Source organism: Collinsella aerofaciens, from assembly GCF_032584215.1.
GTDB lineage: Bacteria > Actinomycetota > Coriobacteriia > Coriobacteriales > Coriobacteriaceae > Collinsella.
Genome location: NZ_JAWHPN010000010.1, coordinates 1 through 57,671 on the forward strand (window position 1 = coordinate 1; position 57,671 = coordinate 57,671).

Consider the following 57,671-nt stretch of genomic DNA (forward strand, 5'->3'; position numbering starts at 1 on the left):
CCAGGCGAGCAACTCGTCCGGTCTCGGGCGCATCGCCCCTTGCCGGATTCAGATTCGACAAGGGGCGACCATTGTGCAATCGCAAGAAGATGACGGGGCGGAATGTCAATCCTGGTCTAACAGAGCCAAAAATAAAGCCCCAAGCGCTAAAAGTGTTCGCCCGGTGGCAAACCCACACCTCACACAGGGCTGATAAATCGTTTTAGCAAGAACCAGATCAACCGCGTTTTCAGAAGTGCGGGGAAAAATTGCTTACCCCCGAGCATAAGTCCTTTTATTTCAACAAAACCCCTGATAAAGTTGGCTTAAATACCGCTTGTGCCTGACCTATTTGTCTTTTTCACCGCACTTCCGAAACGGATAGCTTTTCTAGCCCAAATAACGCTCAAACGATCGGATCGCTATGTCATTTCTTGCCTGCGGACCCACGGCTTTTCAGTACTATCGCATCCCGCCCCAAATACTGGGACTCTATCCAGCAATCCTGCCGCCCGACCATGACCATCGCTTGGTGCATTACTCAAAACAACCGGTATTTAAAGACTTGCTCGGCACACCAGTTTGGAGATCCGTGAGTGAAAGGAAACAGCGCGCGAACGGAAAGCTATTTCATAGCCGTCTGCTAACCCAAGAGCCGCCTCCTGGGTCGTTTAGACAGACTGAACATGGATTTGATGTCACTTCACCGGAGTTCACGCTGCTCAGCCTTGCCACGCAGGTCTCACGCAACCAGTTACTCATGGCGTGCTACGAGATGTGCGGCTCCTTTGCAGTGTTTAAGCCCTGCGAGCGAACGCAACAACAACTCGATGAAGCTATTTCGCTTAAGTTCATTCCACCCAACTGCGGCTGGGAGCGAGTTAACGACACCAAGGGCAATGACACCAACTCGTGGAAGCGCACGCCGCTTCTTACCGCAACGGATATCGCCGCGTTCGCCAAGCAAGCCGCAGGCCTGCGCGGCGTCAAACAACTGCGCTGGGCGGCCGAGCACATGACGGGGCAGGCCGCCTCGCCCTTCGAAGTACAGACCTCCATGCTTATCTCGCTCCCCCGCGACGAGGGCGGCCAGGGCATCGAGATCGCCAACAACGCGCGCATCCCGCTCAGTGAAGCCGCACGTTCGCTGTATGACAAAACCTGCTGCTACGCCGATATCCTCATCGAAAGCGCCACCGACAGCATGGGCGTCATCTTGGAATGCCAAGGCCGCTCCGCCCATGACAGCGAAGCCGCAAGCCTCTCCGATGCCGAGCGCGCCACCGCACTCACAAGCATGGGCTACGACGTCATCCAAATTACCTATGACCAGATCAAGGAGAAGAAGAGCTTCGACCACATAGCTGAGCTCATCCATAAAAAGGCGGGGCTCCCCTACATCCCAAAGACCAAACAGGAGCGCATTGCCGAAGATACCTTACGGCAAGAGCTACTTGTCGATTGGGTTGAGCTATTCACTGCCGGGCCGGCCAGCTAGCAGCTAGCAATCAGGGGCAGCGCAGGCACATCGGGCGATTCGACACGGGCGGCAAAACCCGCCTCGGTCAGCTCGATGACCTCGGTAAACGTTGCATCGAAAAACTCCTCGGTTAGCAAGCGATACGGCGGATGATCGGGCTCGCCGGGGTTTTCGCGTACAATCTCGTGCATAACGCCAATGGTCTTGAGCACATACTCCTTATGGATGGGATACTGACCAAAACGGGTCGCCGCAGTATACAGGCGATCGGTCGCGCGCGGAATCGAAACGATGCCGAGTGTCTTGCCAAACCAGTCAAAGTCGCCTTGCTTTTTAATGCGGAATTCCTCGCACGGTTTGCCGCCGTGCGCCTCCAGGTACTGATTCACGCGCGTATTCCACACGGTATCGGCCACGAGGTGAGACCAAACGCCCAGCGTCAGATCGAGCAGCGACTGCGCCACGTCATCGGGCGCGAGCGAAAGCTCGCTAGCACCGGGACCGGCAACCGGCTCGGCATCCTTGTAGCGTTGGGGATAATGCACCCGATTGAGTCGCTCGCGCTCCTCGACAATCGAGGTCGCGTCAGCCGGCGTACCAACAGGCGCCCCTTTGAGCAGCGGCGCCACATAGGTGTCCCAAAACTCATGCTCGCGCGGCTTAGGGATAGGCTCGGGCTTTGCAAAGTGCGTAATGCGGTACGGGATGGGATCGGCGATGCCAGGGACCATATAGCCCACGAAGATATCCGGAACCACACAGCCAAACAAAAAGGCATTGCGGTCGCGCACGCTCTTGGCAAGCGCACCGGTGCGCTCCAGCAAACGCTCCGTTTGAGCGATATGAATGTTCCAGCTTGGCATAGCCACCCCCATAAAAACCTGGATAACTATACCATCACGCCAAAGCCACGCGGGCGGCTACGCACGCTCTACGCAGCAACTAGTCCGTCGCACCGCTTTCAGTTCCATACGACGGCGAAGGTGCCTCGACCACGTGATGATATCGATCGATATAGATGGCGCGGGCACCCAGGCGTCGCACCAAATCCTGGTGATGTGTGCTCATCAAGACCGTCTTACCCGCCGCGACGTAGGCCAGCAAGAAGTTGACCACGATGTCGCATGAATCCTCGTCGAGCCCATTGGTAGGCTCGTCGAGGACCAAGATATCCGGGTTCATCGATACGACTGCCGCCAGCGCCACACGCTTCTTTTGCCCACCCGAAAGCTGATAGGGCGAGGCATCGACCAGGTCGGCAACTTGAAACAGTTCCATGGCATCGTGCACGCGACGGTCGAGCTCGTCTGCCGGCAGTCCCATCTGCGCGGGACCAAAAGCAACTTCCTCGCCCACCGTAGCGCAGAACAGCTGGGCGTCGGCATTCTGGAACACAAAGCCCACGCGCTGATGAAAACGCTGAGCGGCCGCGGAATCCTTTAGAAACGCCGCATCGACCACGTGCCCGTCGAACAGGTATGCCCCTGCGTCCGCGAGCTCAAGGCCGTTAATAAGGCGCATAATCGTCGTCTTACCGCAGCCGTTGGGACCGAGCAGGGCAACGAGTTCACCACGATCGACCTGCAGCGACACGCCATCGACAACCGTATGCCCCGCATAGGAGAACACCACGTCGCGCAGCTCGATGAGCGGCGCGACCTCGGCGCCGCCCGCACCGTTCGTGCCCGCCGCACTATTCATATCGATCGTCAAAACGTCGCCCTTCCCTACTCACATCGACGGCTAGACCGCCCGCGCTACAGCACCGCGCACAACACGGCGAGCAGAACCACAACGACCGCGTAAACCGCATCGCGCCAGCCAAAGCCGCCCCGCGCAGGAGCCGGATACGCACCGGCAAAGCCGCGGCAGAGCATGGCCTCGTCCATCGCGCGGCTGCATTCCATCGCCTTGATAAACGTCATGCCCATGATACCCGCGACCGAGTCGGCGCGCGAAAACCCCTCAGGCGCGCGACCCACACTGCGCAGCATGACAGATTCGGTCAGATCGTGCGCCGTTCGGCCCAGCACCTCGATGTGCTTGAGCGCCATATCAAACGTAAAGATGACCTCGTCGGGCAGATGTAGCGTCTTGAGCGCCGCCGACATGCGGTTCCAGGTGAGCGTCCACGAAACACCCAGCACGAGCGACACGTTAATGAACGTCTTGAGCGCAATTTTGAGCATGGCACCCGTAGCGGAAGCGCCCAACAGCAGGGCAGGCAGCGCCAGAACCACGGCAAACCCCGCGGCAGCCAACGCCGGCACAAAGGTCGCGCGCAGCCCGCGTACAGGGCGCACGGCAACGAGCACCAACGCGATAGCCGCCATCAGCATCAGGTACAGCGGGCTCTGCATCAGACACACGCACAGGACGCAAACGAACATCCCCACCAGGCGCACCGGAGCCGAAACGCAAGAAAGGGCGCGGTCGACCATCGACCCGCCCTCGTGCGCGCCTCCACCCAGGCGAACCCGCTCAAGCAGGCTCGCCAGGTGCAGGACATTCTTTTGCATCACACGATGCCGAGCCCCCACGGGCTCATATCGCTCCTCGGCCGCAAGCCAGCTAGGCAGCTCGGCTATTGCCATGAGCACCGCTTTCCTTAACCGTCAGCGAGATCAGGCGGAATGCGATGGTGAGCACCGCCACGCCAATCACGCCGGACAGGATATACATGGCAGCCTGACCGGCAAAGCCAAGGCCCTGCTCCTCGGAATAGGCCTGCAGATAATCGCCCGTGGGCAGGGCATCGGCAAAGGTCGGAGTATCGAGGCCAACCGAAGTCTGCAGACTGTCGTCACCAGCCTCCTGAACGGCGGTCGCGGCGCCCTCGGCGTCCCACTCGCCCCATGCGTCACCCGTGGCCAGCAGGCCCAGCGGCGTGGCCACGACAAGCACGGCGACCAGGATGAGCGTGGGGACCAGCGAGGTCTTCTTGGCGGCTGCGCCCTCGGCAGTAAGCTGTCCATCGGCGGCTTCGGGGCCGACGATAACGCCCGGCGCCGTCTTCTTGATAAAGCCGTAGATCGCGGCAGTCGCCACGCCCTCGACCACACCGGCAACCAACATATGCGGAATCATCATGGCCGGAATGGCAATGGACAGCGGGAAGGGGCAGTACAGCGGAGCGCCCGAGGCATTCGTGAAGAGCATCGGCTGAATACCAAACTCGATTGCCGCGCACAGGGCCGCCAGGCACAGGCCGACCCAGCCGCTCACGATGGCAGAAACCGAGGTGCCCCAGCTCTTGTCGTGCAGACGGCTGTTGAGCGCACGGAACACAATAGCAGCAACAAACGGCAGGACAAAGGCCATGTTAAAGCAGTTGGCCCCAAAGGACAGGACGCCGCCGTCGCCAAACAGTAGCGCCTGCAGCGCCAGAGCAACCGAAACCGCAATGGCCGCGGCCTCCGGGCCCAGCAACAGCGCAATGAGCGCGCCGCCAACGGCGTGACCCGTGGTACCGCCGGGCAGCGGCACGTTGAACATCATGAGCAAGAAGGAGAATGCGGCGCAGATGCCCAGGAAAGCCATGTGCTCGCGATCGAACGTGGCGCGTACCTTCTTGATGCAGTGAACCCATACGGGCACCATCGCCACCGCCATGACGGCATCGGTCTGCGGGGACAGGTAGTTGTCTGGAATGTGCATGTACGCCCCCCGGTTATCGGCGCACGGAATTGCAACGCCGCTTAAATCACCTTGCCAGTGTTACGTATTGTCAGATTCGTAACACGCCGCGGGCTATCATAGCAAAACGGCGCGCTGCCGACAAAGCAGCACGCCGTTATGTAATGCGCGTGTCATATATGCAGGATCAACGGTGCCTTATACCGAACACCGCGGTCACGCAGAGCCCACAGCAACCGCCATCAGGCCCTACGCTCCCAGCGCAAGACCTAGCCGCGGACCTCGCCGTTTACGCCCTTGCACACCTTGGTGACGATCTTCTGGTGCGCCTTTTCGACCTCTTCGCTGGTGAGCGTGTGGTCGTCGGAGCGATACGTAAGCGCAAAGGCCATGGATTTCTTGCCCTTGCCGATGCGGACCGGATCGCGGTAGACATCGAACAGACGCACGCCCTCGAGCAGCTTGCCGCCGGCACTCGTAATACGACGCTCAAGATCCTCGCAGGTCACAGTGTTGTCGACCACGATAGCAAGGTCGTGCTCAACAGCCGGGTACTGCGAGAACTCGCGGTAGTTCTCCTGATTGCGGGCGCCCTTAATCAGCTTGTCCAGATCGAGCTCAAAGGCAACGACGACCTCGTCGATGCCCATCGCCTCGCGCGCCTCGGGGTGAATCTCGCCGACCCAGCCCAGCACAGTGCCGCCGGACAGAACCTCGGCAGCACGACCCGGCTGCAGGAAGGCATAGCCCTCGCCCTCGACGGGACGGAAGCGAACCTTCTCGATGCGCAGCTGGGCAAGCAGCTCCTCGACAATGCCCTTGCCAGAGAAGAAGCGCAGCTTGCGGTACTTCATGTTCCAGGACTGCTCGCTCCACTGGCCCGAGAGCACACCCGCCACGGACTTGGTCTCCTTGGGCAGGCTGGCGTTCTCGCGACCGTGGAACAGGCTGCCGACCTCGTACAGGTGCACGTTGGGCGTACCGTGCGCCTCGTTGTAGGCCACGGACTGCAACAGGCCCGGCAGCAGCGAACGACGCATCTCGGTCTGCTCGGCCACCAGCGGGTTCATGAGCACCACGGGGCAACCGCGGCCCTCGGTGGACATACCGATCTTCTCCAGGTCACCCGGGGCGGCAAAGCCGAAAGTCGTGGTCTCGTTGAGGCCGCAGGCGCGCAGGATCTCGCCGACCTTACGGGTGAGCTTCTGCTCGCGGGTCAGGCCGCCAATGTGGTTCTTGGCAGCCGGAATGGTCGCCGTCACGCGGCCCATGCCCCACAGGCGCAGGACCTCCTCGATCAGGTCAATCTCGCGCGGCAGGTCGGGGCGGAAGCTCGGCGGGGTAACCATAAAGTCTTCGCCGTCGCGCTCGACGGTGCAGCCCAGGCGGGTGAGCGAGCGCTCGATAAAGTCGGACTCGATGTCGGCACCGCAGATGGCGTGCACGCGGGCCAGGCGCAGCTTGATGCTGTCGATGGTCTTGGGCGCGGGGAACACGTCCACATAGCCGGGGGCGACCTCGCCGCCGGCGATCTCCTCAATCAGCGCGCAGGCAATGTTGGCAACATCCACGCAGCCGGTCTCGTCGACCTGGCGCTCAAAGCGAATGGAGGCGTCGGAGATCAGCGAAAGGTCGCGGCTGGTGTGCGAGGTGCGGCCGGCGTTGAAGCAGGCGCTCTCGACCATCACGTCGACGGTGTCGTCCTCAATCTCGGAATCCATGCCACCCATGACACCGGCCAGCGCCACGGGACGCTCGCCGTCGGTGATGAGGCCCATACCGGCGTCGAGCACGCGCTCCTCGCCGTCGAGCGTCGTGAACTTCTCGTCCTGCTGGGCGGCGCGAACCACCACACGACGGTGGCCATCGCGCTCGGCAAAGGTGTCCAGGTCAAAGGCGTGCAGCGGCTGACCGGTGAGCATCATCACATAGTTGGTGATGTCGACGATGTTGTTGTGCGGGCGCACACCCAAGGCGTTAAGGCGCTTGACCATCCAGTCGGGCGACGAGCCGACCTTGACGTTGCGCACGATGCGGGCAACGTAGCGGTCGCACAGGCCCTCGTCGGCAATCTCGACGGAAAGCTCGTCGTCGGTCGCGCGGCCGGTCTCGGCTTTGATGGCGGGCAGCTCAACGTGGAAATCGCGATCGAAGATGGCGCCGGTCTCGCGGGCCATACCGATCATAGACAGGCAGTCGGGGCGGTTGGGCGTGATCTCGCAGTCGAGCACGGTATCACTCGAGCCCACGTACTCGGCAAACGGCATGCCGCAGGGCGTATCCTCGGGCAGGGTCATGATGCCGGAGTGGTCGCCACCCAGGCCGAGCTCGCGCGCGGAGCAGTTCATGCCCATGGACACGACGCCGCGAAGCTTGCTCTTCTTGATCTTGACGTCGCCGGGAAGCACGGCGCCAATCATGGCCGTGACGATGTGGTCGCCGGCCTCGAAGTTCTGCGCGCCGCAGACGATCTGCAGCGGAGCGGGGTTGCCGTCGGCGTCGAGGTTCTTGTCACCCACGTCGACCGAGCACACATACATGTGGTCGCTATCGGGGTGCGGGGTCTTGGTGAGCACCTTGGCGGTCACCACGTGGTCGAAGGACTCGCCCACGGTGTCGATCGCCTCGACCTCGGTGCCGGTACGGATATATTCGTCCGAAAGGGTCTTGGGATCCTCCGGAATATCGATCATGGTCTTGAGCCAGTCGTAAGAAACACGCATCTAGCTCTCCTTTCATACTGAAAGCCTGCGAAGAGATGCAGGTGGAAACTTCAACTTTGTGAACATTCCTTACAAAGCGAGGGTTGTCCAAGTGCGGCAGATCGGCCCGAAAGAGGAGCGCCGCGTACTTTGGTACGCAAGCGACGAATGAGCGCCGAGGTGCCGTGCTTGGGCAAGCCGCAGCCTAGAACTGATTCAAGAAGCGCATATCACCCGTCATGAGAGTTCTGAGGTCGGGCAGGTCGTAGCGCAGTGCCGCGACGCGCTCGGCGCCAATACCAAAGGCGAAGCCGGTGTACTTCTCGGGGTCGATGCCACAGTTGATCAGGACGTTGGGGTCGACCATGCCGCAGCCCAGAATCTCGATCCAGCCGCTGTGCTTGCAGAAGTTGCAGCCCTTGCCGCCGCACACGTGGCAGCTCACGTCCACCTCGCAGGAAGGCTCGGTGAAGGGGAAGAAGTGCGGGCGATAGCGCGTCTTGCGATCCTCACCAAACATGCACTTAACAAAGTAGTCGAGCGTGCCCTTAAGATCGCCAAAGGTGATACCCTCGTCGACGACCAGGCCCTCAATCTGGTTGAACTGCGGCAGGTGGCAGGCGTCGGCCGTGTCGGGACGATAGACGGTGCCCGGGCAGATCATGTAGATGGGCGGCTTTTGCGACTCCATGGTGTGGATCTGCACGCCCGAGGTCTGGGTGCGCAGCAGCACGTCGGACTCGCCGTGGGCGTGAGCCTCGGGGTGCGCGACGCTACCGGGGTTGTTGTCGACCACATAGAACGTGTCGCGAGCCGAGCGGCTCGGGTGATCCATGGGCGCGTTGAGCGCGGTGAAGTTGTAGTAGGAGGTATCGACCATGGGGCCGGACTCGACGGTGTAGCCGATGCCGCAGAAGATGTCCTCGGCCTCCTCGATGATCTGCTTGATCAGGTGCTGGTGACCGATCTGCGGACGGATGCCCGGCAGCGTGATGTCGACGGCCTCGTGCTCGAGTGCGTGCTTGAGGGCGGCGGCCTTCATCTCGGTGGTGCGCTCGTCGAGCATGCCCTCGATCAGCTGGCGCATCTCGTTGGCGCGTTTGCCCATCATGGGACGATCCTCGGGGGCGAGCTTGCCCATCATGCGCATCAGGCCGGTGATACGGCCCTTGCGACCGAGCAGCTCAACGCGCGCAGCCTCGAGCTTGGCGGCGTCGTCGGCGCTAGTGACGAGCTCCTTGGCCTCTTCCTCGAGTTTGACCAGATCATCAATCAGACTCATGTCTTCCCTTTCGTCTCTCGCGTTCCCCGCTTGCCGAGGCGGCTGCCGCCGTCTGACATTGCGAAAACGCGGCCCGGTTCGGTAAAAAAAAACCGCCCTCGGGCATGTGCATTGCCCAAGGACGGTTGAATTCCGCGGTACCACCTTGTTTGACCCGGCGGATGTCTGGCCCGCCGCGCCCACTCTGCGCCCCTTATCGCGAGGCTCACGGCTTCCCTACTGGGGCCTCGCTGCCGCCGGCTGCGTGCCCGTTGAGGTCGCTGCTCGGGAGTGAACGCTTGGCCCTTGCCACCGCAGGAAGGCTTGCAGCCCATGACCTTCCCTCTCTTGCCGGCGACGCGGCGGGCAAAACCCTCTCCGTCAACGCATCGGGCTATAGGATACCACATTGTGTGGTCGTATCGCCGCGTTCCGTTTTGTTCGCGCTGGGTACAAGGCAGGTAGCTGTGCAAACTGGCCGTGCACCCGCCTGCGGCGCTCGGCCTGCGAGATTAAGGATACGGTATGGGAAAGAAACTCGATAAGAAGGCCAAGACCGCCGTGGCAAAGGCTGCCAAGAGCGTCAAGGCCGCTAAAGTCGACAAGGCCGTTAAAAAGTTCCGCAAACTCGAGGGCAAGCTGTGGACTCGCGAGTACCTGCTCAGGATTGCCGAGTTCGATGGAGCGACGATCGCTCCTGTCAACGGCGCTACCGCCCGTGCCGACGCCATGGGCACGCTTGCCGGCGAGCATCACAAGCTGCTGACCAGCGAGAAGTCCGTTGAGCTCGTACGCTCGTTAGCGCGCGAGACGGTTGCAGGCGGACACGTAGACGACCCGCAGCTGCTCGACGAGATCCGTGTGCTCGGCCGCGACCAGCGCGAGGCAAGCGTCATCCCCACCGAGGAGGCCGAGGCCTGGACCAGGCTCACCTGCGAGGCCGATGCCGTGTGGCACAAGGCCAAGACGGCCAATGACTGGGCGAGCTTTGAGCCCTATGTGGATAGAATCGTCGCCCAACTTAAGCATCAGGCCGAGCTCATGGACCCCCAGCGCGACCCATACGACGTTTGGCTCGACCAGTACGAGCGCGGCCTTTCTGCCGAGAGCTTCGATGCGTTTTGCGATGAGGTCAAGGCGACGGTTGTGCCGCTCGTGCACGCCATCGGCGAGCGCGGCCAGCAGCCCGCTGCCGACTTTTTGCACGCCCGCGTGCCCGAGGCCGCCCAGCGCGCCATGAGCTTCGACCTTATGAAGCTCGTCGGCCTGAACCTGAACGACACCACGCTTGCCTTTACCGAGCACCCGTTTAGCGAGGGCTTTGCCGTGGGTGACGCGCGCATCGCGACACACATCTACGAGGACGATTGCATCTCCAACGTCTACAGCATCATCCACGAGGCGGGACACGCCATGTACGAGCTGGGCGTCAATCCCGCCTATGCGCGCACCTGTCTTGAGGGCGGCACCTCCATGGGCATCCACGAGAGCCAGAGCCGCTTTTTCGAGAACACCGTGGGTCGCAGCCGCGCCTTTATGGGACCGCTGCTCGAGGTGCTGCGCCGCCACGCACCCGAGGTCTACGGCGACGTCGACGAGGACACGCTCTACCACGCCGTGAACATCGCGCAGCCTTCGCTGATCCGCACCGAGGCCGACGAGCTCACCTATCCGCTGCACGTTATGGTGCGCTACGAGATCGAGCGTATGCTGTTTGCCGGCGAGGCCACGGCCAAGGACATCCCCGCGCTTTGGAACCGCTTCATGGATGAGTACCTGGGCATTCCCGTTCCCGACGACACGCACGGCTGCCTACAGGATACGCACTGGAGCGGCGGCTCGTTTGGCTACTTCCCCACCTATGCGCTGGGCAGCGCCTACGACGCCATGTTTGTGCCGGCCATGTGCCGCGACGGTGTCGACCTCAACGGCGCCTGTGCGAGCGGCGACCTGACACCCGTCCGCGCCTGGCTGGGCGAGCACATTTGGCAGTGGGGCCGTGCCAAGGACGCGCCGGAGCTCATCAAGGGCGCGTGCGGCATGGCGTTCGATGCCCGCTACTACTGCAGCTACCTGCAGGACAAGTTCACCACGCTCTACGAGCTGTAAGGCATAACCGACACGCCAACGCAAAGGGGACGCCGCGGAACCAATCCGCGGCGCCCCCTTTCCACCTAGTTGTTTAAGAACGTCCCCAACGACTACCTTACAGAGCTTCCAGCGCGGCGGCGATGCGCTTCATGGCGGCATCGGCGGATGCTTGGTCGGGCGCCTCGGCCAGCACGCGGATAACCGACTCGGTTCCGCTCTTGCGCACGAGCACGCGGCCCTCGCCTGCCAGCGACGCCTCGGCCTCGGCGATGGCGTTCTGCACGCCCATGTTCTCGAGTGCGGCGTCCTTGTCCGCCACGCGCACGGCCACCTGCGCCTGCGGCAGCAGCTTGCACGGAGCCGTGAGCTGCGAGAGCGTCTCACGCTCGGCACGAATCACTTCCATAACGCGCAGCGAAGTCATAATGCCGTCGCCCGTGCGCTCGATATCGCCAAAGATCGTATGGCCCGTCTGCTCGCCGCCCAAGCTGTAACCGCCCTCGCGCATCTTGGCATACACGTGACGGTCGCCCACGCCGCTGGTCACGGCGCTCAGACCGGCAAGCTCCAACGACTTGATCAGGCCAAAGTTGCTGGCGATCGTCGGCACCACGGTACCGCCCGAAAGGCGACCGTGTTTGTTCAGATACACGCCGCACACGTACAGGATCTGGTCGCCGTCTACCACGCGACCGCGCTCATCCACGGCCAGGCAGCGGTCGGCATCGCCATCGTAGGCAAAACCCACGTCCAGGCCCTGCTCCACCACATGGCGCTGCAGGCGCTCCATATGCGTGGAGCCGCAATCGACGTTGATGTTAAAACCATCGGGCGCGGCATTGATCACGCGCACGTCGGCACCGAGCGCGTCAAACACCGGCTTGGCCACCGAGGAAGCCGAGCCGTTGGCGCAGTCGATACCGATCTTGACGCCCTGCAGCGAAAAGTTCGCACTTGCAATGAGCGAAGCAATGTAGCGGTTGCGGCCCTGCATGTAGTCCACCGTGGCACCGATGTGGTTGCCCGTGGCCAGCGGAACTTCGCTCTTGCCATCGATGTAGTCCTCAATGAGCTCCAGCACGTCCTCGTCCATCTTAAAGCCGTCGCTGTTGACGAGCTTAATGCCGTTATCGCAAAACGGGTTGTGGCTCGCGCTGATCATGATGCCGCAATCGAAGCAGCCTTCCACAGTCTGATGCGCTACGCCCGGCGTGGGGATCACGTGCAGCATATAGGCGTCCGCACCGCTCGCGACCAGGCCGCTCACCAGCGCCGCCTCAAACATATAACTCGAGCGACGCGTGTCCTTGCCCACGATCACGCGTGCCTTGCGCTCGCGGTTGGCGCCGTAATACCAGCCCACAAAACGGCCAATCTTATAAGCGTGCTCTACCGTCAGCCCAACGTTGGCCTCACCGCGAAAGCCGTCGGTGCCAAAGTACTTCATGCGCTCTCCTTACAAAATAGGGGCGAACAGATTGCCTGTCCGCCCCAAAATGGTACTCGATTATCTGCGCTACCAGAAAAACCCTACGCCGACGCGCTGTCGCGAGCCGCCTGGCATGTAGGAGTCTGACGCAGCGTAAGCGGCTTGTCCCCCGCCTCGGCCGACGTGGTCAGCGTATACGTGATCGTCGTCGTCTCGCCAGCATGCAGGTCAACGGTGCCCGAATAGAAGGGGATTCCATGCCACGTAGCGGCGCCAAGACCAAACTGTGTGCCCTCAACCGTAAGGTCACTGATGTTGCCGCCCGTCGGGGCAAACAACGAGACATTCAGGCGTTCGTCGTCACGCGCGGCATCGGGTGCGCTCGCCGCAACGTAGTCGGGCAGCTTGCCTGCCTCCTCCTGCGTCATGATGTTCGTCAGAGTAACGGTGATGCGATACGAGCACGTGCCGTCGCCGTTCTTGATGCCCTGGCCGATCTGCGTGTCGGCGTTCAGATACCAGTCGAGCTTGGAGAAGCTCAGGTTGTTAAAGTAAACGCCGGCAACGGGATCGGCACTCGGATCATCCGGATCGGGCAGCGAAGCGTCAATGCCCGTCTCTTTGATGGCATTCTGCTCATCATCGTTTCTCATCCAAGCAATCAGACGGCCCTCTTCGGCACCGCGCTCGAATGCACCGACAAGCTTTGTAACGTCGACGTCACCGATGCCACCGAGAATCTTGTCGAAGGCGGCGCTGGCAACAGCCGCAAAGATGCCGTCCGATTCCTCGACCGGATAGTTCCAATACACATCGTGCATGAGAACCTTCGCCGCGTTGGTACCGTCGACGACCGTACCATCAGGCAGCGAGACATTACCGACAAGGCCCAGCAGGTACTGCAAGAACACCGGATCGATGCCGACGACGCCATCAACGTCCTGCCCATACTGGGACTTCCACAGCGCGGCGACACGCTGCGAGTTGCGGGGCCAATCAGGCGAATAGGTATTGCCCGAGTTGTACAGGTTGCTGTGGTTGCCGAACAGCGCCTCATCCTCTTCGTCGACGCTCTCGACTGCCTCATCCTCGCTGAGTCCAATGCGGGGAACAAACTCGCCAATCGACATCTGGCCGTCGGTGACCGAAATCAGGCCCTGCGAACCGCCAAAGCCGCCGCAGGCACGAATCTCGACGTTGTTCATGGCGTACACAAGGTAGTTGCGCGTCTGGCCGTTGGCGCCGAGCATCTGGGGAAGGACGGGGGCGACCTTCTCCGCCGCGTCAACCGCGCCGTTGAGGGTGGCAAAGCCGTCCTTGGCCTTATCGACCAGCTCAGTCACCTGGGAAATATGAGTATCGCCAATGCCCTGGATCTTCTCGTTGGCGCTCTTGAACACCTTCGAGCTGCTGGAAAGCGAATCGGCGACCGCCTGCAGCGCGGATACGTTAATCATACCGTCCTGGAACAGCTTGCCGGGCGTGGCCTGCGAAAGGTTATCGGCCATGGGAACCAGCGCGTTGCTCGAGACATCGGACAGGGCATCAATCATGGTGCGGGCTGCGTTGATGTCACTGCCATACACCGGGATAAACGAAGCCGCCGTCCACAGCGGGCTCGAAGTCTCCGCCTTCATGCTGTCGCAGAGCTCATCGATCTTCTTCGCGTCGTCAGGCAGCGTCGAAAAATCGCCCGACGTGACCTTGTCCTTAAGGCCACCGACAATCTCGACAGCCTCCTTCGCTTCGCTCTTTACGGTCTTTGCCGAGTTAAGCAGCATAAAGCCGCTTGCGCCAAGCGCAACGAGAAGCACCACGACCACAGCGGCAATAATGGCGCCAGTGTGACGCTTTTTGCGCTCGCCCTTGCGATGGCGATGACGGACCAGACCGTCAGAGGTCGAACTCGACGAAGCGTCGCTACCGTAGTTCAAGCCAAAATCGTAATAATCTTCCTTGGAACCCGAGCCCGCAAACTCGGCACCGCTATCATCCAGGCGGGCGAACGTGCCAGTCTCGGAGGCGCCGGTGTAAATCGTGCCAAGGTTACCTGTAAGCCCCGCGCCACCGGAAGAGGGAGTATTGTTGCCGGCATTAACGTTGCCGGCGGTATTCGCGGCGTTGGCAGCACCTGCGTTGTTCGCAGGTACCGAAGGAGCCCCGCTCGGCTGCGACGTGGAGGTTGCACCGCCCGCAAAGACATTCCCTCTTGCACGGCCGGTCTTTTTTGCCTTTTGAGACTGCTCGTACAGAGCGGTAAACATCGCCGTCTCGCCCGGGGACACGCGCTTACCGGAACCGCCCTGTCCAGCGCCGCCCGGCGTGCCGGCCTTACCAGCCCCGTTCGGACGCGGCGGAACTGCAGGACGGCCGCTATCGCCGCCCTTAAAGTGATTACCAGCCATAAAGAAATCCTCGCAATTGAGTCGCAATGAAAAAGTCCATAACGTTATTAGTTTATGGCATTTTGAGCATCGACAGCTAAACTCCAGACACGGACATCAATTGGCGAAAATGCGGCACAACACCTTTTCTGCCTTGGCGGCGGCGCCAGCTACACCGTGAGGAACATCATCACGATGATCATGGCAAAGCCGATAAGGTCGGTCGGCAAAAACACCGTGCCCAGCATAACGGCGCTGGTGATGGTCGCCGAAACCGGCTCCACAGTTCCGATGAGGCTCGCGCGCACCGAGCCGATGTCCTTAACGCCCTGCATATAGAGCATGTAAGCAAAAAACGAGCCGATAACCACGAACACCGCGAGCGCCTCGACGCCGGCAGCGTCGAGCGCCGGCATATGCGCCCAGGGCTGCACGAAGACACATGAGACCACGCCCGCCGTGAGCATTGCCGAGCCCGTGACGATGGGGCTGCCGTATTCGGGCAGGATCTTGGCGGGAATCACCGCCATACACGCGGCGCTGACCGCGCACATAAGACCTGCTGCCAGGCCAAGCGGCGAGATATTCAGGCTGGTGGGGTCGCCGCCGGTGGCGATTAAAAAGGTTCCACCCAGAGCCAGGCCAATGCCGATGACTTCGCGAGTACGCGGCATACGGCGATCGGTCACGCAGGCGTAGCCCATGATGATAACGAGCTGCAGGCACTGGAGCACCGTCGCGGTTCCGGCGTTCGTCAGGCGCACGGCCGAAAGATAGCAAAACTGGTTGAACAGCAGGCCAAAAGCGGTAAAGAGCAGCAGCTGCTTGCGATCGGCGGGTGTGATCCAGAGCTTAATCAGGCGCTCGCGGTCGCGCGTAACAACCACGGCCATAAAGAGTAGCCCGGCGAGAATCTGACGCACGCTCATAAGCCACAGCGTATCGACATGGTAGGTATCGAACAAAAAACTCGCGCTGGTGCCCGAGAAGCCCCAAAACGAACCGCCCACCAGCGTAGCCAAGACGCCCGTGATCATCTTGCGCGTCGAAGCGCTGTTCAGGCGGTCGCGCCATGCGCGACGGGTGTTGCGGCTGAGCTCGTCGGTGCCCTCGGGCACATCAATGTTCGATATATCGGTCATCGGCACCGAAGCCCCTGCGCCTTCGACCTGCTCGACACACTCTTTGCTCATTCCACTCCCCCGAAACAGCCTGGAAACAATTCGGCTTACCTTACCACGGCGAAGTCACCAGCTGGAGGCTTGTCCGCTTATCGGTAGGACAATTCCGCAGGCGTCTTTCCATAGCTCGATACCGCAATGGCCTTGCATTATGCGACAGCCAAATCGCGGCAGCAGGCTCTTTTGAAATGGATGCGACAAAGCCCCCGAATTCCACAATGTAAGCGATTTTTAAAAATGTTCTTGCCACCGAGTTCAGGCTCCGTTATATTATCCCTTGCGCGCTTGCGCACCCTTGATCGGGCGTTTAGCTCAGGGGGAGAGCGCTTCCCTGACACGGAAGAGGTCAGAAGTTCAAATCTTCTAACGCCCACCAAATGTTCGCAGCTCAGAGGCTATGCTCTCTGGGCTGTTTTGTTTTATGTCGCCAAATCCGCCGGCAGTTCCAACCGTCCAACCAGCCAAAAGCCGACCATCTACTTGCCGATCTATCCATCGGCATAACCAATCAGTCCGCACCGCAACTTCTCGGCAAAACGCCGCGATGTCTGCGTCCTGCGGTATCCTTGAGCCACTTGCACCTGCAGCACCAAGGAGCCGCCATGCGCACCGAGCTCGATGTCCCCTTTTCGCACAAAGAAGAAGCCAAGGCGCTGGGCGCCAAATGGGACCGGACCAAGAAGATCTGGTATGTACCCAGCGGCGTCAACCCCGAGCCCTTTGCCGAGTGGCTGCCCGGTGTTGACCGATCCGACCCCTCAGCGCCGTATATATATCTAGTACTGGGCAAGCGCGAGTGCTGGAAGTGTCACAAAGAGACCTCGGTCGCGGCCTTCGGCATTCCCTATCGAACCGATAACGACGAGAGCGTCGCCATCGCGCGCGCGCCCAACGAATCCGGGCACATTGCCATCGACACGGCCAACGCCAACGCACTCGCCATCGTGCCCGCTCTTGGCTGCGTGCCGGGCGAGATCCGCGACTACCTTCATAAGCGCTGCGGCTACAAGCCCGTAGGCGCGCGAGCCTCCAAAGCCCCGTCGCTCGGCAACACGTGCACCAGTTGCGACGCGCTGCAAGGCAGCCGCTATCTGTTCGAAGAGCCCTCGTCCCCGTTTGCCCTCACTGCCATCAACAAGCTGCCGGCACTGGAGTTTATACGCGTCGAAGTTGCCGGCGTCTTTGGCGTCCCGGCCACGCGTACCGACTTTGACCAGGCGCTCTTTACCTGGGCACGCGACCATCACGCCGAGTTCCACAAGCAGCTCGGTGAGGGGATTTATTTGTAGGGGCAACATCGAGGTATCGAGGAGCGGGGGTTGATTGTTAAATAATCTCGAAACGCTACAGCCCCAGAATATGCTCCAGGTAGCCCTTGTTGAACCAGAACGATTGCTTCGTCATCCAGCGCCCGTCGGGCAGTTCGTAAGCATTCCTTGCGATGTCACCGATCTCTGTTCCATCGGCAAACTTGTAAGCCGCTTTTGACGTATGCGGGCGAACGTGAACAATTGGATTGTCCGCCATACCGGGCAGATTGTTAGTCACTTTGAGCTTTCCGCTCGCATCCCGATACGGATTGAGCTCAACGCCCTCACGTATTACCTTTCGTGTCTCATCCCAACAAGCTTTCGCTGGGCCTTCGATTTCGTTTTCTCCCATTGCCCAGAACAAACAACGATCGAGACGCAGCACGCCATCGTGGTCCTCACGGAACACAACGAAGAAAAAGCGATTGGTCTCAAGGCACGCATGAAGAGGCGACGTCTCCCAGTCTTCTTCAATCAAACGCTTGAACTCAAACGGTGGGAACGACATAGCCTGTTCGATGTGCCCCCTGTTGTTAACTCGAACAGTTCGGACGGAAATGCCTGCCTTGACGAATTCCTCGGCAGCATTGTTTTTGATTCCGAGCATACGATAAACGAGCGTTGTCCACTGCGCCTTATTGCCCGTGTACTCCAGTCCATACTGTTCGGCAATTTGACGATCAGTCTCACCGTAATGGCGCTCGATAAGTCCAGTTACGTAACTTTCGAAATCGATAGACTTGCCATCGTCCTGAACAATGCTCTCCCCGACTCGCGGAGCACCGAGGACATAAGTATGGAGCACATAGTCCATATACGAGCGCTTGAGGGAAAAGGCGCGACGCTTTGCGCGATGGCGCTCAATCTCGCCCGTATCGGTATTGAAGTATTCATAATACTGGTCCGCCCACATTGTGGCCTCAGTTGCGCCCTTCGTGCAAGCACCCAGATAAGTCGTCATGCCTTCTGAAAGCTCGTCCGCACGGCCATCCTGAATATAGGAAATGATCTTCTCGTAGTCGGCGCGAATGATTTTCATGTCCTCTTCGGGCAGACGAACCATGACCGCACGCTCAATGCGTTGGTCGTATTTATCGATGGAACGATCTCGGCCGTAGTAAATCAACAGGATATTGCTGAGCTTGGTCTTGAGGTGAGAACTGTCGTAGTCGAGCGAAACAGGTCGGTCATAAGGAATCATGGTCAGGACAAGGCGCTCGCCAGCAGACTTCCGGCCGTTCTTGAGCACATCAAAACACGTTGCCTTGAGCTCAACGCCCGCCTCGGGAAAGTCGGGGCGATCGTCACTATTGGCCTTGTAGCCAAAGTAACGTTCTTCGATAAGAGTGCCCATACCGCCTTTATACTTCTTGGAGCCAAAGTCCTTGGGCGCACTCTCCCCCTCCGGAGCAATACCGAGCTCGAGAATATCGCGGAACGTCATGCCATCGAGATTGGCAGCATAGCGCTCAATACTTGAGGGGTCAGAAAAATCAGTATCGTCAAGCATGCGCTTGAAATCGAGGCACTTCTTAGACACGGGATACCTCCGAAACTCGCAACTAACCTCATGGTAGTTCAGAGCAACTACTAACGCCCAGAAAATTGAGGTCTTGATTGTCCCCTCGATCGGTTATTGTTGTGACCACCATAACCGGACACAGCAGCGATTGGAGAAACGTGTCTGAGATTAATATTGCCGAGCTTTTTGCGGGCGTCGGTGGATTTCGTTTGGGTCTCGAAGGCTATGCCGACCCTCGCCATCCCGAATTTTATATGAAGCCCGCCGGCCCCTTCCGCACCATTTGGGCCAATCAGTGGGAGCCGCCCGGAACCAAGGCGCGTCAGTTCGCGGCCCGTTGCTACATGGATCGCTTCGGCAATGATTCCGTCGTCAACGAAGACATCAATAAGGTCCTGGAGCAGGCCGAGGCGAAAGAAATCGAAATCCCCGATGTCCAAATGGTTGTTGGCGGTTTCCCCTGCCAAGACTACTCTGTCGCGCGTCCGCTCAATCAGGCACACGGCATCGAGGGCAAGAAGGGCGTCCTTTGGTGGGACATCTATCACTTCCTCGAAATGAAGAAGCCCAAGTTCGGTCTCTTTGAGAACGTCGACCGCCTGCTCAAGTCGCCCGCGTCTCAACGCGGTCGCGACTTCGCCATCATCCTAAGCTGTCTTGCCGACCTCGACTACACGGTCGAATGGCGCGTGGTCAACTCTGCCGAATACGGTTTCCCCCAGCGTCGCAAGCGTGTTTATATCTTCTGCGAAAAGGACGCTGGCAAGGTTGATCTCGTTAATCGCATGCACAACGGCGTCATGGCTAAAGCCTTCCCCGCCATCTATCCCGACGAGATGTCCGAGCTCGACGTTTTGCCCGACCCCTACGAGAACTCAACTCGTTTTGGCGTCGGCCAAAAGACCTCTCAATTCAAGAATGCTGGCGTCATGCAGGGCTGTCATGTTCTGACCTGCGACTTTGCCGAGGACTATCACGGTGAGCGCCACGTGCTTGGCGACGTGCTTGTCGACGAGGCTGATGTCCCGGAGCAGTTCTACATCTCCGACGAAAAGCTTCCCGACTGGCGCTACCTTAAGGGCAGCAAGCGCGAAGAGCGCACTAACAAAAAGACAGGCTTTACGTACACGTATTCCGAGGGAGCCATGAGCTTCCCGGATGCCACCGACAAGCCGAGCCGCACCATCCTCACGGGAGAAGGCGGCACGGGAGCGAGCCGCTTCAAGCACGTCATCGAATGTCCCGATGGCCGTTTCCGCCGTCTTGTTCCCGACGAGCTCGATCAGCTTCAGGGATTCCCGAAAGGTTGGACCGATACGGGCATGACCGATGGCCATCGGGCCTTCTGCATGGGCAACGCACTCGTCACCGGCGTGCCCCATCGCATTGGCGAAGCTATGGTCGAAGTGTACGGCCTCTAAGGCAAGCAATCCGGAGCCGGCAGTTCACGCTGTCGACTCCGTTTTTCCACCCCACTTCCCTGTATACTGATGTAGCACGTGTTTCATCCGGGCTTGTTGGGCCGGGTCGTTCATGGGAGGTTCTTGTGGCTGTTTCGAATCCGCCTAAGGGAAGCGTTTCTTCTTCGTCCATCAAGCCGGTTACACGCAAGGCCGTGCGCTGCCAGCGCGAGGTCGCCTGGCTTGTCACGCAGGCAGCAGGCAGACTCGTGGCGAGCACGGAGGACGTCAATGCTCCCACACCGAGCTTTGTGCTGGCAGCGGCGCTGAATCGAGTACGCCAGCTGGAACTCGTCGCACAAGAAGACGGCAGCCATCTTGGCTACCAGGACGCTATGGCGCCCGACCTGTTGACCTTTTGTCGCATGACCAAATTGCCCGCCGCGCCCAATACGCTTTCGGACGCAGGCTACATGTTTACGCTCTCGGGCGCGGACCTTATCCGCGACATCTATGCATACTGCAGCGAGCTCGCCGAGCGCCACGTCTTTGACGCGGCAGAAGTCAAACCGGGAAATGTCATCAAGCTGGTTCTTAGGCTGTTCTTGATGGACGGGTTCGGGGCCATGCCGGCGTAAGCCGAGTCTTTAGCATCACCGTCGACTGGGCAACAACCGCTTTACCTTAATGGACGCCAATCGAGAGTCGATTATTGGGTCGCCTCGTCCACTAACGCATCTATCCCACGCGCTCCGACAGTCGATACTTGCGGTTGCGGCTCGTCGCCGGCGCCGTGGGCTCAAGCTCGCCTTGAGCAATGAGCGCGTTGACGCGCGACCTAACCTGGGAAATTGTGAGCCCTGTGTGCTCTGCCAGCTCGCGCGTCCCCAGCTCGCCGTAGTGTTTGAGTGCCGTCACAATTAAGCCCCCGCCATGATCGACCGGCTCGATCTTTGAACGGTAAAGTACGACCTTGAACCGATCGAATCCCGGGCAGAACAGGGGCTCGGCCAGACCATGCGCGCGCATGGCATCGATCATCATCGGGATGCCCGAGCCATTGCCCTCAGCCGGCGAACCTGCGCCATCCGGCAGCGGGACAATCGACATGAGCTTCACAAGCGTCGCGTTACGGCATCGGGAGCTGCCGTCAAACAAGTTCTCGCGAGTCTTTCCCCCGTAAAGGCCGCCAGGATTCGTCACCTCGACACGATCGTCAAAGACGTCGACGGCAATCGATTGTCCACAGAACCGATCCCCGTATTCTCGATGGATTACGGCGTTGGCGATTGCCTCGCGCAGAACCTCCTCGGGAATCTCAAGCGAGTCGACACGCGAGACGCCTTGGACGGTCGAGGTTCGCCGCAAATTCTTGGCGACGGCTGCGACGGCATCCGAGATCATCTCGCCCAACGTTCCCTCACAGATTGTGCGGTCCATGAACCTCAGCGACCCCGCCATGCCCTTCTGAGTTCCCGCATGGACAGCCACGTCAATGAAGAGCTTGGGATAGAACTGCTGAGGGTAGGTGCCCACAACTAGGAGTCCAGCCTTGGTGACATTGCCCTGGGAATCAAGGATATTTAGGCGCTCCAGCTTCGTTTGTTTGTCCGGCGCGCCTCGCATTGCCCGGGGCGTCAACGAGAAAGCCCGATCTATCGTACGGTCGACCAGCGTCTCGTCGAGATTGTCCGCGCCCGCACCCGCCACCGCGTCGCGATCGCTCGGAGTCGCTCGACCGTATGACGCCAATGCGAGCACCTCGGTCGATGAAAGCGGCACATCTTTGTCATCGATGCGCTTGTAGCTGCCGCCCTGGGCGCCCCGCTCTATGACATAGCAGGGCTTGCTCGACGGATCGAGCTCCTCAATCGTAATGACGAGAACGATGACGCCCTGAAGCTCCACTCGCTCGATCGTGTATTTAGGCGGATTGGCCAGCTTTCCTCGACCGCCCGCATCACCCATGCCTGACACAAATTGGTTGAGCACTTTCTCGGTCTCGAAGTTCTCAACCGGGACAAAACCTGCGCGCTCACTCACTCCGAGCACGATGGTTCCGCCGGCAGTGTTCGCGAATGCGCTCACCGTTTCCCACACGTCGCGGGAAAGCGTCGTGGCGCTCTCCTTCACTTCGACGTTAAGATCATCCGAGCCCATACGCCTTAAAGACTCAAGCAGACCGGTCAGCTCGTTTTCGTTCATCTGCACGTCCTTTCGCTCGGTCCCGCGGAGAATGCCACGGATAGATTTCCCTCGTCTCTCAGTTATCTCTCGTAATTATCTCTCATTTATCTCTCTATCTCTCGGCTTAGAGATAAGGGATAGATAGAGATGGAATGTCTACCATTTGCTTCATTTATACATATTTTTGCTGGTAGAACAATTGGTATTGAGACAATACCATGATTGCCTGTCTCTTTGCTGCTCAGTTATCTCTCATATTTTTCTCTCATCTTCCTGTCATCTCTCATATTAGAGACGAATGAGAGACGAGAGATACGCGAGTGATGGACGAGCGAGGATTTTCGGACGGTCGGATATCGAGAGTGTCCAATTTTCCACGCTCGTGCGGCGGGCACGCGGGACCTATGCCCAATCCGCTGGCATCGTCGTCAGTTCGCCGCAGAGTCGCGGCCCCATATGGGTATACTCTCGAGGATTCGACTCGATTCGCCCCCGCTGGGGCGTCAAAGGAGACTGCATATGTCCACCACCTCAACCGACCCGCGCGCCGCAGCCGCCGCGCTGCTGGTGCCCGACGCCACCTGCCATGGCTTTACCGTCGAGCGCTGCGAGACCGTGCCCGAGCTCGACTCGGACGCTTACGTGCTGCGCCACACTGCCTCGGGCGCTCGCCTGCTGTACCTGGCGTGCGACGACGAAAACAAGGCCTTTGCCATTGGCTTTAAGACGCCTCCGGCCGATTCCACCGGCGTGTTCCATATTCTTGAGCACTCGGTGCTGTGCGGATCGGCCAAGTTTCCCGTCAAGGAGCCGTTTGTCGACCTGATCAAGAGTTCCATGCAGACGTTCCTCAACGCCATGACCTACCCCGACAAGACCATCTACCCCGTTGCCACCACCAACGAGCAGGATCTGTACAACCTGATGGACGTGTATCTGGACGCGGTGTTCAACCCGGCCATCTATACCAAACCCACCATTTTTGAGCAGGAGGGCTGGCACTACGAGCTGGACCTGCCGGAGGGCGTCGAGGGCGAGGGCGGTGACAGCTTCGCGAGCCTGCGCGAGGGCACGCTGCGCTATAACGGCGTGGTGTTCAACGAGATGAAGGGCGCGCTGTCCGACCCCATGAGTGTGCTGGACGATGCCGTCAACGCCGCGCTCTATCCCGACACCGCCTATGCGCACGAGAGCGGCGGCGACCCGCGCGCGATTCCCGCGCTCACCTACGAGCAGTTCCTGGACACGCACGCGCGCCACTACAATTCTTCCAACTCCTACATCACGCTCTACGGCGACCTGGACGTGGACCGTGCACTGGCCTTTTTGGACGAACGTTATCTGTCGCAGCCGAGTGCCGCGAGCCGCCGCATGGACGCTGCCGTTGCCGCCGGCGAGGACCCGTCCACGCTGGCGCCCAATCCGCTGGACGTGCAGGCGCCCGTGACCTGCGAGTACAAGCGCATCGAGATGGCCACCACGCCCGAGAACGCCCTGGTAGGCCTGGGCCTGGTGCTGGGCAGCGCGCTCGACCGCAAGCGCACGATCGCGGCGGATATCCTGTTCGAGGCACTGCTGGGTTCCAACGAGGCACCAGTTAAGAAGGCCATTCTGGCCGCCGGCCTGGGCGGCAACGTGGTGAGCTACACCGCGGCCGAGAGCCTGCAGCCCTACGAGCTCATCATGCTGCAAAACGCGCAGCCCGGCATAGCGCGCGAGCTGCGTCGCGTGTTCCAGGACGCCTGCCGCGACCTGTGCGAGCACGGCGTTCCGCGCGAGCGCCTGGAGGCTATCATCAGCAGCAACGAGTACGACCTGCGCCAGCGCGACTACGGCATCGCCGACGGCGTGGCCATTGCGTGCGACGCGCTGAGCACGTGGCTCTACGATGACGACGCCGCGACGCTGGCGCTCAAGTACGGCCCGGTGTACGAGGAGCTGCGCGGCGACCTGGACGGCAGCTACTTTGAGGACCTGCTGCGCGAGCTGGTGCTGCAGAACGATCACATGGCGTTGGTCGAGCTGGTGCCGGTGGACGCCGCCGAGGGTTCGGAGGGTGCCGAGGCCGCCGAGCTGGCAGCCAAGCGCGATGCCATGACCGATGCCGAGCTGGCCGACGTGGTCGAGCGCACGGCCGCGCTGCGTGGCGTGCAGGAGGCAGAAGACACGCCCGAGGCCAAGGCCACGCTGCCGCGCCTGCGCGTGTCCGACATTGGCGAGGCGCGCCCCGAGCCGCCGCTGGTCGTAGACACGACCGCGCCCATCCCCTGCCTGCGCCACGGCATCCCCACCAACCGTTTGGCCTACGCCATGCAGTATTTCGACCTGAGCTGCATCGCGTTTGAGGACCTGCCCTATGTGACGCTGCTCTGCCGCCTGCTTAAGCAGCTGCCCACGCGCGAACACTCGGCCGAGGAACTCGACAACTTGCTCGCTGGCAAGCTCGGCTTTTTAAGCTTTACGACCGAAGTCATGACGCAGCCCGAAGTGGACGGCGTGCGCCCCTACCTGCTGGTGAGCGCCGGCGCCCTGTCCGAGAAGATCGATGCGCTGGCGAGCCTGCCGCGCGAGGTATGGTCGAACACGCTTTTGGCAGATGCCGACGCCGACCGCGTGCGCGACGTGCTCACGCAGATTCGCATTGGGCTTGAGCAGGGCTTTATCAACAACGGCCACTCGGCGGCGCTCGGTCGCGCGATGAGCTACAGCTCGCCTTCGGCCGTGGTGCGCGAGCAGCTTTCGGGCGTGGATTTCTACCTGTTCCTGCGCGATCTGCTCGAGCACTTTGACGAGCGCGTGGACGGGCTGCGTACCAAGCTTGCCGAGCTGGCGGAGCGCATCTTTGTGGCCGATGGCTGCATGGCGAGCTTTACCGGCAGCGACGAGGACTTTGACGCGTACTGGGATGCCGCGGGCGACCTGGGGCTGGACGCTGGCGGTGGCGCTGATGCCGGCCGCGACGCGCTCGTGGTGCCGACGCCGCGCGACCGCCACGAGGCTTTTGTCATCCCCAGCGACATCTGCTTTGCGGCGAGCGCATGCGATCCGCGTCGCCTGGGCATTGACGTGACAGGCGCTTGGGCCGTGGCTGCCAACGCGCTCTCCTACGATTACCTGTGGAACGAGATCCGCGTGAAGGGCGGCGCGTACGGCTGCGGATTCCGCGCGGCAGGCGAGCGTCAGGCGGCGTTCTACACCTACCGCGACCCGGCGATCGATCCTTCGATTGAGCGCGTGGCGCGCGCAGGCGAATGGCTCGGCAGCTTTGAGCCCGACGAGGCCGCCTTTGAGGGCTTTATCGTGAGCTGCGTGAGCGGCATGGACGCGCCGGTGAAGCCGTACGCGCTCACCAAGCGCCGCAACACGACCTACCTGGCCGGGCTCGATCCGCATGCGCGCGAGGAGCGCCGCGCCCAGATGCTCGCCGCCACGCCCGGTGAGCTTCGCTCGCTCGGCGCCAACGTAACGCGCATCGCAGCCGAGTCACCCACCTGCGTCTTTGGCGGCCGCGACGTCATCGCCAAGAGCAACGCCGGCTTCAACGTCATCGACCTGCTGGGCTAACGCACAAAGGTAGATTTTTGGGACATGCCCGGAAATCTACCTTTTTCTGCGGCTTGGGCGAGGCGGCGCAGCCCACCGCGGCGGTTTGTCTCGATCTGTAACATCTAGACGGCAATATCGGCTCCAGATGTTACAGATCGAGACGTTCCCGAACGGCACCAGCTCTTTGTCTCAATCTGTAACATCTAAGTCCAATTTTGCCGAGTTACTGTTACAGATCGAGACAAACCGCCGCAGACACCCATCACAGCACAGACCACCACGAAGGTGCATGTATCCCCTTCGTGGTTGTTTTGCTGTTTGCCCAGATAAAACCTGCCAAAATAAACCTGTCCCTTTTTGGCAGGTTTGCTAAAGGAGGTTGGGATGGACAAGGCTAAATTGCGGCGAGCGGTGATTGCCCGGCGCGATGCGATTGATTTGGATGTGCGGGCGGCGAAGTCTGCCGTTATCTGTGCGCGGCTTGTTGAGCGACTGGGTCGCTCGGATCCCGCGGCACCGCACACCGTTGCCGTCTATGCCGCGATGGGTTCCGAAGTCAATCCCGCCGCGTTTGCCGCGGCGGCCGCCAAACGCGACTGGCGCGTGGCCTATCCGTGCATGCTCTCGGCAGCCGAAGCCACAGCTTGTGGCCAGCGCATGTGCATGCGGGCAGTTGCTGTCGACGATGCGTCCGCGGCTCCGTTTATCGCCCACCCCACGCGGGCCTTCACAGCCATGGACATCGACAGCGACCGCTTCCCTATCGTGCCTGCCGATGTTCTCGACATGATTATCGTGCCGCTCGTGGCCTTCGACCAAACCGGCGCGCGCCTGGGCTACGGCGGCGGTTGCTACGACCGCTACCTGCCCACGCTTTCGGCCACATGTCAGATCATCGGCATCGCCTTTGACGAACAGCGCGTCGGCCACGTTCCCACCGACGCCCACGACCTGCCGCTGCCCCACATCGTCAGCGCCTAACGGCTGGCGCACCTCCCGACGGCCTAGTGCTCCTCGCCGGCGCGGGCCAGGTCGTAGGGCGTGGTCTGGTAGACGTAGTAGTTGAGCCAGTTGGTGTAGAGCAACTGAGCCTGGCTGCGCCAGACGTTGCGCGGCTCGGCGGTGGGATCGTCGCCCGGGAAGTAATGCGCCGGCACCCGAGGGTTGAGCCCGCGCTTAACGTCGCGCTCGTACTCCAGACGCAACGTGTCGGTATCGTACTCGGGGTGACCAAATACAAAGAAGCGACGGCTGTCGGTCGACTTGACGATGTACAGGCCCACCTCGTCGGACACGGCCACGACCTCAAGCTGCGGCTCGGCCTCCACGTCCTCGCGGCGCACATCGGTGTTGCGCGAATGCACGGCATAGAAACGGTCGTCAAAGCCGCGGACCAGCGGGCTTTGCGGCTTCACCAGATAATGCTCGAACACGCCACTCGCCTTTGCCGGCAGGTCGTACTTCTGGATACCGTAATGATGGTAGAGCCCCGCCTGCGCGCCCCAACAAATGTGCAGCGTAGAGTGCACGTGCGTGGTGGACCAATCCATGATCTGGCAGAGCTCGGGCCAGTAGTCGACCTCTTCGAACGGCATCTGCTCCACCGGCGCGCCCGTGATGATCAGGCCGTCGTAGTGGATGTCGCGGATGTCGTCGAACGTGCGGTAGAACGTCTCCAGGTGGCCGGCGCTCACGTGCGTGGCCTCGTGCGTTTTGGTACGCAGCAGATCCACCTCCACCTGCAGCGGCGTGTTGGAGAGCTTGCGCATGATCTGCGTCTCGGTGGCGATCTTGGTGGGCATGAGGTTGAGGATGAGCACGCGCAGCGGACGAATGTCCTGGTGCAGCGCGCGGTACTCGGTCATGACAAAGATGTTCTCGCTCTCGAGCTGCGCGGCGGCAGGGAGGGCGTCGGGGATGCGAATGGGCATGGATGCTCCTTACGAGTCAGTTGCAACTATGGTACAACGACCGGCGCCATCCGCGCGAGCACATCGCCCAGCGATGCCGTCAGCAGCCCAAATCACTCCAAAAGTAGAGATTAAGGCATGTCCCAAAAATCTACGGCGCTTTAGCCTAGCAAAGTAGTAGCAGGACGCTACAATGGTTCGGCGCGAAAAACTCGGCCGAAAGGATACGTATATGTACCAGACGCGTAAGATCGGTGTGGTCGGCCAGGGCCACGTAGGAGCACATGTCGCCAACAGCCTGCTCATGCAGGGCATTGCCGATGAGCTGTACCTGTGCGATATCAACGAGGCCAAGGTGACGTCCGAGGTCCAGGACCTGCGCGACTCCCTTTCATTTGTCCCGTACAACACCAAGATCGTCAACTGCTACGACCACTACGAGGAGCTGGCCTGCTGCGACGTCATCGTCAACGCCGCCGGCAAGGTCGCGCTGGCCGCCGGCAACCGCGACGGCGAACTGTTCTTTACCACCGACGCCGCCCGCACCTTTGCCAAGCGCATCGTCGACGCCGGCTTTGACGGCATCTTCGTGAGCATCTCCAACCCCTGCGACGTCGTGTGCACCGAGCTGTGGCACCTGACCGGCTACGATCCCAAGAAGATCATCGGCTCGGGCTGCGGCCTGGACTCCGCCCGCCTGCGCACCGAGATCTCCAAGAAGGTCGGCGTGAGCCCCAAGTCCATCGACGCCTACATGATCGGCGAGCACGGCTTTAGCCAGCTTGCTGCCTTTAAGGCCGCAACCATCGCCGGCAAAAACCTCAACGAGCTTCAGGCCGAGAACCCCGACAAGTACGCCTTCGACCACATGGAGGTCGAGGAGCTTGCACGCAAGGGCGGCTATGTGACCTACCAGGGCAAGCAGTGCACCGAGTACGCCGTTGCCAACTCCGCCGCGCGCGTCTGCGCCGCCGTGCTGCACAACGAGCACGCCGTGCTTTCGGCCTCTACGCTTATGACCGGCCAGTATGGCGAGGAGGGCATCTTTACCTCCCTGCCGTGCGTGATCGGCGCCGAGGGCGTCGAGGAGGTCTACACGCTCGACCTGTCCGAGCACGAGCTCGAGGGCTTCCACAAGAGCTGCCAGCACATCCGCGACAACATCGCCCAGCTCGACTGGTGGGATGCCGAGGCCTACGACGCCAAGTAAGCCGCTGGCTGCCGCAACCTTGCGAATCTATGCGCGATACTAAGCGGGCCGCGCCGGAAACCCACCGGCGCGGCCCGCTTTTTACGCACGCTGTTCGCTTGCGAATCGAAGGTGAATGCTTTTCCCGTTACCTAGTACTGCTCGATGCCCATGTAGCGACGAACCTCGGGGCTGTGGTCGAACACCTTTCCGCGGGCGGCGCGCAGCTCGCAGCTCATGTTGTAGAAGAAGATCGGCTCCAGGTACGAACGCACGCTGGCGGGTACCTCGCCCACGCCGTACTCGAGTGCATCGAGCACCATGACCGTATCGGTGTGCGTGTTGAGGAACGCCAGCGCGCGCTCCTCCATGGGGCGGCACTCGCCCGATCCGAGCTGTACAAAGTAGAACACGCCGGGCTCGGTAGCCTCGAACGGGCCGTGGAAGTACTCGCCGGAGTGGATGTAGCAGCAGTGCTGCCACTGCATCTCCATGAGCGAGCAGATGGCCATGGCGTAGGTCTGGCTAAAGTTGGGGCCGGACCCCAGAATATAGAAGAACTCGTGCTGCTGGCAGAGCTCGGCAAAACGGGCACCCAGCTCGGCGTTGACCTTCTCGCGCGCGGCGGGCAGCAGCGCGTCCATCTGCTTAAGACCCTCGTACATGTCGGCGAGTGCCTCGTAGCCTTCCTGCTGGTCGAGCAGCTCGGCGGCGATCAGAGCGCCGATACCCTGAGGCACCTCGGCCTGCGGCACGCCCTCGCCCCAGGGGTAGACCCAGGTGGTCCACTTGCCGTTGTCGATCTTGGAGCCCTCGCAGTCGGTGAGGGCAACGACCTCGGCGCCGGCAGCCAGCGCCATCTCGCAGCCGTCGACGACCTCTTGCGTGTTGCCGCTGTGGCTGCAGGCAATAACGAGCGACTTCTCGCCAAGGCTCTTGGGGGCCATCAGGCAAAACTCGCGTGCCGTGTAGACCGTCGAGGTAAACGTGGTGGCCTCGCGCTTGAGCAGCTCGTTGGCCGGCATCAGGTCAATCATCGAACCGCCACAAGCAATCCAAAAGACATTCTCAATCTTACCCTTGCGCTCGATGATTTCCTGAACCAGATCATGTGCATTCATCCTGATGTTCCTCCTTGTGTGGCGGTTTTGAACGACGACAGCTTGTACCTGCGGTCGTTCTATGTTGTCCTATTTATAGCACGCACGACGACGCTCGTGAAGTCATTTCACCAAACTTGTTCTATGTTGTTCTATCTATGGACGTTAGATGTCGAAAACGTAGCGCGAGCCCACGATCTTTTGGCGTCCGAGCAGCAAGGGCCGATCGTCCGCATCGGTAAAGTACGCCTCCATATAGAAGAGCGGCTCGCCGACCGGCACCTCCAACAGCGGGGCCGCCTGAGCATCGGCGAGCGCGATCTCCACGGTGCAAGGGTCGGACTTGAGCGGTGCGCGGCCTGAATGCTCGGCAACGAGCGCAAAGATCGAGTTATCGGCGAGGTCCTTATCGGCAAGCGTCTGCAGATAAGGATGGTCAGCCAGCACAAAGGCGTTGTTCTCGAGCATGACGGGCACGCCGTCGGCCGTGCGTACGCGCTCGACCACGATAAGCTCGCAGCCGGGCTCCACGCCAAAGAACGCCGCATCCTCGCGCGTCGCCGCTACCACCGTGCGCGACACCAGACGTGCACCCGACACCATGTCGTTGGCAGCGCAACCCTCGGTAAAGCTCTGAACATCGCCCTTCTGGACAATCTTGCGCTTGAGCTTGGGTGCACACACAAACGTGCCTCTCCCCTGCTGGCGGTTGAGGTAGCCCGCGCGCGATAGTTCCTCGATGGCACGGCGCACGGTGACGCGACCCACGCCGTAGGACTTCGCGAGCTCCATCTCGGAAGGAATGCGCGAGCCGGCTGCGTACACGCCGCGCGCGATCTCGCCCTTTAGGTCGTCCATAACCTGCTGGTACAGTGGCACAGCGGACACCTCAGTGCGCTCGGTTTTATCATCGGATGCCATCGTTATGCTCCATTCCGTGCATGCTCGGACTCAAACTCTTCAATCGCCGCCATAAACTGCTCGCCAAAGGCGTCGGCCTTTTTCTCGCCGATGCCGTTGACCTGGATAAGCTCGTCGCGCGTCTGTGGGCGTAGGCGGCACAGGCCGCGCAGGGCCTTGTCGGAAAAGACCATGTACGGCGCCATCTCCAGCTCGGTCGAGATCTCCTTGCGCAGGGCACGCAGGCGCTCGAACAGCTCGGCATCGTCGCCAACACGCGGGCGCTGATCCAGCTCGGCCTCCTCGCGCAGCAGATCGACGGCGCGGCGGGCGCGGGCCGAGGCCTTGCGCTTGGACGCGCGACGCTTAACGGTAAAGGCGAACGCCTCATCCTCGACCTCGACGGCACGCGAACCCAGCCCCACGACCGGGTACTGCCCCTGCGAGGTGGCCAGATAACCGCGGCCGCACAGCTGACCGATGATGTCCTTGATGCGCCCGACCGATTCGCTCGACAGCTCACCGTAGCCGCGGTCCTCGTCCAGATGCATCTGGCGAATGCGCTCGGTGTTGCCGCCGTGGAGCACATCGGCGATGAGCGACTTGCCAAAGCGCATAGGACGCGTGGCCACATAGCGCACAGCGGCGCGGGCCATATCGGTGACGTCCTCGACCTCGAACTGCGTGAGGCAGTTGCTGCAGTTGCCGCAGCTCTCGACGTCGTCCGTGGCGGTGCCGCCCGTACTGGCCGCGGCATGCTCGGCCGCGGCCTCGTCGCCAAAGTAGCGCAGCATGTATTCGCGCAGGCAGCCGGTGGTATTGCAGTAGCCCTCCATCTGGCTGAGCAGACGATATCGATTCTGGAGCGCCCACGCGCGCTGCTCGTCGTCGAGCGCCTCATCGGCAGCATCGCCGCGGTCGATCAAAAAGCGACGCATGCGAAAATCGTTACCGTTCCACAGCAGATGGCAGCTGGCCGGGTCGCCATCGCGGCCGGCTCGACCCGCCTCCTGGTAGTAGGCCTCGATGCTCTCGGGCACGTTGTTGTGGATCACGTAGCGCACGTTGGGCTTGTCGATGCCCATACCAAAGGCGTTGGTGGCAACCATCACCTGAATGTCGTCGTCGATAAAGGCGCGCTGGCTTTGGCGGCGGGCGTCGTTGCCCATGCCGGCATGGTAGCGGCCAACGCGAATGCCGCTGGGGCCCAGTGCCTCGGCAAGCTCCGCGGCCAGCGCGTCGACCGTCTTGCGGGTCGAGCAATACACGATGCCGCTCTCGCTCGAATGCGCGATCACGTAGTCACGCACCCACACGGCCTTGGCCTTGTCGCCCATCTCCTCGCAGCCAAAGTAGAGGTTCTTGCGATCGAAGCCCGTCACCACCGTCGCGGGGTTTTGCAGGCCGAGCATCTGCTGGATATCCGCGCGCACGCGCTCGGTCGCCGTAGCGGTAAACGCCGCCACGATGGGGCGCTGCGGCAGGGAATCGATGAACTCACGAATCTGCAGATAGGCGGGGCGGAAATCCTGGCCCCATTGGCTCACGCAGTGGGCCTCGTCAATGGCCACGAGCGGCACGCCAATGCCGCCGTCCGCCGCGGCTTCCTGCGCAAAGGCCAAAAAACGCGGCTCGAGCAAGCGCTCGGGCGCCACGTACATAAGCTGGTAGCGGCCCTCGCGCGCCCGCTTGAGCACGGTGTTTTGCTGGGCCGGAGTAAGGCTGGAGTTGAGATAGCTGGGTCGCGCACCCGCCGCGAGCAACGCACGGGCCTGGTCCTCCATAAGCGACAGCAGCGGACTCACCACAAAGGTGATGCCGGGCAGCATGAGCGCGGGCACCTGGTAGCAAATGGACTTGCCGGCGCCCGTGGGCATAACACCCAGCGCATCACGACCGGCAAGGATCGCATCGACCATGCGGTCCTGTCCCGGGCGAAACGAGGTGTAGCCAAAATAGGCGCCGAGCGTGTCGAGCGCCATCTGCTGCATGCTATCGGTCATGGTTTCCTAACGTTCAAGTCATCTGCCGCCGATTATACGCCGCCACGCGGACAGCAGCACACGGCCGCCGCCCAGACTAGTCGTTTAAGAACGCCCCCAACGGCTAAGGAGTGTCCCCAGGTGCCGGCAGAAAAGGAACGTCCCCAAGTGCCGGCCCGGCAACGCCGATGTTTTGGCGCGGACAGCGAAAGCCCGCCAGAGCGAGCAAGGTGCCTTGAAACGAGGCGGCATTGACCTTCTGGTCATGCCGCCGAAGTTGAAAGGCAGATTGCCGCTCTGGCGGGCTTGCAGCGTCAACTGGTTACGCGGGTTGGTAAACCCGCGTAACTTACATGACCATAACGTAGCGCGATCCCACGTAGTACTGCTTACCCATCAGGACCGGCTCGCCATTGGGGCCCGTGAAGCCGGCACGCAGGTTGAGCAGCGGATCGTGCGGAGCAATGCCCAGCTCGGCCGCCTGCTCGGTATTGGCACGAACGGCCTCGACCGTGCGGTAGCCAACCGAGACAATCGGCGTTCCGCCAACACGCTCGACCTCGGCAAAAATCGACTTGTCCTCAAGATCGGCCGTCAACAGCTCGCGGTAGGCATCAAACGGCACAAAGATGTTCTCCTCAAAGATGGGCTCGCCGTCGGCCGTACGCACGCGCTTGATATGCAGCAGCAGCGCATCCTTCTGCAGGCCAAAGAACTCCATCTCGTTTTGGCGCGCCGGAACGATCTGGCGATCGATCACGTGCGCACCGGCCTTCATGCCGTTGCCGGCACACAGCGCGGTAAACGTCTGCAGCGTCGAGGCGTGAAACTGACGGTTGATGTGCGGCGTGGAGACAAAGGTGCCACGGCCCTGCTGCTTAACCAGGTAGCCATCGGAGCACAGCTCCTCGACAGCGCGGCGCACCGTAATGCGGCTCACGTCGTACTGCTCGGCTAGCTCAAGCTCGGACGGAATACGTTCCTTGGGTGCATAAACACCTTTCTCGATCGCATCCTTGATTTCGTCGTAAATCTGCTGGTAAAGCGGTGCATTTTTGGGCGCAGGCATATCTAATCACTCTTATCGAAATATCGAAATAACTAATACGTATATAACGTCTAGTTTCATATTACCTCATAATGATAAAACGATACACCCTCCCTACCAAAAAGCGACAGCTTCATTTTGGTAGGTTTTATCTGGGCAAACGAGAGCCTCTCGAAAGCAACGGGGCTTTCGGGGGGCTCGTTCGGATGGGTTGCGCAGGACCGGCAAAATGCCAATACCCTACTTGCCGTCGTCCTGCTGCAGGCTGTCCTGTTCGCTGAGGCGCGCCTGCCTGCTGGCCATGCGTGCGGGCTTGTCGGGATCGGGAACGGCCGTGGGCATGGGCTCGTCGACATGACCACCCCACCAGCCGCCCACAAAGTTGAGCGTGTGGAACACATTGATCACGGCGCCGGGATCAACGTCGCACACCAGCTTGATAATGTCCTGACTCTCGTAGGTCGAGACAACGGTGTTCAGCAGGTACATCTTTTCGCGGCTATATCCGCCGACGACCTCGGCGCAGCTAATGCCGTGCTGAAAATGGTTTACGTAGGCAGTCATGACCTCGTCTGCCTTACGCGTCGTGATCTGCAGCGTCACGCGATCGTAGCGACGATAGAAACTGTCGATGGTCTTGGTCGAAATAAACTGGAACACGATGGAATACGCCGCCTTTTCCCAGCCAAACATAAAGCCAAAGATCGCCAGGATAAAGCAGTTGAAACCAAAGATGACGCCCCAGATGGTCTTGCCCGTGTGGTTGGAAACCCACAGCGCGATAAAGTCGGTGCCGCCGGTGGATGCGCCGGATTTAAGTGCGATGGCAGCGCCCAGACCCGAGACCACGCCGCCAAAAATGATGAGCATGATCTTGTCGCCCAAAAATGGAGCGAAGTGAAAGACGTTGAGGAACAGCGACGAGAGCACGACCTGCATCATCGAGAAGATGACGAAGCGCTTGCTAATGCCGCTCCAGCATAGGAGCGCCACGGGGATGTTGAGCGCGAGCATACCGAGCGAAATATCGATGTGAACGCCACCCAGCGAGGTAACGCGATCGAGCAGGACCGCAACGCCGGTAAGACCGCTCGGAAGCAGGTCGGCGGGCTGAATGAACGCCTGGATCAGGAATGTCTGGAGAACGGCGGAAATCGTGACCGCCACGGCAGTAATGGCGCGGCGGACGATGGTAAGGCGGCCGAGCACGAGCACGCGGTCCGTGAGCTGATCGATGGCGTTCGCCACGCGGGCTCCTTTCGAAGGCAAATCTGGTTGTGAGGCATGTCGGCGATTGTAGCACGGAACATGCGGGGGCGCTTCAATTCACCCTCCCTCGACAACCAAAGCGGGACCAGCAACCCCACGACCAAAGGCCCAAATAACAAGTGAGTAGACTTTACGCGACCTGCAGAGCACACCCAAAACCGCCACCCCTGTGACCTGCGGTTTTACTAGAGCAGATGCGCTTTGTGCTCGTCTTGCACCAAAAAGTCTACTCACTTAGTCCGAATCGAAGCCAAACGGATCAAAATCGAAACCAAATTGAGCCAGTCCACCGCAAAAAACGTTTGAACCCGTGCTTCTCGCGGCGGATTGACACTACAAAGCGGCCAAAATGTCGGTCAGATTATCAATAACGGCATCGGCTCGCGATTGATCGAGGTTGACGCCCTCGTGCGGACGCAGTGCCAGGACGCGGGCGCCGGAACGTTTGCCAGCCTCGATCCCCAAAGGCGAATCCTCGATAACCAGGCACTCGGCAGGCTCCACCCCCAGCGCCTCCATGGCACGCAGGTAGATCTCGGGGTCGGGCTTAAACGCACTGCACTCGTGACCGCTGATGGTGTAGTCCAGCACATCGGCGATACCGGCAATCTCTACCAGCTCGTCAATGAGCTCACGATAAGACGAGCTCGCGATGGCACACTTCACGCCGCGCTCGTGCAGTGCGCGCATCACCGGCTCCGTCTGCTCGTTGAGCAGCTCGGCATACGGAACGGGGTGGTCCGGGCTGTAGACCTGCTTGTACTCCACGCGAAGGCGCTCGCGCAGCTCAACATCGTCGGGCACCAGCACCTCCCAAATGGCCGGCTCGTTAGACCCCGAAAGATCGGGGATCTCGTCAAAGTGGAACCCCTTCTCCTCCATAAACGCCACGCGACGACGGTTGTAGAACCACTCGGTATCGACCAGCACTCCGTCCATGTCAAACAGCACTGCCTTGATCATATGCATCTCCTCCCACCTGCCAAAAAGGGACAGGTTTATTTTGGTAGGTTTTATCTGGGGCTTTATGACGCGACAGACACGCCCCCAAAGCAAAAAGGGGACGGGGCGCAAACCCCATCCCCTCTCAATCAACCCGTAAGGTCTACTTACTTGTGATTAGTAGGAAAGCTTCCACATGTAGCGACGCATGGTCAGCGGGTGCTGACGGGCCTCGGCGATCTGGTTGCCGTACTCGCGCATAACGGCGAGGTGCAGCAGCGGGTTGAAGTAGGTGACGACGCTCGCGGGCACGGCGTCAGCCAGGCCGTAATCCTTGGAGTCGATCAGAGCGACCTTGGCGCCCATGCGCTCAAGGAAGGTGAGGGCGCGGGCGTCCATCGGACGGGTAGCGCCATCGGACATGAAGAAGACGTAGGGCTTACCCTCGGTGGAAACCTCGAACGGGCCGTGGAAGTACTCGCCGGTGTTGTAGGCGGCGGCGTCGATCCACTGCATCTCGGTGAACAGGAAGGCGGCGTGAGAGTAAGCCATCTTCTCGGAGGCACCAGAGGCCATGAAGTAAATCATCTTGTCGTCCTTGAAGTCCTCAGCGAACTTCTTGGCGAGCTTCTTGCAGTGCTGAGCGGCGTTCTCGCAGAGCTCGAAGACGTTGGTAAGGCCGGTGATCATGTCCTCGTAGTGGTCATAGCCCTCGGTCTGCTGAAGGATCTCGACAGCAAGAGCGATGGCGTAGCCGGGCTTCTCGCACTTGGCAGCGAAGTTGGCGTGGAAGCCGTGAACGATGACGTAGTCAGCGTCGACGGTCAGAGCGGAGCCAGCCTTGTTGGTGAGGGAGACGACCGGGCAGTTGTGCTTCTTGGCGGTCTTGTTGGCCTCGACGGTCTCGGGCGTGGAGCCACCGAGGGAGCAGGTGATCACGAAGGTGTGCTCGTTGACCCAGGAGGGCGTGTCGTAGTTGAACTCGTTAGCGGTGAAGATCTGAACGTTCAGCTTGTCCGTGTTGTTAGCCAGGAAGTACTTGGCGGGGTAAAGGTCGGACATGGAAGCACCGCAGCCGACGAAGGCGACGCTGTGAATCTCGTGGTTGGACAGGACGTCAGCGACGATCTGCTTAGGGAGGTTAAGGTCGATCTCGTACATCTGACACATTCCTTTCGATTTTTGCGACGCCACATTGCCGGGCGCTCGCAGGGTTACCGTGGTTTGGACCGAGTCGCCGGCCCGTTGAGGATGTGACAAAGGGACTGCCCTTTGTCACGTATAGGGATGGAAGCCTGCCTGGGGTATGGGATGCCAGGCAGGCCCCCGGGGAAAGCGGTTAGGCGCTTAGTCGCGACTAGGCCAGGATGCCGGCCGCGGAGAGGGCAATGCCGCCCACGATGGCGATCACGAGAAGCCAACCGGTGTTGACGTTCTTCTTGATGAGCCAGTACATAAGGCCGGTGAGGCCAAGGGAGATCATCTGGGGCATCATGCCGTCTAGGATGTCCTGGATAACGACGGTACCCTCAGCGAACTGCAGCGGGGTGGTAGCGCCGATCAGCGTAGCGATCATGCCGCCCACGGACATAAGACCCACGATGCCGCAGACATACATGAGCTTCTCCATGAGGTCGCCGCCCTGAAGCTTGCTCAGGTACTCGTGGCCGCCCTGATAGCCCATCTTGGCTGCGAACCAAGTGATCAGCACAGAGGGGACGATGGAGATGAGCATGGCCAGGATCGGGCCCATGATGGAGCCCTGCTGAGCCAGCTGAACGCCCAGGCCAAAGGCGATAACGCGGATGGTGCCCTGGAAGAAGGAGTCACCGATACCGGAAAGCGGACCCATGAGGGAGGTCTTAACCGCGTTGATCGAATCGGGATCGAAGTTCTCGGGATCCTTGGCGTACTCCTCCTCCATGGAGGCGGAGAGGCCCAGAATGAAAGCGCTCGTCTGCGGGGTGCAGTTGTAGAACGCCATGTGACGGTGGTAAGCCTCTTTCTTAGCAGCGAGCTGCTTGGGGTCGGACTCATCCGGATAGAGGCGATCGAGCGTGGGAACCATGCCGTAGAGGAAGCCCATGTTCATCTGACGCTCGTAGTTCCAAGAGGCCTGGATGGCCCAGGAGCGCCAGAAGAACTGGCTGACCTTCTTGTTCAGGGACACGTCCTTGGTTGCGGTTGCCATAGTGTGTTCCTCCTTAGTCTTCGTCGTCTTCGAGCGGATCGTAGTCGGAATCGACACCGGCGGCTGCATGGGAACCGTTGAACTTGAAGCCCATGAAGACGACAGCCAGGCACACACCGATCAGAGCGACCGCGATGACGGACAGGTTGAGGTAAGCGGCGAGCAGGAAACCGATGAACAGGAACGGAGTCATACCCTTCTTGATCATCATGGTGAGCAGCAGGGCCAAGCCGTAGGCGGTCATGATCTTGGTCGAAACGTTAAGACCAGTGGACAGCCACTCGGGAACCATGTTGACGATGGCCTGAACCAGGTCGGTGCCAACAAAGACGGCGAGGAAGATCGGCAGGAAGTACATGACGGCGTACAGACCGGAGCCGGCGCAGATGTGCATGCGGTAGGCGGTCTTGAACTTTCCGTTATCGATCGCGCTATCTGCCACATGGGTGAGGGCGGCGATGATGGAACGGAACACGATGCCGAGGAGCTGACCCAGGACGGCGACCGGGATGGCGATCGTCATGGCGGTCTCGGCGGAAGCATCGGTCAGGCACGCAAAGGCAGCGGCCACGATGCCGCCCAGGACCATATCGGGCGGAACGGCGGCGCCGACCTGCACCAGGCCCATGGACACGAGCTCGACGGCGGCACCGACGGCAAGGCCGGTGGGCACATCGCCCAGCAGCAGACCGACGAGCGTAGCGCCAACGAGGGGCTGCTCGAAGTTAAGACGACCGAGCAGGCGGGAGTCCCACATGCAGAACACGCCGACGAGGCCGACGAGCACCGCACTGATGAACGTATTCATACCCTTCTCCTTTCAGTCAGGCAAAAGCCTGGTTGATTACAGCTTGGCGTCGATGTCGACGCTCTGATACGTAGGGGTCTGCTGGACGTAGAGCTTGATGCCCATGTCGAGCAGTTGGTTGACGTCGGCCTTCTGGTTGGCGTCGAGGAAGACGGAGCTGTCCTTGCCGCCGACCTGATCGGCACCGTCGTGGTTGGCGGTGGCGCCCAGGTTGATGGCGTCGAGCTTGTAGCCCTGGCAGAACTGCAGCATCTCGGCAGTGTTGCCAAAGACGAACATGACGCGCTCGCCGAGGGTGTTGAGCTTGTCCATCTTGGCGAGGGCACGCTCGACGGTGAAGACGTTCAGGCGCACGCCCTGGGGCTTGGCCAGCTTAAGAGCGCCCTTCTTGATGTCATCGTTGGCGGCGGCGTTGTCGACGACGATGATGCGCTCGGCCTGAACCTTGGTGGTCCAGGTAAAGACGACCTGGCCGTGCAGCAGACGGTAGTCAAGACGTGCGAGGACGATCTTGGCGGGACCGGAGCTGTGACGGGACGCCTTGGCCTTCTTGGCGGGAGCCGCGGCAGCCTCGACCGGTGCGTTGGGGTTGGTCAGACCGGTGCGGGCCTCGTTGATGAGGGCTGCGAGCTCGGCACCCTTGACGGGGACGGGGCTCATAGCGAGCGTGAGCGCCAGCGGGATGTTGAAACCGCTGACAACCGTGAACTTCGTGCCGTTCTTGGAAAGCTCGACCATGTTGTTGTTGACCGAGCTGCCGAGCATATCGGTCAGAACATAGACGGTGTCGTCCGCGTTGAACGTGGCGATCATAGCCTCAACCTTATTGGTGATGGGCTCCTTGTCGTCACGAGCAAGCGACACGACGTGGACGTTCGACACGTCGCCGAGAACCATCTCGAGCGTGTCTTTGGCGCCTGCGGCCAGGCCGCCATGAGATGCGAGAATGATCTGATTCATCTTGCCTCCTCCTTTTCGTTATGGTCATTATAACGTCTTATACGTTGCTTATATTGCTAATTAGTATAAAGACCGTTCGCGGGTGAAAATCGACCGTTGACGGGTTTAACGTACTCGAAACGTTGGGCTGGGTAGGCCGGCGCTAGCTGGATAACCCCAGGTCAGACCCTGCGCGCAATCCCCTATCGCACGAAGTACCAGGGGCTTTCCTGTACGGTGGGTTCCAGCGCAATGCCGGTGCGTTCTTTAAACAGATCCATGTCCTGAGATTTTTCGGTCCACCACGCGTTGGGCTTAAAGGTCATGCTCTCAATGACATGACCGACAAACACACTGTTGCGCAGCTTGGAGAAGTCGGTGTTCATAATCAGGATGGACGCGAGCACCAACACGATGCCCAGGACTTTAATCGCGCCGGCGGGCTCGGCGTAGACACCAATGCCCACCAGTACGGTGACGACCGTCTCGAAAGACATTACGACGGGAACTTTCGATGTCTCGAGCCCCATGGACAGACCCTGCATATATAAGATGTAAGCAACGGCTGTGGGGATGAGTCCAAAGCCAAGGAACAGCAGCAGCAGCTGTGGCGACATTGCCGCGGCGACATCCGGCCACGGAGCCGCGATAGCTGCCATAACCGCACCGCCAAAAACAAAGCCCCAAAACGTGACAGCCAGCGGGTGGACCGTCTTGGTTGCTATTCGGCTAAACACCGCGAGCGACGCACCACAAAGGCCTGCAATCACGCCCGACGTGACGCCCCAAACCGAAAAATGAAAACCGGAAAGGTCGCCATTGGTCACTGCAAGCACGCAGCCTACGATGTTAAAGACAATGGCAACGAGCTTGTTGGGGGTCACGTCCTCGCGATAAAGCACGCGGCCGAGCATGACGCCAAACACCGGCGAGGTGTAGAGCAGCACCGAGGCCGTGGACATGCCCACCTCGCCCATGCACTCGTAATAACAGGTGTTGGCGGCGGCCAAACCGACGATGCCGACAAGCGCACAGGGAACAAGCTCTTTAGGGCTTGCCTTGAACAGGGCCAGCGGACCCTGAGCCACGGTAGACCCCTCACCCGGACGGCAGCCCATAAACATCAGGACCGGCGCCAAGATAAGCGCTCCGACCAACAAGCGAAAGGCAGCCATGCTCTGGGACGAAACGCCCATGGCCGAGATGCCGTTTACAAAGATTCCGATGCTGCCCCACATAAGCGCGGCGATCAGCACCAGCACATAGCCCAGATTGCTCTTCTTCAACGCAGCCTCCTCGGTATTGTTTCCAATATGTTTCGTACTACGTTATAGTCGTTATATACATTTTTCAAGACACAAATCGGCGAGCGGATAAGTGATCCGTTTTCCTCCGCCCCCAGCGGATTACTGGGCGGTTGCGGTGAAATAGTTCCTAAATAGAGGCTTCAAGCCCTCAAACAGGAACTATTCCACCGCAACTTATGAGGACATCGAGCTGTTAGGCCGCTCTATCCCCTAGTAGTCCAGCTTCCACATGTAGCGGCGCGTCATGTAGTCCTTGTGGGTGACGGCAGAGAGCGCACGCATGTACACGTTGTTGAGGATCGGGGCAAAGATCAGGTGGTTGAAGTACTCGCTCACGCTGTCCTTGATGTCGTTGAGGCCGAGCTCCTTGGCGTCGAGCTGATAGACGCGCTCGCCACCGTACTGGTTGACGAAGCGGATACCGCGCTCGTCGTTGCAGCGGCTGCGGCCGACGCTGATGAGCTGGAACAGCGAGGTGCGCTTGTCCAGGATCTCGAAGGGGCCGTGGAAGAAGTCACAGGTGTTGATGGTGCAGGAGTCGATCTGCAGCATCTCCTGCACGTTGCAGATGCTAAAGACGTAGGCGGCACCAAAGAGCGGACCCTGAGCCATCACGTTGATGCAGGGCTTGTCGGCGTTTTGCTCGGCCCACTTGGCGGCGAGCGGACGGGTGTACTCGACGGCCTTGCGATAGATGGGGTCAACCAGGTCGAAGGCGGCCATAGCGGTCTCATACTCGGCATAGCCCTCGGTCTGCTGCGTAAGCTCCATGGCGATCATGGTCACGACGGCGGAGTTGGTACGGCCCATGCAAGACTCGTCGACGGCCAGGCTGTCATACTGAATCTTGTAGTCGCAGACCTCGGTGAGGCCGGACTCGTCGACATAGATGGCGATGGTGCTGGCGCCGTGGTCCTTGGCGACCTGGGCGGCGACGATGGTCTCCTTGGTGCCGCGCATGGACACGACGACGGCCAGGGTGTTCTCGTTAACGTAGGCAGGAGTTGCGTGCACGAACTCATTGCTGGTGTAGCTGGAGCTCACGACCTGCGTGGCCTCGTGCTCCATAAAGTACTGGGCAGGATAGTTGCCGCCGTTGGATCCGCCGGCGCCAATCCACACGACGCGCTTGATGCCGCCCTTGTCTGCCTTGTCGGCCAAAACCTGGGAGACGACGTCCTTAACCTGTTCCTGAGTAGTCATCGTGCATCAGCCTTTCTTCTCGTTTGATGCTCTCGATGACATACAAGTTACATACATATTTTGGTTATGTCGACTAGTTGTATGCTATATTTGTCTTAGAAAATTTGCTAATACGGTTTTCGATAACTTGCTACCAGCGGTTTTGTTGTTGTATTGAATACATGCTTGATTAGATACGCATACAGGTTAGATACAGGTTGATCGCATGAACGCTTCATCTAAAAAGAGACTGACCCAATACGAGCGCTTGGCGGGCATGCTGCGCGACCGCATCGCCTCCGGCACCTACGCACGCGGAGACAAGCTGCCGTCCGAGATGGAACTCATGGACGAATCGGGGCTGTCGCGCAGCACCGTACGCCACGCCCTTAAGGTGCTCGTTGATGAGGGCCTGGTGCGCACCGAGCGCGGGCGTGGCGCCTTTGTGGCCGACACGCCGGCGCTCCACGAGAACAACCTGGTGTTTTCGAGCTACACGACACAGGTCCAGGGCCAGGGTATGAAGCCCACCACGCGCACGGTGGACTCGGGCTTTGCCAAGGCCGCGGGCAATGCGGCCAAGTTCTTCGATGTCGCCGTGGGCAGCAAGCTCGTCAAACTTGTCCGACTGCGTTATCTGGACGATGCGCCGCTGTGCCTGGAGACCACCTATCTACCACCGAGCTTTGAAGCACTCATCGATCGCGATATCAACGGTTCGCTCTACGCCACGCTGCGCCAGGAATTCCATCGCGCGCCGGCACAGGGGCACAAGACCTTTGAGGTGTGCTATGCCTCGCAAAACGAGGCGTTTTTGCTCAACGTCGAGCGCGGGCAGGCGCTGATCCTGATCACCGACTACGTCTACGACACCGACGGCCGACCGCTCCATGTCTCCAAGCGCATCCAGCGCACCGACCGTGCCAAATACACCGAGCCCATCGGCTAACCTGCCAAAATAAACCTGCCCCTAAATGGTAGGTTTGGGGAGGTCGGGGAACCAGATTGGTTTTGGTTGGTTGGGTGTGCGCTCGGCAAGGACCAGCTCCATCCAGCACATGTCGTACCAGCGGCCGAACTTTTGGGCGCAGCGGTCGAAGGCACCCACCAGGCGATACCCCATATGGGCATGGAAATCCTGACTGTTATGCGTCAGATACTCGTCGTCCTTGTCGTGCGGCACGGCGATGAGCGCGCACATGTTGGTGATGCCCATCGCAATCAGGCATTGCTTGAGCGCGTCGTGCAGCTTGCGGCCCAGCCCGCCGTGGCGCACATCGCGCGCCAGGTAGATCGATGTCTCGACCGACCAGTCGTATGCCTCGCGGCTGTTGAGCGGACTCACATAGGCATAACCTACCGGACGCCCGTCCAGCTCCATCACCAGATACGGATAGCGCTTGAGCGTACGCTCGATGCGCCCGGCGAACTCCTCAACGCTCGGCACCTCGTATTCGCAGGTAATCGCCGTCTGGCGCACATACGGCTCATAGATGGCAAGCAACGCCGGCGCATCATCGGGCGTCGCCAGACGAATCGTCGGCTCGAACATCTCGGTCATACAACCCTTCTCCCTCAAAAACAAAGGCCGCCTTGCGCCAAACCCAAGCGCAAGGCGGCCCCTCGTCATTACATCAGGCTACAGGACAGCCGCCAACGCGTCGATATCCTCCTGCGTCGTGGCCCAGCTAGTGCAAAAGCGCACCACCGTGTGGGTCTCGTCGTACTTTTCCCAGTACTCGATCGAGGCGTGCTCGCGAATGCGCGCCATGTCCTCGTTGGGCAGAATCACAAACTGCTGGTTTGTGGGCGTCTCCAAAAAGAACTGGTAGCCGCGCTCGTGCAGTACACGACGCAGCGCCTGAGCCGTCTCGATCGCCTGTCGACCAATCTCAAAATACAAGCCATCGGTAAAGAGTGCCTCAAACTGCACGCCCGTCAGGCGGCCCTTGGCCAACAGCGCGCCGTGCTGCTTAATGCGCGGAATGGGATGTGCCGGAGCGTGCATGCCGCAGAACACCGCAGCCTCGCCGCAGAGCGCGCCGCACTTGGTGCCGCCGATGTAGAACACGTCACACAGCTGCGCCAGCTCGGGCAGGGTAATGTCGCACTCATCGGCCGCCAGTGCATAGGCCAGGCGGGCGCCATCCACAAACAGCGGAATCTCGCGCTTCTGGCACACCGCGTAAATCGCCGCGAGCTCGGCCTTGGAGTACAGCGTGCCGTACTCAGTCGATAGGCTCACGTACACGGCGCCCGGAAACACCGTGTGCTCGTAGCTCTCGTTTTCGTAGAACACCTGGATATAGTTCTCGAGGTCCTCGGCGTGCATCTTGCCCTCGTAGCCGGGGATGGTGAGCACCTTGTGGCCGCCAAACTCAATGGCGCCCGCCTCGTGGCAGGCGACGTGGCCGGTCTCGGCAGCAACGACGCCCTCGTACGGCGCGAGCAGCATGTCGATCACCGTGGCGTTAGCCTGCGTGCCGCCCACCAGGAAAAACACGTCGGCGTCAGGCGCCTGACAGGCCTCGCGAATAAGTTGCTTGGCACGCTCGGTGTGCGCATCGGTACCGTAGCCGGGCTGCGGCTCCATGTTGGTATCGACGAGCGCCTGCAGCACTGCCGGATGTGCACCGTGGGAATAGTCGTTGTTAAACGCGAGCATGGCAATCCTCTCTTACCGGGTATCGGTCAGATGATTCAAACGGAGCCATTGTACGCCGCTGGGATAGGCAATGCGCGCGGCAAGGCACTCAAGTGCCAGTACCAGGGCAAAACCGCAGCTCACGTCACTCAAAAAGTGCGCTCCGATCACGATGCGGCCAAACGCGACGAGTGCCGCGACCACAGCCGCCGTCCAAAAGACCACGCGGCGGCGCGACGGTTTTTCCTTAAAGGCCGCCGCGGGAAGCCCGGCGAGCATAAGGCCGATCGCCGCGTGCGCCGTGTGCCCACTCGCAAACGACTTAAAGCCGTCCTTGATTACACCGGCGGCGATATAAGTCCACTTGTCGGGGTTGCCGATCACCCACCACGGCTGAAACTCGAGCCCCTGCGTCACCTCGATCACGCGCATGCGCGGACGCGACCACAGCGGTTTGACGATCACGTTGAGGATAATGGCCTGAACGACCCACACGGCAAGCACCATCAACGACCAGCGCGTGAGCTCATCGGGCTCGGTCGTGCGCGTGAGACAATAGACGATAAGGTTGGCGACGATGGCCAGCACAAACGTCAGCACCAACTGAGCCGCGATGAGTTTGCCGCCAACCCTCAGGGACGAAACGATCTCGTAGCCGGTCAGGCCAACGTTGACGAGGATGCCGAGCACGGCGAGCCATTTGCTCGCCTTGGAATCGGAGCGCGCCGAGCGCACGAGCATAACGCCTGCGACGCTCGTCGTCAGCTCGAACGGCAGCTCGCCGGCGGCCTCGATAAAGCGGCCGTACATGCTGGACGAGTTGAACAGCATGCTCGAGATTTGGTAATCGAAAAAGGTGCCCACGCCCAGGCAGAGGGCAAGGATGACCGCGATAGCAGCAGCGTCTTTCTTATAGATGTACCCGAACATGCTTTCCTTTCGGTCGGGCGAAGGGTCGACCCGCAACATGGTGGGGCAAAGATAGCTTTGTCCCATAAATACCCTTACAGGTTGAGCATAAGTGAGCGAAAACGTTCCATTTGTGGCAAGGTGGCCCGAAGGAGGAGGGAAGCGTACTTGCGTACGCGACCGACGAGTGAGGGTCAGATTGCCCAAATGGAGCGTTTGCAGCGTCGACCCGCTAGTCGTCGTCGCTAGCACCCAGCTGTTGCAGCAGCATGAGCGCCGCGGCCACCGGGCCGGTGCCGTCGTTGGCGTCGAGACCGCGACCCAGGCCGCTGCCCGCACCGGCGCCCGCCTTGTAGGGCACCGACAGCTTGCGGCTCTTGGGGAAGTTCACCGCACCATAGCGGGTCTTAAGCTCATAGACCACCTTCTTGGGCACGTCGACGCCCAAAAACGTGATGCGTCCGCCGCTGAGCGTAACGCTCTCGAGCCCCAGGCGCTCGCCGCGAATGCGGATGCGTGCGCGATTGAACAGGTTGAGTCCCGCCAACGGCAGCTCGCCATGCGCGGCCTCGGTCTCTTCCTGCACCTCATCGATGCTCTCCAGGTCCTCGGCCGCCGCGAGCTTGCGGTACACGAGCACGCGCTGGTCCACCGCCGGCATATACTCCTCGGACAAGAAGTAGTCGGCCGGCAGGTTGATGCCCACGCTCGCCGCCTCCACGCCGGCATCGTCATCGCCGCGCGCCTCGGCCACGGCCTGGCCCAGCATCTGCGTAAACAGGTCAAAGCCCACGCTCGACAGGTTACCGTGCTGCTCGGCGCCCATAAGCGAACCGGCACCGCGGATCTCCAGGTCGCGCATGGCGATGCGCATGCCGCTGCCCAGGTCCTGGAACTCAGAAAGTGCGGTCAGGCGCGCCGTTGCCTCCTCGGTGAGCGGCAGCTCGCCCGGGAACATAAAGTACGCGTAGGCCTGCGTGGCAGAACGGCCCACACGGCCCTTGAGCTGGTAGAGCTGCGCCAGGCCCAAGCGCTGCGAGTCCTCGATGATCAGCGTGTTGGCGGTCGCGTTGTCGATGCCGCTCTCCACGATGGTCGTGGCGATGAGCACGTCGATCTTTTTGGTCGCGAACTCGATCATCACGTCCTCGACCTCGCGCGGGCTCATCTTGCCGTGCGCCACGCCCACGCGTGCCTCGGGCGCGGCCTCGTGCACGCGCGCCACGGCGTCGTCGATGGTCTTGACGCGGTTGGACACGTAGTACACCTGGCCGCCGCGACCCACCTCCAGGCGAATCGCCGCGCTCACCACATCGGGGTCGTACTCCCCCACGTGCACGATCACGGGACGACGCCCAGTCGGCGGCGTGGTGATCAGGCTCATATCGCGCACGCCGCTCGTGGCCATCTGCATGGTTCGCGGAATCGGCGTTGCCGAAAGCGTGAGCACGTCGATCTGCTCGCGCAGGTTCTTGAGCTGCTCCTTGTGCTGCACGCCAAAGCGCTGTTCCTCGTCGATAATCACCAGGCCCAGGTTCTTGGGGTTCACATCGGCCGAAAGCAGACGATGCGTGCCGATGAGCACGTCGATCGTGCCCTCGGCAAACGCCTTGAGCGCGCGCTTCTGCTGCGCCGGGGTGCGGAAGCGGCTGAGCACCTCGACCTCAAGGCCAAACGGGGCAAAGCGCTCAAAGAACGTCTCGTAGTGCTGCTGGGCCAGAATGGTCGTGGGGCAGAGCACCATGACTTGGCGGCCGGAGTCCACGCACTTAAACGCCGCGCGCAGGGCGACCTCGGTCTTGCCGAAACCCACGTCGCCGCACAGCAGGCGGTCCATGGGCTTGGGCGCCTCCATGTCGGCCTTGATGTCGGCGATAGCCTCCAGCTGGTCGCGCGTCTCGTCGTAGGGGAAGCTCTCCTCCATCTCGATCTGCTCGGGCGTATCGGGCGGGCAGGCGATACCGGTAATCGACGAGCGGCGCGTATACAGATCGACCAGGTCAAACGCCAGCTTTTTGGCGTTCTTGCGCGCCTTGTTCGTGGCACGCGTCCAGTCGGCGGTGTTGAGCCTGGTCAAGCGCGGTTTATCGCCGTCGGGACCAACGTAGCGCGTGATGCGGTCGACCTGCTCGAGCGGCACGTAGAGCTTGTCGCCATCGGCGTATTCCAGCAAAAAGTAGTCGCGCTCCTTGCCGCCCACTTCCTGGCGCGCAATCTCGCTGAAGAGTGCGATACCGTGGGTAGCGTGCACCACGTAGTCGCCCGGCTTAAACGGGAAGGTGATCTGCGTAATGTCAACCTTGCGGCGGCTGCGCGCGCGGTTGGCGTCCATGCGGGCGTTGAGGTCGGCGATCGAGAACACGGCCAGGTTGGCATCGGGCACCACCACGCCCTGCGGCAAGGCGGCATCGACAAAGGTCACGCGCCCGCGCGAGATGGTGGGCACGGCGGCGCCGGCGGCAGCCTGCGCGGCACCCGCCTCGAGCGAGCGGGCGTTGAGCGCATCGGCCTTACGCTCGCGAATGGAAGCATGGGCCTCCTGGCGGGCAGCACGGTCGGCGGAATCCGCCGCTGCCACGCGCACGCGGTCGCCGATAGCGCCGGCATTTTCGGGCGCCGCGGTCAGCGATTCCTCAAAGGTAATGCCCTCGTCGCCAAAGGTGAGCTCCATCGACTCGCGCGCACCGCGGTCGGGGATGGCAAACACGCAGGCATAGCGCTTGCCCACGACCTCTTGGATGCGCGTCATAAAGCGATTGTCCGAGCCTGCGATGGCCGGCTGCTCAATCTTGAGCTCGGCCGTCACCGCGCCGCCGGCACGAATCAGACTCACATAGTTCAGGCGCTGCTGAGCACCAAAATCGAGCTGCTGGGCGCGTACATACAGGCCATCCAGTCGGTCAATCCCCGCCTCGCCGGCACGCGCCTCGATATCCTCGTAGGCGCGCAGACAGTCATCGAACAGCGAGCGCGGCTCGGACAGGACCACGAGCGCCTTGCCGCTCACGTGTGCCAGCGGGCTCACGGTCTGGCCGTACATCACCGGCAAAAAGCGGTCGAGCTCGGGCGTAACAATGCGTGCATCCACCATCTCAAGCAGCGCCGCCAGCTTGCTGTCGTCCTGGCTTGCGCGGTAGAGCGCCACGTGCATGTTGTGAACGGCATCGTCGGTAAGCGCCAGCTCACGGCAGGGGAAGATCTCGATACTGTCCTCATTGCCGATGGTCTGCCCCGTTGAGCTCACCATGCGGCGGATGCGGTCAATCTCGTCGCCAAAGAACTCAATGCGCACGGGTGCTTTCTCCTGCGCGGGAAACACCTCGACGGTGTCGCCGTGAACGCGGAACAGACCGGGCGCATCAGCGGCACCGGCATTGGTGTAGCCCATGCCCACCAGGCGCTGCGGCACCTCGTCAAAAGGAATCTCCTCGCCCACCGCAAAAGTGGTGGACTCCCAATAGCGGCTCTCGACCGGCGGCACGCAGCGCAGCAGCGCGCGGGCCGAGGCAACCATGATGCAGTTGTCCCCGCGCACGATGCGTCCCAGGGCCTCGCATCGCTGCGCTACCACGGCGTCGTCGGGCGCCTGCTCGCGCCACGGATAGTCCTTGCGCTCGGGAAAACGGCACACGTGCGCCAGGCCCACGTAGGCGGCAAGGCTGCGCGCGGCGCGATCGGCCGCATCCTCGCCACTCACAATGTAGACCGTCGGGCGCGGACGGCGCGCAAACTGGGCGGCCGCCATAAGCGTGCGGCCCGACTGCGACACGGCCAGCGTCACGTCCTCGCCGGCATCGAGTCCGGCCTCGACGGTCTGCAGCGCCTCGGCAGTGTAGAGCTGCGCGGCTATACGGTGAATGAGCATGCTGTTCCTCCGGCATCGCAACGCCAAAAGCCCGCCGGGGCAAGCTCGGCGGGTCGTACGTCAAATACATTGTCTGTCATGGTAGCGCATGGAGAGGACTCCGGCTCAAGGGCAAACCCAGCCCCGCAAAAAACGCCAGACGAAGATGCGTTCCGCCCTACCCCGCTACGCGCACGCTGGGGCACAAATCTGCCAGCGGACACTCGTCACATTTGGGTTTGCGGGCGTCGCAGATCTCGCGACCGAAGGTGATCCACTGATGGTTAACCGACTCCCAATACTCGTGCGGCAAAATCTTGAGCAAATCCTGCTCGGTCTTGAGCGGCTCCTTTGCATGCGTCTTGGGACTCAGCATCAGGCGGTGCGCAATCCGGTTGACGTGCGTGTCCACCGCAATGCCTTCCACGATGCCATACCCCACGTTGAGCACGATGTTCGCCGTCTTGCGTCCCACGCCCGGCAGCTTCACGAGTTCCTTCATGTCGGCCGGTACCTCGCCGCCATAGTCGGCGACAATCATCTGCGCAGCCTCGACGGCATGCTTGGCTTTGCTCTTGTAGAAGCCGAGTGACTTGATGGTGTCTGCCACGTCAGCCACGCTCGCCCCGGCCATGGCCTCGGGCGTGGGCCACTGGGCAAACAGCCGCGGCGTCACCTTGTTGACCTGCGCATCGGTCGTTTGCGCCGAGAGCAGCACCGCGATCAGCAGGCGGAAGGGATTCTCGTGGTCCAAAAAGCACTCGACCGGGCCATAGCGACGGTTGAGGCGCTCACACACCTCGATGGCGCGCTCGCGCTTGGCGGCATTGGTCTCGCGTGGCATAACGACTCCTCGGCTCAACGGCACAATAAACTTATGGACACAATTGTCCCACGTCCGAGACGCTTACGCCTCCAAGAATGCGCCGGTCTGACGGCTCCACAGGCTCGCGTACTCACCACCCGCCTCGACGAGCTGCGCATGCGTGCCGTCCTCGACGATCTCGCCATCGGCCAGCACCACAATGCGGTCGAGCGCCGCCACGGTGGACAGGCGGTGCGCCACCACAATGGAGGTGCGTCCACGCATCAGGTTTTCGAGCGCCTCCTGCACCAGCGCCTCGAACTCGCTGTCGAGAGCAGAGGTCGCCTCGTCGAGCACCAGAATCGGCGCGTCGGTTAGGATGGCGCGGGCGATAGCCACGCGCTGACGCTGGCCGCCCGAGAGCTTGACGCCGCGCTCGCCCACCATAGTGTCAAAGCCACGGGGCAAGCGGTCGATAAACTCGGTCGCATTAGCCAAGCGAGCCGCCTCGCGGATCTGCTCGTCGGTGGCGTCGGGGCGTCCGTAGGCGATATTCTCGCGAATGGAGCGATGGAACAGCAGCGCCTCCTGTGGCACGTAGGCAACCTGGCGGCGCAGGCTCTGCTGCGTGCAGCGCGAGACGTCCTGGCCGTCCACGAGCACGCGGCCGCCCTGTACATCGTCCAGGCGCAGCAGCAGCTTGGTGAGCGTCGTCTTACCCGAGCCCGATTTGCCCACCAGGCCCACGCGCTGGCCAGCCGCTACATGAAGTGTCAGGTCATCGAACACGCTCTCGCCCGCCGCAGCGTCACGGTACGCAAAGCTCAGGTGCTCAAAATCAATCGCGCCCTCGGTCACTTTGAGCTCAGGGGCGTCCGGGTCATCTGCCACCAAACGTGGCTCGTCCAGCACGCGCGTCATCTCGGCCGCATCGCCCAGCGCGCGGTTAATGCGCTGCATCATGGAGCTTACGTAGTTCAGGCGCATGGTGAGGTTATAGGTGTAGGTAAAGATCATGACGAGCGAGCCGGCCGAAATGCCAAACCACGCGTTGCCGCCCGCCACGAACACACTCACCACGGCCATGGTGATGACGATAAGGCCCGAGGTCGTAAAGTTGCGCTGCATCATGGCGTGCATCGAGACCGTCTCGGCGTCGCGCGCGGCACGATCGGCGGCGTCGAACAGATCGCGTTCAAAGTCCTCGCGCCCGCAGGTCTTGACGGCCAAGATGTTCGTGACCGCGTCGGAGAGCACACCCGAGAGCTTGTTCTGCGCGGCGGACGTCGCGGCCGAAAGCGGCATGATGCGCTTGTACATAAGCCAGACAAACGCGATGTAGACGACCATGATGCACACCAGGATCACGGTAAACGTCGGCACCACCGGGGCGAGTGCGGCCACGGTGCAGATGACCGAGGTGATGGTGGGGATGAGCGAATACACCGTCACGTCGACCAGACCCGTGTAGCCGCTCATAAAACGGCTCGTCTGGCTCACGAGCGATCCGCCAAAGCGGCTGGTATGGAATGTCATGGATTGGTTGGAGAGCGTGTCGAAGCATAGACGCGCCAGGTGATAGTTGCCTGCGATCTCGAGCTTGTAGACGGTGTAGTCCTGTAGCTTGGAGAGGATCTGACCCACCAGGTTAACGAGTACGAGCGCCAGGATATAGGGGCCGAAGACCTCAAACACCTGGTCACCCGCCACTGGACCGGCTTGAACGCGGTCGACAATGAGGGCCATCACATAGGTATTGGCAAACGTCAGCAAAAAGATGTAGCCCGCCGACGAGAACACCGAGAGAAAGACAATCAGCGGCTGCGTGCGCGTGACACCCCAAAACCGCTGCAGCGTGCGGCGCACGGTGGAGCGGCTGAGCGGGCTGGTGCTTCTCTGAGACATGGGCTTCCTTTCGCGTCTGATAGGGCGAAACGCCATTGTTGCACATTGGAGCACACTCCAGACAAGTGCGATACGAAAAGCGGTGGGGCGCCCGCGTTTGCGCCGGCGCCCCACCGTCTTGTTGCAATTAGCCTTCGTCTTCTTGGTCTGTGAGAAGGTCCGCGGACGTGAGTCCCAAGATCTCATCGGCTTGGTCGACGTCTTCCAGTGCGTCGATGTCCTTGAGCTTGCGCTCCATGACGTTGGTGCGCGTGGTGATGATGCCCTCGACCGTTTTGCCCGCGGTCTCGATCTGCTGCTGGGCGCGGCGCAGCGCCTTTTGATAGCGCGGCAGCTCGGCCTTGACGGCGGAGAGCACGCGCAGCACGTCGTCGGTACGTTTTTGCAACTTAAACGTCTGATAGCTCATCTGCAGACTGTTGAGGATGGCCGCCATGGTGCTGGGACCGGCAACGTTGACGTGATAGTCGCGGCCCAGGGTCTCGATAAGCCCGGGGCGGCTGACGACCTCGGCGTACAGTCCCTCAAACGGAACGAACAGAATGCCAAAGTTGGTGGTCGCGGGCACGCTCAGGTACTTCTCGCAAATGTCCTTTGCCTCGCGCTTGACCATGGTGTCGAGCGTCTTGCGCGCAGCCGCCACGGCCTCCGCATCACCCGACTCCTGCGCGTCGAGCAGGTGCTCGTACGCGTCGCCCGGGAATTTGGAGTCGATCGGCAGCAGCACGGGATCGCCCTCGTCTACCGGCAGCTTGACGGCAAACTCAACGCGCTCCGAGGCGCCGGGCTTGGTGGTGACGTTTTCCAGATACTGGTCGGGCGTAAGGATGTCCGCCAGGATCGCACCCAGCTGCACCTCGCCCAAAATGCCGCGCGCCTTTACATTGCCCAGCACGCGCTTAAGGTCGCCAACGCCGGTGGCGATAGATTGCATATCGCCCAGGCCCTTGTACACGGCCTCGAGCTGGTCGCTCACCTGCTTAAACGATGCCGACAGTCGGTCGTTGAGCGTGCGAGAGAGCTTCTCGTCCACCGTCGCGCGCATCTGATCGAGCTGCACGTTGTTGTCTTTGCGGATGGCGCCCAGCTGAGCATCAACCGTCTCGCGCACCTTGTCCAGACGATGCTCAATGCCTTCGCGGTTGGCGCCGAGCTGTTGGGCCGTCTCGCGGCGCAGGTCATCCATCCGGTCACCAGCTTGCGAGAACTCGCGTGCGATGGTCAGGTAGCGTTGCTGCTCCACGGCCGCATCGGTCGTCTGCTGCTGCGCGATGGCATTGGCCGTGCGGCGGGTTTCGGCCAGCGCGACGTTCAGGGCATCGAGCGCGTTGTTAGCCTGCTCGAGTGCTGCCAGCGTTTCCGCGCTACTGTCGCTACGCTCCCGCAACTCGGCACGCAGGCTCTTGAGTTGGAGGGCGCAAGCCACAGCAACCCCCACCGCCACCAAGGCGATCACAACAAGCACAATATCAATAGCAGACATAAACTCCGCCCAACAAACCCAATCGAGCACCAATCAATACCGAGATCAATCTTACCCCGCCATACACGCAGAGCGCCCCACGGCAATCGGACAAATGGATTTTGGCGCACAGGCATTAAAGCGCTAGCTCTCCCAGCTGGCGCGAATGGTTGTTATGACATCGCCTAGGCGCTGGCCGAGGGCTGACAGATGTTGGAGCACTTCGCCGGGCGAAGCGCCGTTGAGGATGCAGGTGAGCGCATACGAGACCAAGAAAATCGCCGCAAGTCCTAGCGGAATGAGCACGATCATCGCCAATGTGCGCAGGCGCTGGCCCACGCGGCGGCGACGCGTGCGGCGTTTGTCGAACGCAAGCTCCTGCGCATATGAATCTTGTTGTACGGAATAGTTCTCTGGCGCCAATCCGCCCGCAGGCGAAACCGCGGGCGTAACGTTTTGCGCAGGGGGCTGGGCGGCTACCCCTTGCATTTGCATCTCCATAAGTCGTTGCTGCTGGCGCAACATGCGCTCAGCTTGTTGCTGCGGAGTCTCAAGAAACAAATCCATGCTGGCCTCCAAAATCGGAGCATTCGACGCTTACGCCCAGCATCCCGCACCGCCATGACCGCGACAACGCAATCGCCGGCAATAGCCACAAAGTTTCTTTTGCTCAAAAGCTGTCGAAAAGCTCAACAACTCCCCTACCAGCACTTTCTCTGAGCTTTTTTCGCCAGCAATCTTTTGGCCTTCCACCCTTACGCCAACTGACCAAAATCTAACCAAAAGCTTGACGGAAATTGTGGAGACCGGGACCCCACACAAAAAGTGCCGCCCCAAAGGAGCGGCACACAAACTTATTATCAGCTTTTCTGTAACGAGCATGCGACGACTCAACGCCGGAGCGCAGGGCGGGGAAACCTTTGCCTCGTGCGACTCTGCGAAGCCGTGAGCGAGAGGGAAAGGTGTTTCCCCGCCCTGCGCCCCGCAGCAGCCAGCGCCAAGCGCTAGTAGTTCACCACCTGCTCCTCAAAGTACGCCTTGGGGTGGTTGCACACCGGGCACACCTCAGGCGCCTCGGCACCAGCGTGCAGGTGCCCGCAGTTCAGGCACTTCCACACCTTTACGCCCTCGCGCTCAAACACCTCGCCCGACTCGATGCGCTCGACGAGTTTGTTGTAGCGCTCCTCGTGGGCCTTCTCGACGGCGGCGACGCCACGGAACTTCTCGGCGATCTCGGCAAAGCCCTCCTCCTCGGCGGTCTTGGCGAACTCGTCGTACATCGTGGTCCACTCGTAGTTCTCGCCCGCGGCGGCATCGCGCAGATTGTCCAGGGTGTCGGGGACGGCGCCATCGTGCAGATACTTAAACCACAGCTTGGCGTGCTCGGACTCGTTGCCCGCCGTCTCGGCAAAGATATTCGAGATCTGAACGTAGCCATCCTTCTTGGCCTTAGATGCGTAGTAGCGATACTTGGTGTGTGCCTGGGACTCACCGGCAAAAGCGGTCTCGAGGTTCTTCTTGGTTTGGGAATTCTCAAAATCCATAGGTGTACTTCCCTTCAACACGTGCCGCCCATAGGCTTTGAGCGACCTTGTCTTTAGGATGCCCTCAAGCCGCGAATTTAAACCTTACAATCCCGTTCTTCAGATTTGAGCGGGCTACACACTCAACCAACGATCGTCCTCGGCTCGGCAAAAGCCCTCGCGCTCCAGGTCAGCTAGAATGCCCGCGATCAAGTCGCACTCGACCGGCCCGCGACCGGCTGCCGCTTCCATCTCGTTAACGCCCACCACGGCATCAGCAAGCGCAATCCCCGCCGGCTGCCCATCGCGCGCTGCCAACAACATACGCACGATATGCGCGCGCTTTTGGCGGCGCGAGCCCTCAAACTTGGACTGACGACTATAGCCCGCCGACCGCCTGGACGGATTGGGCAGCGTCTTTTTAAGATACGCGCCGTAATCCAGCAATGCGTAATACCACGCGCGCGGCGTGTCGGCATCGTCTTGAGGCGCGGCAAAGGGCGCGATCTCGTCCGCCGCCGCACCGGGGGCCGCCGGACAGGCAGCTTGGATCAGCGGCACCAGTTCGCGATCGGGAACGGCCGGCACATCGGGAAAGAAATGATGCAAAAAGACCGTGCGCACATTGGTCTCCAAATACACGCCCGGAAGATCAAACGCAAACGAACGGATGCCCTGCGCCGTTGCCGGGCCAATGCCGGGCAGAGCGACCAAGTCACGCGTCTCGCGCGGAAACTCCCCATCCCAGTCCTCTACAACGCACTGTGCAGCCCTGTGAAGCGCCAAGGCGCGGCGATTATAGCCCATCCCCTGCCACGCATCCAAGACATCGGAAGGGACAGCCTGAGCGAGCGCCTGAACAGTCGGAAAGCGATCGAGCCACGCCGGCATACGCGTCTCCACGCGCGGCACCTGTGTTTGCTGCAACATAACCTCAGAAAGCCAAATGATGTACGGATCGCGTGTACGGCGCCACGGAAGGTCGCGATAACGCAGGACCCCTTCCGAACGAATCATCGAACGAAAGGGGTCCTGAATCATGGCTATGCTCCTTATGCGGCGCTATTCCTCCCGGTAAGCGCACGCGCAGGTGGCGTACTCGGGAAACGCTTCGCGGTCGGCGAACTTGGGATCGACGGCTGGGAACTGGCGGTGAGCGACGATGTCGCCGAGCGAAACGGAATCGAGGTAGTCGCGCATCAACGCCTGGGCTCCGGCCCACAGGGGATGATAGCAGCACGTGCCCATGCGCGCACAGTCACCATCGGGCGCGGTGCAATCGTTCATAACCATAGGGCCCTGAACGGCCTCGACGACCTGGCGGATAGTAACATCGTCCGGACTGACCTTGAGACGCATGCCACCGTGGACGCCACGCAGGCTCTCCACAATACCGGCCTGGACCAAACCGTGCTGAATCGAGCGGGCAAACGAATACGGGACATTGACCTCTTCGGCAGCGGTGCGAACAGAAAGCAAACGCTCCGGATCCTCGGCAAGCATCGCCAGCATACGAAGGGCGTAATCAGTCTTCCTCGATATGTCCATTTTTCCCCTTTCAAGGAATACGAACAGCTCGAACGAGCTCCGGGGCCGAGCTTGTGTCGAGACGCTAAATGACCGCCAGGACATCCAAATGGTAAATCGGATATCCACTGAGTGCCGCGCTTGGAGCGAAATGCATCAAATGCGGCGCACAGTGCA

At 60.9% G+C, this 57,671-nt stretch carries 44 protein-coding genes and 1 tRNA gene; 10 read left to right on the forward strand and 35 right to left on the reverse strand.

All coding sequences use genetic code 11. The annotated features are described in order from the left end of the window. The first annotated feature begins 403 nt into the window (after positions 1–403). Positions 404–1,477: a hypothetical protein gene (locus tag RX395_RS04210; RefSeq protein WP_316365694.1), complete on the forward strand. Its 1,074-nt coding sequence runs from the start codon at positions 404–406 to the stop codon at positions 1,475–1,477. On the opposite strand, the gene RX395_RS04215 is transcribed toward RX395_RS04210, so the two are convergent. From RX395_RS04215 to pheS, 6 genes are all read right to left on the reverse strand, one after another. Further along, positions 1,474–2,322: a hypothetical protein gene (locus RX395_RS04215; RefSeq protein WP_316365695.1), complete on the reverse strand. Its 849-nt coding sequence runs from the start codon at positions 2,320–2,322 to the stop codon at positions 1,474–1,476. The two genes, RX395_RS04210 and RX395_RS04215, sit on opposite strands and share 4 nt — an antisense overlap. Before the next feature lie 79 nt (positions 2,323–2,401). After that, on the reverse strand, positions 2,402–3,172 hold the full coding sequence (locus tag RX395_RS04220; RefSeq protein ID WP_316365697.1) for an energy-coupling factor ABC transporter ATP-binding protein: 771 nt from the start codon (positions 3,170–3,172) through the stop codon (positions 2,402–2,404). Positions 3,173–3,216: 44 nt separating this feature from the next. Beyond that, on the reverse strand, positions 3,217–4,053 hold the full coding sequence (locus tag RX395_RS04225) for an energy-coupling factor transporter transmembrane component T family protein (RefSeq protein WP_316365698.1): 837 nt from the start codon (positions 4,051–4,053) through the stop codon (positions 3,217–3,219). Beyond that, entirely contained in the window at positions 4,031–5,116 is a 1,086-nt protein-coding gene (gene cbiM, locus RX395_RS04230; RefSeq protein WP_316365700.1) for a cobalt transporter CbiM, read from the reverse strand. Before cbiM ends, RX395_RS04225 begins: the two co-directional genes overlap by 23 nt. A gap of 248 nt (positions 5,117–5,364) precedes the next feature. Beyond that, positions 5,365–7,818, reverse strand: a complete 2,454-nt coding sequence (pheT, locus tag RX395_RS04235) for a phenylalanine--tRNA ligase subunit beta (RefSeq protein ID WP_316365701.1) — start codon at positions 7,816–7,818, stop codon at positions 5,365–5,367. A gap of 184 nt (positions 7,819–8,002) precedes the next feature. Beyond that, positions 8,003–9,079 (reverse strand): phenylalanine--tRNA ligase subunit alpha, encoded by a 1,077-nt coding sequence (pheS, locus tag RX395_RS04240; RefSeq protein ID WP_117770495.1) that lies wholly within the window; start codon positions 9,077–9,079, stop codon positions 8,003–8,005. Between the two features lie 504 nt (positions 9,080–9,583). On the opposite strand from pheS, the gene RX395_RS04245 reads away from it, so the two are divergent. After that, positions 9,584–11,167, forward strand: coding sequence for a carboxypeptidase M32 (locus RX395_RS04245; protein WP_316365703.1), 1,584 nt, complete (start codon positions 9,584–9,586; stop codon positions 11,165–11,167). A gap of 97 nt (positions 11,168–11,264) precedes the next feature. Here the strand turns inward: RX395_RS04245 and glmM are convergent, their stop codons facing one another. From glmM to RX395_RS04260, 3 genes are all read right to left on the reverse strand, one after another. Continuing rightward, positions 11,265–12,596: a phosphoglucosamine mutase gene (glmM, locus tag RX395_RS04250; protein ID WP_316365705.1), complete on the reverse strand. Its 1,332-nt coding sequence runs from the start codon at positions 12,594–12,596 to the stop codon at positions 11,265–11,267. Between the two features lie 83 nt (positions 12,597–12,679). Continuing rightward, the gene (locus tag RX395_RS04255) at positions 12,680–14,983 is read right to left on the reverse strand and encodes a DUF4012 domain-containing protein (RefSeq protein WP_316365706.1); all 2,304 of its coding nucleotides are present in this window, start codon (positions 14,981–14,983) and stop codon (positions 12,680–12,682) included. Between the two features lie 149 nt (positions 14,984–15,132). Beyond that, positions 15,133–16,155 (reverse strand): DMT family transporter, encoded by a 1,023-nt coding sequence (locus tag RX395_RS04260; RefSeq protein ID WP_316365708.1) that lies wholly within the window; start codon positions 16,153–16,155, stop codon positions 15,133–15,135. A 289-nt stretch (positions 16,156–16,444) separates the two neighbouring features. On the opposite strand from RX395_RS04260, the gene RX395_RS04265 reads away from it, so the two are divergent. Together RX395_RS04265 and RX395_RS04270 are read left to right on the forward strand one after the other, a co-directional pair. Next, a tRNA-Val gene (locus tag RX395_RS04265) sits at positions 16,445–16,519 on the forward strand. A gap of 226 nt (positions 16,520–16,745) precedes the next feature. Next, positions 16,746–17,432 carry a DUF5710 domain-containing protein gene (locus RX395_RS04270; protein ID WP_316365709.1) on the forward strand — a complete coding sequence of 229 codons (687 nt, stop codon included), beginning with the start codon at positions 16,746–16,748 and terminating at the stop codon, positions 17,430–17,432. A gap of 55 nt (positions 17,433–17,487) precedes the next feature. Here the strand turns inward: RX395_RS04270 and RX395_RS04275 are convergent, their stop codons facing one another. Then, entirely contained in the window at positions 17,488–18,993 is a 1,506-nt protein-coding gene (locus tag RX395_RS04275) for a Sau3AI family type II restriction endonuclease (protein WP_316365711.1), read from the reverse strand. A gap of 140 nt (positions 18,994–19,133) precedes the next feature. On the opposite strand from RX395_RS04275, the gene dcm reads away from it, so the two are divergent. Continuing rightward, positions 19,134–20,396, forward strand: a complete 1,263-nt coding sequence (dcm, locus tag RX395_RS04280) for a DNA (cytosine-5-)-methyltransferase (RefSeq protein ID WP_138113926.1) — start codon at positions 19,134–19,136, stop codon at positions 20,394–20,396. Between the two features lie 125 nt (positions 20,397–20,521). Beyond that, entirely contained in the window at positions 20,522–21,013 is a 492-nt protein-coding gene (locus RX395_RS04285) for a hypothetical protein (protein ID WP_316365714.1), read from the forward strand. A gap of 100 nt (positions 21,014–21,113) precedes the next feature. Here the strand turns inward: RX395_RS04285 and RX395_RS04290 are convergent, their stop codons facing one another. Next, positions 21,114–22,580 (reverse strand): ATP-binding protein, encoded by a 1,467-nt coding sequence (locus RX395_RS04290; protein WP_316365716.1) that lies wholly within the window; start codon positions 22,578–22,580, stop codon positions 21,114–21,116. A 501-nt stretch (positions 22,581–23,081) separates the two neighbouring features. Between RX395_RS04290 and RX395_RS04295 the strand changes: the two genes are divergently transcribed. Next, positions 23,082–26,126 carry an insulinase family protein gene (locus RX395_RS04295; RefSeq protein ID WP_316365717.1) on the forward strand — a complete coding sequence of 1,015 codons (3,045 nt, stop codon included), beginning with the start codon at positions 23,082–23,084 and terminating at the stop codon, positions 26,124–26,126. 366 nt (positions 26,127–26,492) lie between these two features. Further along, positions 26,493–27,089, forward strand: coding sequence for a 5-formyltetrahydrofolate cyclo-ligase (locus tag RX395_RS04300; protein WP_316365719.1), 597 nt, complete (start codon positions 26,493–26,495; stop codon positions 27,087–27,089). Positions 27,090–27,112: 23 nt separating this feature from the next. Here RX395_RS04300 and metA read toward each other — a convergent pair whose 3' ends face one another. After that, positions 27,113–28,039: a homoserine O-acetyltransferase MetA gene (gene metA, locus RX395_RS04305; protein ID WP_316365721.1), complete on the reverse strand. Its 927-nt coding sequence runs from the start codon at positions 28,037–28,039 to the stop codon at positions 27,113–27,115. Positions 28,040–28,250: 211 nt separating this feature from the next. Here metA and RX395_RS04310 point away from each other — a divergent pair, with 211 nt between their 5' ends. Further along, a complete protein-coding gene (locus RX395_RS04310) occupies positions 28,251–29,228 on the forward strand; it encodes an L-lactate dehydrogenase (protein WP_316365723.1) in 978 nt (325 codons plus the stop codon). 131 nt (positions 29,229–29,359) lie between these two features. Here the strand turns inward: RX395_RS04310 and RX395_RS04315 are convergent, their stop codons facing one another. The 12 genes from RX395_RS04315 to RX395_RS04370 form a co-directional block, all read right to left on the reverse strand. Next, entirely contained in the window at positions 29,360–30,328 is a 969-nt protein-coding gene (locus tag RX395_RS04315) for an SIS domain-containing protein (RefSeq protein ID WP_316365725.1), read from the reverse strand. Positions 30,329–30,472: 144 nt separating this feature from the next. Further along, positions 30,473–31,228, reverse strand: a complete 756-nt coding sequence (locus tag RX395_RS04320) for a GntR family transcriptional regulator (RefSeq protein WP_316365727.1) — start codon at positions 31,226–31,228, stop codon at positions 30,473–30,475. A gap of 2 nt (positions 31,229–31,230) precedes the next feature. After that, positions 31,231–33,210 (reverse strand): RecQ family ATP-dependent DNA helicase, encoded by a 1,980-nt coding sequence (locus RX395_RS04325; RefSeq protein WP_316365728.1) that lies wholly within the window; start codon positions 33,208–33,210, stop codon positions 31,231–31,233. Positions 33,211–33,538: 328 nt separating this feature from the next. Next, positions 33,539–34,258 carry a GntR family transcriptional regulator gene (locus tag RX395_RS04330; RefSeq protein WP_055310102.1) on the reverse strand — a complete coding sequence of 240 codons (720 nt, stop codon included), beginning with the start codon at positions 34,256–34,258 and terminating at the stop codon, positions 33,539–33,541. Positions 34,259–34,477: 219 nt separating this feature from the next. Beyond that, entirely contained in the window at positions 34,478–35,485 is a 1,008-nt protein-coding gene (locus tag RX395_RS04335) for a YitT family protein (RefSeq protein ID WP_316365730.1), read from the reverse strand. Positions 35,486–35,839: 354 nt separating this feature from the next. Continuing rightward, a complete protein-coding gene (locus RX395_RS04340; protein ID WP_316365732.1) occupies positions 35,840–36,469 on the reverse strand; it encodes an HAD family hydrolase in 630 nt (209 codons plus the stop codon). A gap of 156 nt (positions 36,470–36,625) precedes the next feature. Beyond that, positions 36,626–37,609 carry an SIS domain-containing protein gene (locus RX395_RS04345; protein WP_230317570.1) on the reverse strand — a complete coding sequence of 328 codons (984 nt, stop codon included), beginning with the start codon at positions 37,607–37,609 and terminating at the stop codon, positions 36,626–36,628. Positions 37,610–37,805: 196 nt separating this feature from the next. Continuing rightward, positions 37,806–38,639 (reverse strand): PTS system mannose/fructose/sorbose family transporter subunit IID, encoded by an 834-nt coding sequence (locus tag RX395_RS04350; RefSeq protein WP_035136780.1) that lies wholly within the window; start codon positions 38,637–38,639, stop codon positions 37,806–37,808. A gap of 13 nt (positions 38,640–38,652) precedes the next feature. Beyond that, a complete protein-coding gene (locus RX395_RS04355) occupies positions 38,653–39,447 on the reverse strand; it encodes a PTS mannose/fructose/sorbose/N-acetylgalactosamine transporter subunit IIC (RefSeq protein WP_006235136.1) in 795 nt (264 codons plus the stop codon). A 36-nt stretch (positions 39,448–39,483) separates the two neighbouring features. Then, positions 39,484–40,407: a PTS mannose/fructose/sorbose transporter subunit IIAB gene (locus RX395_RS04360; protein WP_195445098.1), complete on the reverse strand. Its 924-nt coding sequence runs from the start codon at positions 40,405–40,407 to the stop codon at positions 39,484–39,486. A gap of 182 nt (positions 40,408–40,589) precedes the next feature. Then, positions 40,590–41,672, reverse strand: coding sequence for a DMT family transporter (locus tag RX395_RS04365; protein ID WP_022095163.1), 1,083 nt, complete (start codon positions 41,670–41,672; stop codon positions 40,590–40,592). Positions 41,673–41,903: 231 nt separating this feature from the next. Further along, a complete protein-coding gene (locus RX395_RS04370) occupies positions 41,904–42,896 on the reverse strand; it encodes an SIS domain-containing protein (protein ID WP_006235139.1) in 993 nt (330 codons plus the stop codon). Between the two features lie 205 nt (positions 42,897–43,101). On the opposite strand from RX395_RS04370, the gene RX395_RS04375 reads away from it, so the two are divergent. Then, complete coding sequence (locus tag RX395_RS04375) at positions 43,102–43,824, forward strand: GntR family transcriptional regulator (protein ID WP_271739884.1); 723 nt, start codon at positions 43,102–43,104, stop codon at positions 43,822–43,824. 21 nt (positions 43,825–43,845) lie between these two features. Here RX395_RS04375 and RX395_RS04380 read toward each other — a convergent pair whose 3' ends face one another. The 11 genes from RX395_RS04380 to RX395_RS04430 all read right to left on the reverse strand — a co-directional run bounded on the left by RX395_RS04380 (position 43,846) and on the right by RX395_RS04430 (position 57,515). Continuing rightward, entirely contained in the window at positions 43,846–44,436 is a 591-nt protein-coding gene (locus RX395_RS04380; RefSeq protein WP_316365738.1) for a GNAT family N-acetyltransferase, read from the reverse strand. Positions 44,437–44,514: 78 nt separating this feature from the next. Next, a complete protein-coding gene (locus RX395_RS04385; RefSeq protein ID WP_316365741.1) occupies positions 44,515–45,540 on the reverse strand; it encodes a threonine aldolase family protein in 1,026 nt (341 codons plus the stop codon). A 12-nt stretch (positions 45,541–45,552) separates the two neighbouring features. Then, the gene (locus RX395_RS04390) at positions 45,553–46,449 is read right to left on the reverse strand and encodes a phosphatase PAP2 family protein (protein ID WP_316365744.1); all 897 of its coding nucleotides are present in this window, start codon (positions 46,447–46,449) and stop codon (positions 45,553–45,555) included. Between the two features lie 211 nt (positions 46,450–46,660). Next, positions 46,661–50,293 carry a transcription-repair coupling factor gene (gene mfd / locus RX395_RS04395; protein WP_316365746.1) on the reverse strand — a complete coding sequence of 1,211 codons (3,633 nt, stop codon included), beginning with the start codon at positions 50,291–50,293 and terminating at the stop codon, positions 46,661–46,663. 157 nt (positions 50,294–50,450) lie between these two features. Further along, complete coding sequence (nth, locus tag RX395_RS04400; protein WP_035136768.1) at positions 50,451–51,116, reverse strand: endonuclease III; 666 nt, start codon at positions 51,114–51,116, stop codon at positions 50,451–50,453. A gap of 63 nt (positions 51,117–51,179) precedes the next feature. Further along, on the reverse strand, positions 51,180–52,982 hold the full coding sequence (locus tag RX395_RS04405; protein WP_316365749.1) for an ABC transporter ATP-binding protein: 1,803 nt from the start codon (positions 52,980–52,982) through the stop codon (positions 51,180–51,182). A 127-nt stretch (positions 52,983–53,109) separates the two neighbouring features. Continuing rightward, positions 53,110–54,465, reverse strand: a complete 1,356-nt coding sequence (gene rmuC / locus RX395_RS04410) for a DNA recombination protein RmuC (protein WP_316365751.1) — start codon at positions 54,463–54,465, stop codon at positions 53,110–53,112. A gap of 123 nt (positions 54,466–54,588) precedes the next feature. Further along, on the reverse strand, positions 54,589–55,011 hold the full coding sequence (locus RX395_RS04415) for a hypothetical protein (protein ID WP_316365753.1): 423 nt from the start codon (positions 55,009–55,011) through the stop codon (positions 54,589–54,591). Between the two features lie 437 nt (positions 55,012–55,448). After that, on the reverse strand, positions 55,449–55,988 hold the full coding sequence (gene rbr / locus RX395_RS04420) for a rubrerythrin (RefSeq protein WP_316365754.1): 540 nt from the start codon (positions 55,986–55,988) through the stop codon (positions 55,449–55,451). Positions 55,989–56,102: 114 nt separating this feature from the next. After that, positions 56,103–57,008: an HhH-GPD family protein gene (locus RX395_RS04425; RefSeq protein ID WP_316365756.1), complete on the reverse strand. Its 906-nt coding sequence runs from the start codon at positions 57,006–57,008 to the stop codon at positions 56,103–56,105. Positions 57,009–57,029: 21 nt separating this feature from the next. Continuing rightward, entirely contained in the window at positions 57,030–57,515 is a 486-nt protein-coding gene (locus RX395_RS04430) for an RrF2 family transcriptional regulator (RefSeq protein ID WP_195239506.1), read from the reverse strand. Positions 57,516–57,671 lie beyond the last annotated feature (156 nt).

What these genes read in the sequence shown, in the direction of transcription:
- RX395_RS04210 (WP_316365694.1), top strand. Translation starts at nt 404, where the DNA reads ATGTCATTTCTTGCCTGCGGACCCACGGCTTTTCAGTACTATCGCATC.
- RX395_RS04215 (WP_316365695.1), bottom strand. Translation starts at nt 2,322, where the DNA reads ATGCCAAGCTGGAACATTCATATCGCTCAAACGGAGCGTTTGCTGGAG.
- RX395_RS04225 (WP_316365698.1), bottom strand. Translation starts at nt 4,053, where the DNA reads ATGGCAATAGCCGAGCTGCCTAGCTGGCTTGCGGCCGAGGAGCGATAT.
- cbiM (WP_316365700.1), bottom strand. Translation starts at nt 5,116, where the DNA reads ATGCACATTCCAGACAACTACCTGTCCCCGCAGACCGATGCCGTCATG.
- pheT (WP_316365701.1), bottom strand. Translation starts at nt 7,818, where the DNA reads ATGCGTGTTTCTTACGACTGGCTCAAGACCATGATCGATATTCCGGAG.
- pheS (WP_117770495.1), bottom strand. Translation starts at nt 9,079, where the DNA reads ATGAGTCTGATTGATGATCTGGTCAAACTCGAGGAAGAGGCCAAGGAG.
- RX395_RS04245 (WP_316365703.1), top strand. Translation starts at nt 9,584, where the DNA reads ATGGGAAAGAAACTCGATAAGAAGGCCAAGACCGCCGTGGCAAAGGCT.
- glmM (WP_316365705.1), bottom strand. Translation starts at nt 12,596, where the DNA reads ATGAAGTACTTTGGCACCGACGGCTTTCGCGGTGAGGCCAACGTTGGG.
- RX395_RS04255 (WP_316365706.1), bottom strand. Translation starts at nt 14,983, where the DNA reads ATGGCTGGTAATCACTTTAAGGGCGGCGATAGCGGCCGTCCTGCAGTT.
- RX395_RS04260 (WP_316365708.1), bottom strand. Translation starts at nt 16,155, where the DNA reads ATGAGCAAAGAGTGTGTCGAGCAGGTCGAAGGCGCAGGGGCTTCGGTG.
- RX395_RS04270 (WP_316365709.1), top strand. Translation starts at nt 16,746, where the DNA reads ATGCGCACCGAGCTCGATGTCCCCTTTTCGCACAAAGAAGAAGCCAAG.
- RX395_RS04290 (WP_316365716.1), bottom strand. Translation starts at nt 22,580, where the DNA reads ATGAACGAAAACGAGCTGACCGGTCTGCTTGAGTCTTTAAGGCGTATG.
- RX395_RS04295 (WP_316365717.1), top strand. Translation starts at nt 23,082, where the DNA reads ATGTCCACCACCTCAACCGACCCGCGCGCCGCAGCCGCCGCGCTGCTG.
- RX395_RS04300 (WP_316365719.1), top strand. Translation starts at nt 26,493, where the DNA reads ATGGACAAGGCTAAATTGCGGCGAGCGGTGATTGCCCGGCGCGATGCG.
- metA (WP_316365721.1), bottom strand. Translation starts at nt 28,039, where the DNA reads ATGCCCATTCGCATCCCCGACGCCCTCCCTGCCGCCGCGCAGCTCGAG.
- RX395_RS04310 (WP_316365723.1), top strand. Translation starts at nt 28,251, where the DNA reads ATGTACCAGACGCGTAAGATCGGTGTGGTCGGCCAGGGCCACGTAGGA.
- RX395_RS04315 (WP_316365725.1), bottom strand. Translation starts at nt 30,328, where the DNA reads ATGAATGCACATGATCTGGTTCAGGAAATCATCGAGCGCAAGGGTAAG.
- RX395_RS04320 (WP_316365727.1), bottom strand. Translation starts at nt 31,228, where the DNA reads ATGGCATCCGATGATAAAACCGAGCGCACTGAGGTGTCCGCTGTGCCA.
- RX395_RS04325 (WP_316365728.1), bottom strand. Translation starts at nt 33,210, where the DNA reads ATGACCGATAGCATGCAGCAGATGGCGCTCGACACGCTCGGCGCCTAT.
- RX395_RS04330 (WP_055310102.1), bottom strand. Translation starts at nt 34,258, where the DNA reads ATGCCTGCGCCCAAAAATGCACCGCTTTACCAGCAGATTTACGACGAA.
- RX395_RS04340 (WP_316365732.1), bottom strand. Translation starts at nt 36,469, where the DNA reads ATGATCAAGGCAGTGCTGTTTGACATGGACGGAGTGCTGGTCGATACC.
- RX395_RS04345 (WP_230317570.1), bottom strand. Translation starts at nt 37,609, where the DNA reads ATGTACGAGATCGACCTTAACCTCCCTAAGCAGATCGTCGCTGACGTC.
- RX395_RS04350 (WP_035136780.1), bottom strand. Translation starts at nt 38,639, where the DNA reads ATGGCAACCGCAACCAAGGACGTGTCCCTGAACAAGAAGGTCAGCCAG.
- RX395_RS04355 (WP_006235136.1), bottom strand. Translation starts at nt 39,447, where the DNA reads ATGAATACGTTCATCAGTGCGGTGCTCGTCGGCCTCGTCGGCGTGTTC.
- RX395_RS04360 (WP_195445098.1), bottom strand. Translation starts at nt 40,407, where the DNA reads ATGAATCAGATCATTCTCGCATCTCATGGCGGCCTGGCCGCAGGCGCC.
- RX395_RS04370 (WP_006235139.1), bottom strand. Translation starts at nt 42,896, where the DNA reads ATGACTACTCAGGAACAGGTTAAGGACGTCGTCTCCCAGGTTTTGGCC.
- RX395_RS04375 (WP_271739884.1), top strand. Translation starts at nt 43,102, where the DNA reads ATGAACGCTTCATCTAAAAAGAGACTGACCCAATACGAGCGCTTGGCG.
- RX395_RS04380 (WP_316365738.1), bottom strand. Translation starts at nt 44,436, where the DNA reads ATGACCGAGATGTTCGAGCCGACGATTCGTCTGGCGACGCCCGATGAT.
- RX395_RS04385 (WP_316365741.1), bottom strand. Translation starts at nt 45,540, where the DNA reads ATGCTCGCGTTTAACAACGACTATTCCCACGGTGCACATCCGGCAGTG.
- RX395_RS04390 (WP_316365744.1), bottom strand. Translation starts at nt 46,449, where the DNA reads ATGTTCGGGTACATCTATAAGAAAGACGCTGCTGCTATCGCGGTCATC.
- mfd (WP_316365746.1), bottom strand. Translation starts at nt 50,293, where the DNA reads ATGCTCATTCACCGTATAGCCGCGCAGCTCTACACTGCCGAGGCGCTG.
- nth (WP_035136768.1), bottom strand. Translation starts at nt 51,116, where the DNA reads ATGCCACGCGAGACCAATGCCGCCAAGCGCGAGCGCGCCATCGAGGTG.
- RX395_RS04405 (WP_316365749.1), bottom strand. Translation starts at nt 52,982, where the DNA reads ATGTCTCAGAGAAGCACCAGCCCGCTCAGCCGCTCCACCGTGCGCCGC.
- rmuC (WP_316365751.1), bottom strand. Translation starts at nt 54,465, where the DNA reads ATGTCTGCTATTGATATTGTGCTTGTTGTGATCGCCTTGGTGGCGGTG.
- RX395_RS04415 (WP_316365753.1), bottom strand. Translation starts at nt 55,011, where the DNA reads ATGGATTTGTTTCTTGAGACTCCGCAGCAACAAGCTGAGCGCATGTTG.
- rbr (WP_316365754.1), bottom strand. Translation starts at nt 55,988, where the DNA reads ATGGATTTTGAGAATTCCCAAACCAAGAAGAACCTCGAGACCGCTTTT.
- RX395_RS04425 (WP_316365756.1), bottom strand. Translation starts at nt 57,008, where the DNA reads ATGATTCAGGACCCCTTTCGTTCGATGATTCGTTCGGAAGGGGTCCTG.
- RX395_RS04430 (WP_195239506.1), bottom strand. Translation starts at nt 57,515, where the DNA reads ATGGACATATCGAGGAAGACTGATTACGCCCTTCGTATGCTGGCGATG.